The sequence below is a fragment of the Streptomyces sp. NPDC102274 genome, from assembly GCF_044766385.1.
Classification (GTDB): domain Bacteria; phylum Actinomycetota; class Actinomycetes; order Streptomycetales; family Streptomycetaceae; genus Streptomyces.
Window position 1 is genome coordinate 57,672 of the sequence record NZ_JBIWLW010000026.1, and the last position, 57,671, is coordinate 115,342.

At 70.7% G+C, this 57,671-nt stretch carries 41 protein-coding genes and 1 pseudogene (2 of these 42 cut by a window edge); 19 read left to right on the plus strand and 23 right to left on the minus strand.

From position 1 onward, the window contains the following. Positions 1 to 2,784, plus strand: the 3' portion of a protein-coding gene (locus ACIRQP_RS29240) for a discoidin domain-containing protein (protein ID WP_403894845.1). The gene continues 1,296 nt to the left of window position 1, outside the view; only the last 2,784 of its 4,080 coding nucleotides appear in the window; the start codon falls outside the window, past its left edge; it ends in the stop codon at positions 2,782 to 2,784. Between the two features lie 87 nt (positions 2,785 to 2,871). On the opposite strand, the gene frc is transcribed toward ACIRQP_RS29240, so the two are convergent. Both frc and oxc read right to left on the minus strand, forming a co-directional pair. After that, complete coding sequence (frc, locus tag ACIRQP_RS29245) at positions 2,872 to 4,146, minus strand: formyl-CoA transferase (RefSeq protein ID WP_403894848.1); 1,275 nt, start codon at positions 4,144 to 4,146, stop codon at positions 2,872 to 2,874. A 54-nt stretch (positions 4,147 to 4,200) separates the two neighbouring features. Then, positions 4,201 to 5,952, minus strand: a complete 1,752-nt coding sequence (gene oxc, locus ACIRQP_RS29250; RefSeq protein ID WP_403894850.1) for an oxalyl-CoA decarboxylase — start codon at positions 5,950 to 5,952, stop codon at positions 4,201 to 4,203. 123 nt (positions 5,953 to 6,075) lie between these two features. Here oxc and ACIRQP_RS29255 point away from each other — a divergent pair, with 123 nt between their 5' ends. The 3 genes from ACIRQP_RS29255 (at position 6,076) to ACIRQP_RS29265 (ending at position 9,918) form a co-directional block, all read left to right on the plus strand. Continuing rightward, entirely contained in the window at positions 6,076 to 7,683 is a 1,608-nt protein-coding gene (locus ACIRQP_RS29255; RefSeq protein WP_403894998.1) for a FadD7 family fatty acid--CoA ligase, read from the plus strand. A 283-nt stretch (positions 7,684 to 7,966) separates the two neighbouring features. Next, positions 7,967 to 8,209, plus strand: coding sequence for a hypothetical protein (locus tag ACIRQP_RS29260; protein ID WP_403894853.1), 243 nt, complete (start codon positions 7,967 to 7,969; stop codon positions 8,207 to 8,209). A 149-nt stretch (positions 8,210 to 8,358) separates the two neighbouring features. Continuing rightward, positions 8,359 to 9,918 carry a multicopper oxidase family protein gene (locus ACIRQP_RS29265; protein ID WP_403894856.1) on the plus strand — a complete coding sequence of 520 codons (1,560 nt, stop codon included), beginning with the start codon at positions 8,359 to 8,361 and terminating at the stop codon, positions 9,916 to 9,918. A gap of 81 nt (positions 9,919 to 9,999) precedes the next feature. Here ACIRQP_RS29265 and ACIRQP_RS29270 read toward each other — a convergent pair whose 3' ends face one another. After that, the gene (locus ACIRQP_RS29270) at positions 10,000 to 11,073 is read right to left on the minus strand and encodes an alkene reductase (protein ID WP_403894859.1); all 1,074 of its coding nucleotides are present in this window, start codon (positions 11,071 to 11,073) and stop codon (positions 10,000 to 10,002) included. Between the two features lie 115 nt (positions 11,074 to 11,188). Between ACIRQP_RS29270 and ACIRQP_RS29275 the strand changes: the two genes are divergently transcribed. Then, positions 11,189 to 11,578: a MerR family transcriptional regulator gene (locus ACIRQP_RS29275; RefSeq protein WP_403894861.1), complete on the plus strand. Its 390-nt coding sequence runs from the start codon at positions 11,189 to 11,191 to the stop codon at positions 11,576 to 11,578. Here ACIRQP_RS29275 and ACIRQP_RS29280 read toward each other — a convergent pair. The 10 genes from ACIRQP_RS29280 to ACIRQP_RS29325 all read right to left on the minus strand — a co-directional run bounded on the left by ACIRQP_RS29280 (position 11,568) and on the right by ACIRQP_RS29325 (position 20,978). After that, positions 11,568 to 12,059, minus strand: a complete 492-nt coding sequence (locus ACIRQP_RS29280; protein ID WP_403894864.1) for a GNAT family N-acetyltransferase — start codon at positions 12,057 to 12,059, stop codon at positions 11,568 to 11,570. The two genes, ACIRQP_RS29275 and ACIRQP_RS29280, sit on opposite strands and share 11 nt — an antisense overlap. Positions 12,060 to 12,219: 160 nt before the next feature. After that, positions 12,220 to 13,161: a CopD family protein gene (locus tag ACIRQP_RS29285; protein WP_403894867.1), complete on the minus strand. Its 942-nt coding sequence runs from the start codon at positions 13,159 to 13,161 to the stop codon at positions 12,220 to 12,222. 107 nt (positions 13,162 to 13,268) lie between these two features. Further along, on the minus strand, positions 13,269 to 13,481 hold the full coding sequence (locus ACIRQP_RS29290; RefSeq protein WP_129772289.1) for an EF-hand domain-containing protein: 213 nt from the start codon (positions 13,479 to 13,481) through the stop codon (positions 13,269 to 13,271). A gap of 170 nt (positions 13,482 to 13,651) precedes the next feature. After that, on the minus strand, positions 13,652 to 14,317 hold the full coding sequence (locus ACIRQP_RS29295; protein WP_403894869.1) for an ADP-ribosyltransferase: 666 nt from the start codon (positions 14,315 to 14,317) through the stop codon (positions 13,652 to 13,654). Between the two features lie 121 nt (positions 14,318 to 14,438). Further along, positions 14,439 to 15,644, minus strand: coding sequence for a YncE family protein (locus tag ACIRQP_RS29300; RefSeq protein ID WP_403894872.1), 1,206 nt, complete (start codon positions 15,642 to 15,644; stop codon positions 14,439 to 14,441). Then, positions 15,644 to 16,474 (minus strand): polysaccharide deacetylase family protein, encoded by an 831-nt coding sequence (locus tag ACIRQP_RS29305; RefSeq protein ID WP_403894875.1) that lies wholly within the window; start codon positions 16,472 to 16,474, stop codon positions 15,644 to 15,646. Before ACIRQP_RS29305 ends, ACIRQP_RS29300 begins: the two co-directional genes overlap by 1 nt. 108 nt (positions 16,475 to 16,582) lie before the next feature. Next, positions 16,583 to 17,107: an ATP-binding protein gene (locus tag ACIRQP_RS29310; RefSeq protein WP_403894877.1), complete on the minus strand. Its 525-nt coding sequence runs from the start codon at positions 17,105 to 17,107 to the stop codon at positions 16,583 to 16,585. 253 nt (positions 17,108 to 17,360) lie between these two features. After that, the gene (locus ACIRQP_RS29315; protein ID WP_403894880.1) at positions 17,361 to 18,131 is read right to left on the minus strand and encodes an enoyl-CoA hydratase/isomerase family protein; all 771 of its coding nucleotides are present in this window, start codon (positions 18,129 to 18,131) and stop codon (positions 17,361 to 17,363) included. 143 nt (positions 18,132 to 18,274) lie between these two features. Next, positions 18,275 to 19,567 (minus strand): Ig-like domain-containing protein, encoded by a 1,293-nt coding sequence (locus tag ACIRQP_RS29320; protein WP_403894883.1) that lies wholly within the window; start codon positions 19,565 to 19,567, stop codon positions 18,275 to 18,277. 226 nt (positions 19,568 to 19,793) lie between these two features. Next, on the minus strand, positions 19,794 to 20,978 hold the full coding sequence (locus ACIRQP_RS29325; protein WP_403895001.1) for an Ig-like domain-containing protein: 1,185 nt from the start codon (positions 20,976 to 20,978) through the stop codon (positions 19,794 to 19,796). A 227-nt stretch (positions 20,979 to 21,205) separates the two neighbouring features. On the opposite strand from ACIRQP_RS29325, the gene glgX reads away from it, so the two are divergent. The 4 genes and pseudogenes from glgX (at position 21,206) to ACIRQP_RS29345 (ending at position 28,781) form a co-directional block, all read left to right on the plus strand. Further along, complete coding sequence (glgX, locus tag ACIRQP_RS29330; RefSeq protein WP_403894886.1) at positions 21,206 to 23,512, plus strand: glycogen debranching protein GlgX; 2,307 nt, start codon at positions 21,206 to 21,208, stop codon at positions 23,510 to 23,512. A gap of 188 nt (positions 23,513 to 23,700) precedes the next feature. Next, complete coding sequence (locus ACIRQP_RS29335; RefSeq protein WP_403894889.1) at positions 23,701 to 25,581, plus strand: ABC transporter ATP-binding protein; 1,881 nt, start codon at positions 23,701 to 23,703, stop codon at positions 25,579 to 25,581. After that, on the plus strand, positions 25,578 to 27,530 hold the full coding sequence (locus ACIRQP_RS29340; RefSeq protein WP_403894892.1) for an ABC transporter ATP-binding protein: 1,953 nt from the start codon (positions 25,578 to 25,580) through the stop codon (positions 27,528 to 27,530). Before ACIRQP_RS29335 ends, ACIRQP_RS29340 begins: the two co-directional genes overlap by 4 nt. 175 nt (positions 27,531 to 27,705) lie before the next feature. Beyond that, positions 27,706 to 28,781: pseudogene (locus ACIRQP_RS29345) on the plus strand (alcohol dehydrogenase catalytic domain-containing protein). A gap of 29 nt (positions 28,782 to 28,810) precedes the next feature. Here ACIRQP_RS29345 and ACIRQP_RS29350 read toward each other — a convergent pair. Further along, positions 28,811 to 30,007 (minus strand): alpha/beta hydrolase family protein, encoded by a 1,197-nt coding sequence (locus ACIRQP_RS29350; protein ID WP_403894895.1) that lies wholly within the window; start codon positions 30,005 to 30,007, stop codon positions 28,811 to 28,813. 192 nt (positions 30,008 to 30,199) lie between these two features. Next, a complete protein-coding gene (locus ACIRQP_RS29355; protein WP_403894898.1) occupies positions 30,200 to 31,147 on the minus strand; it encodes an NAD(P)-dependent oxidoreductase in 948 nt (315 codons plus the stop codon). A 149-nt stretch (positions 31,148 to 31,296) separates the two neighbouring features. On the opposite strand from ACIRQP_RS29355, the gene ACIRQP_RS29360 reads away from it, so the two are divergent. Continuing rightward, positions 31,297 to 31,914: a TetR/AcrR family transcriptional regulator gene (locus ACIRQP_RS29360; protein WP_403894901.1), complete on the plus strand. Its 618-nt coding sequence runs from the start codon at positions 31,297 to 31,299 to the stop codon at positions 31,912 to 31,914. Between the two features lie 415 nt (positions 31,915 to 32,329). Next, the gene (locus ACIRQP_RS29365; RefSeq protein WP_403894904.1) at positions 32,330 to 34,363 is read left to right on the plus strand and encodes a M4 family metallopeptidase; all 2,034 of its coding nucleotides are present in this window, start codon (positions 32,330 to 32,332) and stop codon (positions 34,361 to 34,363) included. Between the two features lie 170 nt (positions 34,364 to 34,533). On the opposite strand, the gene ACIRQP_RS29370 is transcribed toward ACIRQP_RS29365, so the two are convergent. Further along, a complete protein-coding gene (locus ACIRQP_RS29370) occupies positions 34,534 to 35,235 on the minus strand; it encodes a TetR/AcrR family transcriptional regulator (RefSeq protein ID WP_403894906.1) in 702 nt (233 codons plus the stop codon). Positions 35,236 to 35,279: 44 nt separating this feature from the next. Here ACIRQP_RS29370 and ACIRQP_RS29375 point away from each other — a divergent pair, with 44 nt between their 5' ends. From ACIRQP_RS29375 to ACIRQP_RS29385, 3 genes are all read left to right on the plus strand, one after another. Further along, on the plus strand, positions 35,280 to 36,245 hold the full coding sequence (locus tag ACIRQP_RS29375; protein ID WP_403894909.1) for a threonine/serine dehydratase: 966 nt from the start codon (positions 35,280 to 35,282) through the stop codon (positions 36,243 to 36,245). Positions 36,246 to 36,278: 33 nt separating this feature from the next. Further along, complete coding sequence (locus ACIRQP_RS29380; protein WP_403894912.1) at positions 36,279 to 36,671, plus strand: helix-turn-helix domain-containing protein; 393 nt, start codon at positions 36,279 to 36,281, stop codon at positions 36,669 to 36,671. 140 nt (positions 36,672 to 36,811) lie between these two features. Next, entirely contained in the window at positions 36,812 to 37,222 is a 411-nt protein-coding gene (locus ACIRQP_RS29385; protein WP_403894915.1) for a VOC family protein, read from the plus strand. Positions 37,223 to 37,325: 103 nt separating this feature from the next. Here ACIRQP_RS29385 and ACIRQP_RS29390 read toward each other — a convergent pair whose 3' ends face one another. The 3 genes from ACIRQP_RS29390 to glgP all read right to left on the minus strand — a co-directional run bounded on the left by ACIRQP_RS29390 (position 37,326) and on the right by glgP (position 43,215). Continuing rightward, positions 37,326 to 38,744, minus strand: coding sequence for a DUF2252 domain-containing protein (locus ACIRQP_RS29390; protein ID WP_403894917.1), 1,419 nt, complete (start codon positions 38,742 to 38,744; stop codon positions 37,326 to 37,328). A 425-nt stretch (positions 38,745 to 39,169) separates the two neighbouring features. Next, positions 39,170 to 40,405 carry an alginate lyase family protein gene (locus ACIRQP_RS29395; RefSeq protein ID WP_403894919.1) on the minus strand — a complete coding sequence of 412 codons (1,236 nt, stop codon included), beginning with the start codon at positions 40,403 to 40,405 and terminating at the stop codon, positions 39,170 to 39,172. Between the two features lie 227 nt (positions 40,406 to 40,632). Beyond that, positions 40,633 to 43,215, minus strand: a complete 2,583-nt coding sequence (gene glgP / locus ACIRQP_RS29400; protein WP_403894922.1) for an alpha-glucan family phosphorylase — start codon at positions 43,213 to 43,215, stop codon at positions 40,633 to 40,635. A 629-nt stretch (positions 43,216 to 43,844) separates the two neighbouring features. Here glgP and ACIRQP_RS29405 point away from each other — a divergent pair. The 4 genes from ACIRQP_RS29405 (at position 43,845) to glgB (ending at position 52,034) form a co-directional block, all read left to right on the plus strand. Continuing rightward, a complete protein-coding gene (locus tag ACIRQP_RS29405; RefSeq protein ID WP_403895004.1) occupies positions 43,845 to 45,842 on the plus strand; it encodes an alpha-1,4-glucan--maltose-1-phosphate maltosyltransferase in 1,998 nt (665 codons plus the stop codon). Then, a complete protein-coding gene (gene treS, locus ACIRQP_RS29410) occupies positions 45,839 to 47,563 on the plus strand; it encodes a maltose alpha-D-glucosyltransferase (RefSeq protein WP_403894924.1) in 1,725 nt (574 codons plus the stop codon). Before ACIRQP_RS29405 ends, treS begins: the two co-directional genes overlap by 4 nt. Before the next feature lie 280 nt (positions 47,564 to 47,843). Next, positions 47,844 to 49,346, plus strand: a complete 1,503-nt coding sequence (locus tag ACIRQP_RS29415; protein WP_403894927.1) for a maltokinase — start codon at positions 47,844 to 47,846, stop codon at positions 49,344 to 49,346. Between the two features lie 141 nt (positions 49,347 to 49,487). Beyond that, entirely contained in the window at positions 49,488 to 52,034 is a 2,547-nt protein-coding gene (gene glgB / locus ACIRQP_RS29420) for a 1,4-alpha-glucan branching enzyme (RefSeq protein WP_403894930.1), read from the plus strand. A 130-nt stretch (positions 52,035 to 52,164) separates the two neighbouring features. Here glgB and ACIRQP_RS29425 read toward each other — a convergent pair whose 3' ends face one another. Both ACIRQP_RS29425 and ACIRQP_RS29430 read right to left on the minus strand, forming a co-directional pair. After that, positions 52,165 to 53,304, minus strand: a complete 1,140-nt coding sequence (locus ACIRQP_RS29425; RefSeq protein WP_403894933.1) for a glycosyltransferase — start codon at positions 53,302 to 53,304, stop codon at positions 52,165 to 52,167. A 112-nt stretch (positions 53,305 to 53,416) separates the two neighbouring features. Continuing rightward, positions 53,417 to 55,699, minus strand: a complete 2,283-nt coding sequence (locus ACIRQP_RS29430) for a HelD family protein (protein WP_403894935.1) — start codon at positions 55,697 to 55,699, stop codon at positions 53,417 to 53,419. A 240-nt stretch (positions 55,700 to 55,939) separates the two neighbouring features. Here ACIRQP_RS29430 and ACIRQP_RS29435 point away from each other — a divergent pair, with 240 nt between their 5' ends. Further along, the gene (locus tag ACIRQP_RS29435; protein ID WP_403894938.1) at positions 55,940 to 56,569 is read left to right on the plus strand and encodes a GntR family transcriptional regulator; all 630 of its coding nucleotides are present in this window, start codon (positions 55,940 to 55,942) and stop codon (positions 56,567 to 56,569) included. Between the two features lie 64 nt (positions 56,570 to 56,633). Here ACIRQP_RS29435 and ACIRQP_RS29440 read toward each other — a convergent pair whose 3' ends face one another. Beyond that, on the minus strand, positions 56,634 to 57,401 hold the full coding sequence (locus ACIRQP_RS29440) for an NPP1 family protein (protein WP_403894940.1): 768 nt from the start codon (positions 57,399 to 57,401) through the stop codon (positions 56,634 to 56,636). Positions 57,402 to 57,654: 253 nt separating this feature from the next. After that, positions 57,655 to 57,671, minus strand: the 3' end of a protein-coding gene (locus tag ACIRQP_RS29445; RefSeq protein ID WP_403894943.1) for a carbon-nitrogen hydrolase family protein. Its footprint extends 844 nt past the window's final position; only the last 17 of its 861 coding nucleotides appear in the window; its start codon lies beyond the right edge, outside the window; the stop codon is at positions 57,655 to 57,657.

The window sequence follows — 57,671 nt, forward strand, 5'->3', positions numbered from 1 at the left end:
GTCTCGGGGATCTGGAACCATGTGCGGCTGCGCTCGACGGGGCACGCTGTCATCGGTGACCCGCGCGTGGACACCACACTGCCCGGACTGCCCGACACCGGCACCGCCGAGGTGACGATCGTGGTGCCGGTACGCAACGCGGACTCCGCCGAACGCCGTGTGACCGTGACCGCGTCGTTCGACGACATACGGGTCTCCAGGACCGTCACCGTGCCGGGCGGCGCGAGCACAGACGTGATCTTCACGCCCGCCGAGCACGCGCCGCTGCGCGTGCGCGACCCGAAGCTGTGGTGGCCCAACGGCTACGGCGAGCCCGCCCTGCACGATCTGACGCTCGTCGCCACGGTCGACGGCGCGGAGAGCGACCGGCGCACCACACGCTTCGGCATCCGCCAGTTCGGCTATGAGTACGCGGTGCCCCTCCCGTTCGGTGGCGGCACCGACACGTATACGCAGTCGGTGGACGTGGGCGCCAGGACGGCCCGGTACGTGCGCGTCAGGTGCCTGACGCGCGCCACCGACTGGGGCTCGTCACTGTGGGGCCTCTCGGTGGTCGACAGCGCCGCGCCCGGCACCGACCTGGCCCTGCACAAGACCGCCACCGCCTCGTCCGTCGACGAGGCGGGCCATGAGGCCGAGCACGTCACGGACGGGGATGAGAAAACACGCTGGGCGTCGGCGTTCGAGGACGACCAGTGGATCCAGGTGGACCTCGGCGGGACCGTCTCCTTCGACCGGGTGGAGCTGCGGTGGGAGCGGGCGTACGCCAAGACGTACGTGGTGCAGGTCTCGGACAACGGCGACACCTGGACCGACGCGGAATCGGTCGACAACTCGGCGGTTCCGCTGCCGTTCGGGAACGCCAACGCGAGTCTCCAGAGTGTCGACATCGGCGCCCGCGAGGCCCGGTACGTGCGACTGAACGGCGGTGAGCGGGCGACCAGCTGGGGCTCCTCGCTGTGGAGCCTGTCGGTGGTCGACAGCGCCGCGCCCGGCACCGACCTGGCCCTGCACAAGACCGCCACCGCCTCCACGGAGGACGGCGACAACAAGGCGGCCAACGCCACCGACGGCAAGGCCGACACCCGCTGGTCCTCCGCGTACGAGGACAACCAGTGGATCCAGGTGGACCTCGGCGAGAGCGTGTCCTTCGACCGCGTCGTCGTCGTGTGGGAGCCAGCCTACCCCAAGACGTATGTCATCCAGGTGTCCGCCGATGGTGCCACCTGGACGGACGTGAAGGCCGTCGACAACACCCCCGAGCCGCTGAAGATCAGCGTCAACGGCGTCCGGGTCTTCTGCCGGGGCGGCAACTGGGGGTGGGACGAGCTGCTGCGCCGGATGCCCGCGGAGCGGATGGACACGGCGGTACGGATGCACCGGGACATGAATTTCACCATGATCCGCAACTGGCTCGGCAGCAGCAACCGGGAGGAGTTCTTCGCCAGTTGCGACGAGTACGGCCTGCTCGTGTGGAACGACTTCCCGAACGCCTGGGCCATGGACCCGCCGGATCACGACGCGTTCAACAGCCTGGCGCGGGACACCGTACTCCGCTACCGCGTCCACCCCAGTGTCGTCGTCTGGTGCGGTGCCAACGAGGGCAACCCGCCCGCGGCGATCGACAACGGCATGCGCGAGGCCGTCCAGTCACAGGCACCGGGCATCCTGTACCAGAACAACTCGGCGGGCGGCATCATCTCCGGCGGCGGCCCGTACGGCTGGGTCGAGCCGGACCGTTACTTTTCGCGATCCACCTACGGCGGCGGCCACTTCGGCTTCCACACCGAGATCGGCATGCCCGTGGTGTCGACGGCCGAGAGCATGCGCAACCTCGTCGGCGACGAGCCGGAATGGCCGATCGGCGACGCCTGGTACTACCACGACTGGAGCACCCGGGGAAACCAGGCTCCGCAGAACTACCGCGCCGCCATCGAGGCCCGCCTCGACACGGCGAAGGACCTGGACGACTTCGCCCGCAAGGCACAGTTCGTCAACTACGAGAACGCCAGGGCCATGTTCGAGGCATGGAACGCCAACCTGTGGCAGGACGCCAGCGGCCTGATGCTCTGGATGTCCCACCCGGCCTGGCACAGCACCGTATGGCAGACATACGACTACGACTTCGATGTCAACGGCACGTACTACGGGGCGCGTAAGGCCTGCGAACCCGTCCATGTGCAGGCCGACCCGCAGAAGTGGGAGGTCACCGCCGTCAACCACACCGCCCGCGACCTGACAGGTGTGACCGTCACAGCCCGGCTCCACGACCTGTCCGGGCGCCCGCTCGGGTCCGCCCTCCGTACGAAGCTCGATGTCGCTCCGTCGACCACAGCGACCGCGTTCGCCGCCGCTTTCGGATCGGACCTTCCTGACCTGCATCTGCTGCGGGTGAGCCTGGAGGACAGCAGGGGCAGGCCGCTGTCCCGGAACACGTACTGGCGCTACCGCGAGCCGGCCGACATGCGGGCGCTGAACAGGACCAGGACGGTCAGGATCACGGCCGACCTCGGTCATGTCTCCCGGTCCGGGGCGCGACGCGGCATGACCGCGACCGTGCGCAATCGGGGCGCCGTCGTCGCGTCGATGGTGCGGCTGTCGCTGCTCGACGCCGGCGACGAACGACGGGTGCTGCCGACGCTGTACAGCGACAACTACCTGTGGCTCCTGCCCGGTGAGTCCCAGACGGTGACGCTGTCCTGGCCCGCCGACGCCCTTCGCTCCGGGCGGCCCGCCCTTCGGACCGAGGGATACAACAGCGCACGGACGCTGACGCGCGCGTAGCCTCCGGTTCGGACCGGGTGCCGGACCGCCACCTGCCGAACCAGCGGCCGGTGGCGGTCCGGCAGCCGAGGGCCGGTGTCGGGCCGGTCAGACGACGACTTGGTTGGCGTGCATCTTGGCGATGGCGTCGGCGTCGTAGCCGAGTTCCGTGAGGACTTCGTCGGTGTGTTCGCCGAGCAGCGGGGCACTGGTGATCGTGGGGCTGAAGTCGGAGAACTTGATCGGGCTGCCGACCGTCAGATACGTGCCGCGCTGCGGCTGGTCGACCTCGACGATGGTGCCGCTGCGGCGCAGCGCGGGGTCGTAGGCGATCTCCTTCATGCTGAGCACCGGTGCGCACGGCACGCCGAACCGGCGGAGGATGTCGACCGCCTCGTACTTGGTCTTGTCGGCCAGCCACTTCTCGATATCGGCGAAGATGTCGAAGATGTGCGGCTGGCGGGCCTCGGCGGTCCTGTAGGCCGGGTCGTTGATCCAGTCGGGCCGGTCGAGCGCCCGGCAGGTCTGCTCCCAGTCCTGTTCCTGGAGGGTGAAGTAGATGTAGGCGTTGGGGTCGGTCTGCCAGCCCTTGCACTTGAGTACCCAGCCGGGCTGGCCGCCGCCGCCCGCGTTGCCGCCGCGCGGCACCACGTCGGTGAACGTGCCATTCGGGTACTGCGGGTACTCCTCGAGGTAGCCGACCTTCTCCAGGCGCTGCTGGTCGCGCAGCTTGACCCGGCACAGGTTGAGCACCGCGTCCTGCATCGACACCGACACCTTCTGGCCCACGCCGGTCCTCTCCCGGGCGAGCAGTGCGGTGAGGATGCCGATCAGCAGATGCATCCCGGTGTTGCTGTCGCCGACGGCCGCGGCGCTGACCGTCGGCGGGCCGTCCCAGAAGCCGGTGGTGGAGGCGGTGCCGCCGGCGGCCTGCGCCACGTTCTCGTAGACCTTGATGTCGGACCACGGCGAGTCGTCGTTGAAGCCCTTGACGGAGCCGTAGACCAGGCGTGGGTTGAGCTCGTGGATGTGCTCCCAGGGCAGACCCATGCGGTCCATGGCGCCGGGTGCGAAGTTCTCGACCAGCACGTCGGCCTCGCGGATCAGTTTCTCCATGACCTCCTTGCCCTCCGGGGTCTTGGTGTTGATCGCGAGGGAGCGTTTGTTGCTGTTGAGCATGGTGAAGTACAACGCGTCGGCGTCGGGTATGTCGCGCAGCTGGTGACGGGTGACGTCACCGCCGTTGACACGCTCGACCTTCAGCAGGTCGGCCCCGTACCAGGCGAGCATCTGGGAGCACGCCGGGCCGGCCTGGACACCGGAGAAGTCGATCACCTTGATCCCGGTGAGCGGCAGGTCAGTGGCGGGCGGCAGGTCAGTCATGACGAATTCCCTTCCGGGTGGTGGGCGGTACGGACGGACGGGCGCCGGGCGTGCTCAATGCTTCTCCGGGGCGTCGGGGGCCGGGGTCGTGACGCCCTGCGGGTTGAGGTTGGTGAGGTGACCGCTCTCGGTGCCGGCCGTGGGGTCGATCAGGCAGTCGATGAGGGCCGGACCGCCGGAGGCCAGCGCCTCGGTGAGGGCGGTGGCGAGCTGGTCGGGCGTGGTCGCGTGGTAGCCCTTGCCGCCGAATGCCTCGATCAGGCGTTCGTGGTGTGCGTGGAGCATCAAGGTGGTCGGTGACGGGTCGGCGGAGGCGGTGTTGGACCCGTCGCCGCGGTAGACGCCGCCGTTGTTGAGGATGACGACGACGACGGGCAGCTGGTAGCGGCATATCGTCTCCAGCTCCATGCCGTCGAAGCCGAAGGCGCTGTCGCCTTCGACAGCCACGACGGGGTCGCCGCTTTCGACGGCGGCGGCGATCGCGTATCCCATGCCGATCCCCATGACGCCCCAGGTGCCACTGTCCAGCCGGTGGCGTGGCTGCTGCATGTCGATCACGTTGCGGGCGAAGTCGAGCGCGTTCGCCCCTTCGTTGACGACGTAGGCACGGGGGTGCTCGTGCAGGACGTCACGTATCGCCCGCAGTGCTCCGTAGAACTGCATCGGGTGCGGGTCGGCCTTGAGGTGGTCCGCCATCTTGGCGGCGTTGTGCGCCGAGCGCTCGTCGAGTTCTTGGCGCCACTCCGCGGCGACCTGTATCCGGCCGGGCTTGGCCCGCTCGACGAGTGCCTCCATCACCGATCCGATGTCTCCGACCAGCGGGGCGGCGATGGGCTGGTTGCTGTCCAGCTCGGTGGGCTCGATGTCGACCTGGACGAACCGCGCGTCGGGGTTCCAGTGCGGTGGTTCGCCGTGGCCCAGAAGCCAGTTCAGCCGCGCGCCGACGAGCATCACGACATCGGCCCGGCGCAGCGCCAGCGAGCGAGCGGCGGCGGCCGACTGCGGGTGGTCGTCGGGCAGCAGGCCCTTGGCCATCGACATGGGCAGGAACGGCAGGCCGGTGGTCTCGATGAACTCCCGGATCCGCTGGTCCGCCTGAGCGTACGCGGCGCCCTTGCCGAGCACGACCAGCGGCCGTTCGGCGGCGGCCAGCAGGTCGATCGCGCTGTCCACCGCCTCGGGCGCGGGCAGCTGGCGCGGCGCCGGGTCGACAACACGCCACAGCGAGGCCGCGCCCGTCGCGGCGTCGACGACTTCGCCGAGAACCGCGGCGGGAATGTCGAGGTACACGCCGCCGGGGCGGCCGGAGACCGCGGTGCGGATGGCGCGGGCGACGCCGCGGCCGATGTCCTCGACCCGGTCGACCCGGTAGGCGGCCTTGGCGAACGGCTTGGCCGCGGCCAGCTGGTCGAGTTCCTCGTAGTCGCCCTGCTTGAGGTCGACGATGTGCCGCTCGCTGGACCCGGAGATCTGGACCATCGGGAAGCAGTTCGTGGTGGCGTCCGCGAGCGCGACCAGCCCGTTGAGGAAGCCGGGGGCGGAGACCGTCAGGCAGATGCCCGGTCGCTTGGTCAGGAAGCCGGCCGCCGCGGCGGCGTGGCCCGCGTCGCTCTCGTGCCGGAAGCCGATGTAGCGGATGCCCGACGCTTGCGCGACCCGGGCCAGGTCGGTGACCGGGATGCCGACCACCCCGTAGATGACCTGTACCTCGTTGAGCTTGAGCGCGTCGACGACCAGGTGGAACCCGTCGGTGAGGGGCAGGGCGTCGGCGGTCGCCGTGCCGCCCGGTGCGGAAACGGTTGCCATGATCCGATGTCCTCCATGTCGAGATTGCTCCTTTTGGCCCTATCCTTCCACTATCGATGGTAAGTCGCCTGGTTTCTGTGGGCTCGGAAGTCAACGGAGGCACCAGTGGCCCGGCACGAGGAGATGGTGACCGTGTCCGTGCCGACCACGGCGTCCGTATCCGGCGCCGAACCGTACCGGCCCCCGGAGCTCACCGGTCTGGCCGACCTGCTGGACGAGCGGCTGCGGGAGCGGCCCGAGGCCCAGGCCCTGGTCATCGGCGCGGACCGGGTGCCGCTCACGTACCGCTCCCTGGCCGGCCTGGTCGAGCGGGTGGCCACCCGGCTGGACGCCGAAGGACTGCGTCGTGGTGACGCGATCGCCCTGACCGGCGCCGACACCGTGGAGTTCGTCGTCGCGCTGCTGGCCACGGCGCGGGCCGGGCTGGTCGTCGCACCGCTGGACCCGGCGCTGCCCGAGGCCGAGATGTCCGCCAGGCTGCGGGCGCTGGGGGCGCGGGTCGTCGTGGTCTGCGCTCCGGCGCCGGACGCCGAGCCGGTCGCGCGGGGGGCGGTGCCGGGCTGGACTCTACGGATCGACGCCCCCCGCGCCGGGCGGATGAACGCCACCCTGGACGCCACCCTGGACACCGGGGGCCGCGCGGCGCCGGGCGTGCCGGGCGCGGCGCCGGTACTGGCGGCGGACGACACCTTGGTGCTCTTCACCGCCGGCACCACCGACCGGGCCAAGATGGTGCCACTGACCCACGCCAATATCGCGGCGTCGGTGCGGGGCATCTGCACCGGCTACGAGCTGGGGCCCGCGGACGCGACGGTCACCGTGATGCCCCTCTTCCACGGTCACGGCCTGCTCGCGGGGCTGCTGGCACCGCTGGCGGCCGGCGGGCGCGTGCTCCTGCCGGCGCGCGGGCGGTTCTCGGCGCACACCTTCTGGGACGACGTGCGGGCGGCGGGCGCCACCTGGTTCACCGCCGTCCCGACCATCCACGAGATCCTCCTGGAGCGGGCGGCGCGCGAGTACCCCGGGCCGCAGGTGGCGCCACTGCGCTTCGTCCGCAGTTGCAGTGCGCCGCTCGGCGTCACGACCGGCCGGGCACTGGAGCGCCTGCTCGGGGTGCCGGTCCTGTCCGCGTACGGGATGACCGAGTCCACGCACCAGGCGACCAGCCAGCGGCTGCCGGGGCGCGGGGCGCCGAAGCGCGGGTCGGTCGGCCGGACCACCGGAGTGGACCTGAGGATCGTCGGCCCGGACGGGAAGAACTGCCCGCCCGGCACGGTGGGGGAGGTATGGGTGCGCGGCCCCACGGTCACCCGCGGCTACCTCGGCGATCCGGCGGAGACGGCACGCGGCTTCACCGACGGGTGGTTCCACACCGGCGACCTCGGTTCCCTGGACGGGGACGGTGACCTCTTCCTCACAGGCCGGATAAAGGACCTCATCAATCGCGGCGGTGAGAAGATCTCCCCCGAACACGTCGAGGACGTGCTGAGCGGCTGCCCCGGTGTGACCGAGGCGGCGGTCTACCCGGTTCCGGACGCCACGTACGGACAGCGGGTCGGCGCGGCCGTGGTCACCCACGACGGCGCCGACACCGATCGGATCCTGGCGTACTGCCGGGTCCGGCTGGCGCCGTACGAGGTGCCCGACCGCCTGGAGGTCGCCCACGCGCTGCCGCACACCGCCAAGGGCGCGCTGGACCGGCAGGCGGTGGCGAAGCAGTACGCGCACTGAGCGCCGTCGACGGTCAACCCCTGCCGCACAGGCCCGGGAACCGACGGCCTCGTCGCGCTTTCGCCATCCCGCCAATCCCCGACACTCCCCCACAGATCATGCCAACTCATGGCGAACCGGTAGAGGATACGGGGATGGTGACAGAAACCACAGGTGTATCCGCCGAGCCGAGCAGGCGGCACCTGGGCCCTCCGCGCGACGCCATCGGCAATCCCGTCCGGTCAACGCGGCCAGGAGTCGTGAGCAAGCGGCCCCCGATGTCCGAGGGTTGAGACGACCCGCGGTGGTCCGTACGCGCCGCTGGGGGCATCAAGATCTCCGAGACCTTCGCCTCCACGTTCGTCCCCATGATGCGGTCTTCCTCAATGCGGTCTTCCTCATCGGTGCGTTCCGCAAGCCGCACGAGGTCAACCGGCTCTTCGGGGGGCTGCCGCGGTTCCTTGGGGGAATCGACGGCTTCCTCGATCATTCGCTCGCGTACACGCTCGCGGCACAACTCGCGGCACAGAGCGTGAGCATGGCCTGATACCGCACTCTTCTCGCTGGTCGGCGGGCCGAAACCACCTGCTACGGCTCGCCCCAACCCCACATGAACACACATCAGTTCGTCATGTCCGGCTCGGCTGGCCGCAGGCCTCGCGAGCACGGCACGCCACACCCCGAAGAGAGACCGTCATGCGCTCATTTTCCAAGGTGGCCGGGTTCATCGTCGGCCTGGCACTCGCGGTGACCTGGCTGTCCGGCTGCAACGCGCCACCGTCCGAGGAGGCGGCGCCCGGCGCGTTGTCGGCCGGCATGCAGGCCAAGGGGGCGGATCTCCAGGACCCACCGGAAGTGGTGAGCCACCACGGGGTGCTGCGAACCACCGTCGTGGTGGAGCGGCGCAAGGTGTGGGTGGGCGACCGCCGGCTGTGGGCGTTGACCTACAACGGCCGCTACATGCCACCCACACTCCGCGCCCGGCCGGGCGACCGCATCGAGCTCGCCATGGTGAACCGCGTCCAGTCGAAGTGGCAGGGCGTCGGGGCGGACACCAACCTGCACGTGCACGGGTTCCACGTCTCGCCGCGTCAACCCGCCGACGACATCTTCATCTCCATCAAGCCCGGTACGACCTACAACTACTCGTACCGGCTACCGCGGGACCTCACGCCGGGCACGTACTGGTACCACTCGCACATCGACATGTTCTCGGCCGCACAGGTCGCCGGTGGCGAATCGGGCCTCATCGTCATCGACGGTCTGCGGAAGTACCTGCCACCGTCCCTGCGAAATATCACCGAGCACGTGATCGCCCTGAAGGACAACCAGATCCAGGGCGACGAGATCAAGATCAGTCCGCTGTCCATCCAGGCGAATACCAACCGTACGGTCAACGGCCAGCAGAATCCGGTGATCCGCATCCGCCCCGGGGAGACGCAGCTGTGGCGGCTCGCCAACATCGGCGCCAACATCTACTACAAGCTGCACCTCAAGGGCTTCACCTTCCACGTGATCGCCCAGGACGGCTATCCCGTCCACCGGATCTACTCCGCGAAGACGCTGATCGTCCCGGCCGCCGCCCGGTACGACGTGCTGGTGCAGGCCGACCGGGCGGGCACCGCCCAGTTGGAGACGCAGCCGTTCGACACCGGGCCGGCCGGCAACACCTTCCCGCAGGTGAACCTGGCGACGGTCGTCACCGGCGGCCGGCCCGTGGCCCGGACCGGCGTCCCGTCCGTCTTCGGGCCCCTCGTCGACCTCGGCGACGCCACCATCGCGGACCGCAAGACGATGGTGTACACGGAGCAGGCCAGCCCCGAGAAGTACTTCATCAACGGCAAGTACTTCGACCCGAACCGCGTCGACTTCGTCTCCCGGCTCAACACCGTCGAGGAGTGGACGGTTGTCAACGACTCGGAGGAGGACCACTCCTTCCACGTCCACACCAACCATTTCCAGGTGATGTCCCTGAACGGGAAGGCCGTGGATCCCGCCCACTCCTGGCAGGAGACGGTCAACATCCTTCGCGGGCAGAAGCTCGTCCTGCGGATCCGCTTCTCGGACTTCACCGGGCGGACCGTGCTGCACTGCCACATCCTCAACCACGAGGACATGGGCATGATGTCCGTTCTGAACATCGTCGACGGACACACGGGCCAGGGGAAGGGCGACGCACCGGGCCAGGGGACGGGCCACGGGATGGGTCACGGACCGGGCCATGGGATGGGCCATGGGATGGGCGGCGAACACTGACCGCGCCCGGAGAGACGCGGCGCGGCGGGCTCGCGGTGGACATCGTCGAGCGCTGACCGCCCCGCCCGCCGCGGATCGCGGTCAGGCCGAGTACTGGTGGGCCGGGTAGGTCAGATAGCCCTCCACACCGCCCTGGTAGTACGTGGCCTCGTCGACGGGGGCGATCGGAAGTCTGCCGCGCAGTCGCTCGACCAGGTCGGGGTTGGCGATGAAGGCGCGGCCGAAGCTGATGAGGTCGGCACCCAGTCCGAGCCAGTGGTCGGCGTCGTCCTGGCCGGTCTGCTTCGGTCCCATCGGAAACACCGGGTTCATGACGAGGGTGCCCGGCCACGCCCGGCGCAGAGCGACCAGTGTCTCCTCGTCGGCCGTGGCTTCCAGGTGCACGTAGGCCACTTCGAGGCGGGCCAGATCGGTCAGCAGCGCGGTGTAGAGCTCGCGGACGTCGGTCTCCTCGACTCCCCAGAACCCCCCGCCCGGTGAGAGCCGGATGCCGGTCCTGGCCCCTCCGACGGCCTCGACGGTGGCGGCGACGGCCTCGACGGCGAACCGGATCCGGTTGGCGACCGGGCCACCGTAGCGGTCCGTGCGCAGGTTGGCGTTGGACGAGAGGAACTGCGAGATCAGGTAGCCGTTGGCGCCGTGCAACTCCACCCCGTCGAAACCCGCGTCGACGGCGCGGCGGGCGGCCAGGGCGTACGACCGCGCGTGCTCGGGCACTTCGGTGGCGTCCAGGGCGCGCGGCATCGGGGCGGGCTGGGGCCCGGTCGGGGTGAACACGTCGCCGACGGCGGCGACGGCCGAGGGCCCGACCGGCCGCACGCCGATGGTGTCCGGATGCGATACCCGGCCGCCGTGCATGAGCTGGGCGAAGATCCGTCCGCCGTTGGCGTGGACGGCAGCGGTCACGGGACGCCATGCGGCGACCTGCTCGTCGGTGTGCAGTCCCGGCGTACCCGGGTTGGACTGCCCGATCGCGCTCGGCTGCACCCCCTCGCTCACGATCAGCCCGGCCGTGGCCCGCTGGGCGTAGTAGGCCGCCATCGACGGTGTCGCCAGACCGCCGTCGGCGGCCCGGACGCGGGTCATCGGGGCCATGACCACCCGGTTGGGCAGCGTGAGGCCACCGAGCCGGTAGCCGGTGAAAAGGGTCGTCACGTAAGGACTCCTTCGCGCTCGCAGCGCCCGTACCTCGGGCACAACGGTTACGCTAAAACCTCACACTGACGTCAGAGGCAAGCTCTATGGCGCAGGACACAGCCGGGAGGCTTTTGTGCGGATCGGGGAACTCGCGTCTCGGGCCGGAGTCAGCGTCCGGTCCGTGCGCTACTACGAGGAGCAGGGGCTGCTCACCAGCACCCGCAGCTCCAGCGGGCAGCGGCACTACACGGACAGCGAGGTCGAGCGGGTCGCGTTCATCCAGCGGCTGTACGCCGCGGGCCTGTCCAGCCGCACCATCGCCGAGCTGCTGCCCTGCGTCGACACGCCCAGCGAGGAGAACTCCGACTCCGCGCTGGAGCGGCTGGCGCAGGAGCGTGACCGGCTCTCCGCGCATATCGCCGACCTCACGCGGACCAGGGACGCACTCGACGGAGTGATGGCCGCGGCCCGCGCGCACCGGGAGCAGTTGAGGACGGCCGTGGCTCAGGTGATCAACGCGTAGCGGCGAGTCGGCGCCGGTACCGGGCACCGGGGCGGCCGCCGATGCCGACGTTTTCCACGAAGTCGAACCCGTTACGCGCGAGCACAGCCATGGACGCCGGATTGTCGAGCGTGGTGACGGCGGTGAGCGCGGAGAGCCGGTACGCGGTGGCGGCCAGGCGGCACACCTCCTCGACCGCGGCCGTGGCCACGCCCCGGCCGGCGGCGCTCTCGCCGATCCGGTAGCCGAGTTCGGCGGCCCCTTCCTCTACGTCCACGAGATTGACGCGGCCGGCCAGGTTCCCGCGATCGTCCATCAGGACATGGAAGTGGCACAGACCGGCGTCCTGCTCCGCGAGGAGGGCGCTGTGACGGGAGGCGAACTCAACGAAGTACGTGTCGCCGCGATCCGGCACGGACCGTGCGAAGTACCCCCGGTTCTCCCGCTCGAACACCAGCAGAGCGTCCGCGTGGTCGGCCCGAAGCCGCTCCAGCCTCATCATGCGCAGCAGCATACGTTTCCGACGACGCCCGCTGCCGGGCCAATATCGGACCGCTGGGCGCTCACCCGCGATGACCGCTTCATGCCGCCCGCCCCGCGCATCCGACCGGGCGACAAGGGCGCGGGCGTGATGGCGGTCCTGGAGATCGTCGAGCGACCCGTCACCGGGTGCTGAGCCAGTGCGGGTCGGGGACCACCGTCAGGATCGCCGACAGCAGGACGATCACCGCCAGTACGGCCAGCTCCGCCCGCGCCGGGGGTCCGGCGTCCGCGCCGTGGCGCAGCCGGTGTCTGGCGGTCAGGGCGAGGCCGCTCACCACCGCGACCAGCAGCAGTTTGGCGATAAGGACCCGTCCGTACGCCGTGCTGAACACGACGTCGACCGGGAGTCTGCGGAGGGTGGAGAGCGTTCCGGTGGCGACGAGCGCGGCGAAGAGCCAGCCGGCGAGCCGGGCGTAGCGGGCGAGCACCTGGCGGGCCGCCGCCGGGTCTCCCCGGCGCAGCCACATCGTGCGCAGTACGTAGAGCAGTCCGCCGGTCCACAGCGAGGCCGCGGTCAGATGGACGGCGGTGAGGGCGCTGCCCAGCATCGGGGTGTACGCCTCCGGGTGGGCCCGCAGGGCTTCCGCGCCGACGACCACGGCCAGCGGCGCGAGGGCCGCCAGGGGGCGGTTCAGGGCGACACAGCCGGCCGCCAGCAGAAAGCCGTTGGCCATGAAGAGCAGCAGGCGGCCCTCGACGGTGCCGTACACCGTGGTGATGTCGAGGCCGCTCACGGACGCGAGCAGGATGATCTGCCCTGCCGAGGCGCCCGCGCCGGTCAGCGCCGCGGCGAGCGCCCAACCGCGGGGCGCGGGGCCGGTACGGGCGAGCCCGGCACCGGCCAGCTCGCCGAGGTGGAGCGCGAGCCCGGCGAAGACGGCGACCCGCAGCGCGGTGGTGCCTCCCGCGCCGGGTATGCGCAGCTCACCGGTCCCGCGCGAGGCCATGGCCGCGCCGAGCAGCACGACCAGCGCGGCGAACAGGACACCGCCGGCTATCAGGGCGGCCCTGCGGCCGGCCGAGCCGGTGGCTTCGTCAGCGGACGGACCCGGATATATCACCGCTTGATCTTCTCCGCCCGGCGCGTCCCCCGGCAACGCGAGCGGGGCGAGCGGCTGATGGTCCGGGCCGTCCCGGGTGCCCCGACCCGCGCCACCGCGCTCCCGGATCAGCCCTTGCGCGAGGCCAGGAACTCGTCGAACGTCAGCAGCCCGTCACCGTTCCCGTCGTGCGCGTTGATCACGGCCTGCGCGACCGTCTCGGTCACATGGAAGTCGCCGAGCTGCGCCATCACGCTCTTGTACTCCGCCGCCGTGATGAGCCCGTCGCCGTTCGCGTCGAACCGCTCGAACGCCTTGCGCGCCTCGTCGATGTCCGCCACTGTTCCGCCCCTTCGTGGTGCCGTACTGACGGGGTCAGATTATCCGTTCACATTCACCCGGACGGCGGCAGCCCAGGGCCGTACGGATCACGGCTCCAGCGGGTCGCCCGCCGCTGGGGAACGCCCGCGGGCCGCGGGCGTTCCCGTGATGGCGGATCAGCGGGCGTCGGTCAGCCGCGCCACGGCTGGTAGTGCGGGTTGTCCAGGCACTCCGACATGATCTCGGTCTTCTTCACCTTGTCGACCGGGCAGACACCGACGATCCGCTCCCGGGAGATCCCGCCGGGGAAGGCGACCTCCAGTTGGTCGGCCCATTTGTGCGTGTCACCGATCGTCCTGTTGACGTCGATGCCGCCGGGGGCGTCGATGTAGTAGTTGAAGCCGCTCTTGTACCACTGCTTGTACAGGTCGTGGTCATAGCTGGTGGAGACATAGGGCGAGGGCTGGTTGACCAGGACGTACTTCTTCACGTCGTACTGCCCGTCGAGCGGCGCCTTGGGATGGAAGCCCTGCTCGAAGATGACCTCCGGCTTCCGGCTGTCGGCGCGGTAGAGCTGCTGGCAGTCGGTGCGCCAGGCGGGCGCCGGCGTGATCCGTTTCACCTCGATCGTATGGTCCGCCGCCGCGAACATCGGGTCCTTGACGCGGGGGCAGCTCTCGGCGGGCTTGAGGGAGGCGGCCCGCACAGGGGCGGACGCGACCGGGGCGGACCCGGCCACGGCCTGCGTGGACGCGGCCTGCGTGGACGCGGCCTCGGTGGCGGAGGCCGGAATCAGGACGGCGGTGACGGAGAGGGCGACGGCGGCGGCCTGCCGCCGCAAGCGAGAGGTGATCATGGGATGCACCCTCCACGCTGTACGGCGGCGGGCCGTGGACCGTCACCCTTTCAGGGGCGTGTCGGTCCACAACCTAGCCCGAGCGAGCACGAGTTGACGTCAGCGTGACGTCAACTCCGCGTCAGCGGAAGACTCCCGTGTGCCCGAGCGAGTAACGGCCGGGCTGCGGATAGACCGCGAGTCCGTGCGGACCGCCGCCGACCGGGATCCGGGCGATCTGCCTACCGCTGCGCGTGTCGATCGCGTACACCTCGGAGTCGTAACGCCCCGCCAGCCACAGGACCTTGCCGTCCGTCGAGACACCGCCCATGTCGGGGCTCCCGCCGTCCGGCAGATGCCACTTCTTCGTCAGCTTGTTCTTCGTGAAGTCGAAGATGGAGATGGTGCCCTCGCCGCGGTTGGAGATGTACATCTCCTTCGAATCCCGGCTGACATACAGGCCGTGGCATCCCTCGCCCGTCGGCAGCAGCTTCGGGGTGGTGAACTTCTCACCGTTCAGCACCCACACGCCGTGGGCCATCATGTCGGCGATGTAGAACGTCTTGCCGTCCGGTGAGATCTTCACGTCCTGCGGCATGGCGCCCTGGAAGGGCAGCTTCTGCTGGGAGACGACCTTCATGCGCTCGGTGTCGACCTTGAGGAGTTCACCGGAGAACTCGCACGACACGATGAAGTACCGGCCGTCCGCCGAGAAGTCGGCGTGGTTGACGCCCGCGCAGGTGACCGGCTCGGTCTTCCTCACCTTCATGGTGTGCGGATCGCGGAAGACCAGCTGGCGGTCGAGCGAGGCCATGACGACCGCGTACTTGCCGTTGGGCGTGAAGTAGAGGTTGTAGGGGTCGTGCACGTCGACCGGCTCGCCCGCCTTGCCGGTGGCGGGGTCGATGGGGGTGAGCGTATGGCCGCGGTTGTTGTTGACCCAGAGGGTCTTGAGATCCCAGGAGGGCACGACATGCTGTGGCTGTCTGCCGACGTCGATGGTCTCGATGACCTTGTACGTCGCGGGGTCGATCACCGAGACGGTGTCGGAGTGGGTGTTGGGCACATATACCCGGGACGGGAAGCCCTTCACGATGGGCGAGAGCATGCCGGGCCGGTCGGCGGCGTAGACGTCCTTGGGGTTCAGTAGCGGTGGCATGCCCGGCAGTCCGGCCGGCACGCTCCGCTCGGGTACGACGGGCCGGGCGGCGGCCTTGGTCGCCTTCGGCGCCGCCCGCTCGGTGTCCGGGCTCGCGCAGCTCGCGAGCAGGGTGAGGGCGGCGGCCCCCAGCAGGGCGCCGGTCCGCCCGGTGATCCGCTCGGTGGTCCGTGGAGTGGGGGGAAGCATCAGGTCAGCAGCTCCGTGGTCGTCACCGCGCGCAGGCCGCGGCGTTCCAGTGCGTCGAGAAGGGCGGGCAGCGCGGCGACCGTGTCCGCGTAGCCGAAGTGCAGGCTCACCACCGAGCCGTTGCGGATCTGTCCGGTGACGGTGCGGGTGACGGCCGCGGCGCCGGGCGAGGTGAAGTCGAGGGAGTCGACGTCGTACGAGAGGACGTGCGGGTAGCCCGCCTTCCGCGCGAGCCGCTGGACGAGCGGGGTGGCGTGCTGGGTGCGGGAGGGGCGGAACCAGCTGCCGATCGAGCCGGTGAGCCTGCGCAGCCGCTGGGCGCAGCCGGTGATCTCCGCGTACGCCGCGGCCTCGTCCAGTTCGGAGATGTCGAGGTGGCGCAGCGTGTGGTTGCCGAGATCGTGGCCGCCGTCCAGGATCCGGCGCGCGAGGGCCGGGTGTTCGTCGAGCCAGCCGCCGACGGCGAGGACGGTGATCCGGGCCCCGGCGCGTTCCGCCTCCGCCAGCACCGCGGTGGCGGTGGCGGGGTCGCCCTGGCCGTGGAAGGTGAGGGCGACCCGCGCCCGGTCGCGTGGGCCGTGCGCGATCTCGGCGGGCTGTCCGGGAAACCGGCGCGGCGCGGGTGCGCTACGGACGGCGGGCCGCCCGTTCCCCGGGCTGGGCCCCGTGGACGTTCCGGCCGGCGATCCGGGGGCGGATCCGCGCGGCGTACGGGACGCGGAACCGGTGGGCGTGGCGGGGGTGCTGTCCGTACAGCCGGTGGCGAGGGCGCCCGCCACGGCCGCGCCGGCTCCTGCGCGCAGTGCACTGCGCCGGTCGATCGGGATCACGTCCCCATTTAAGGGGGAAGGAGGGCGAAAGGTGACGATTGACTGGTTAAGGTGCCTTACGGGTCGTCACCTTCGGGGCAGTCGTCACCCTCGGAGCAGTCGTCACCTTCAGGGCAGCTGGCGGTCGGAGACCCGCATCTCGAACCAGGTGGTCTTGCCGCGCGGCAGCAGATCCACCCCCCAGCGGTCGGAGAGCCGGTCCACCAGGAAGAGGCCGCGCCCGCTCGTGTCCATCTCATGCACCGGCATCAGACAGGGCAGCCCGCGCGAGGGGTCCCGTACCTCGATCCTGATCCAGCCGCGGCGGCGCAGCATCCGTAACCCGAAGATCCGGGCGCCGGTGTGCCGTACGGCGTTGCCGACGAGTTCCGAGACGAGCAGTACGGCGTATTCGGCGGTCTGCGGCGAGAGCGCCCACTGGTCCAGCACCACACAGTGGGTGATCCTGCGGGCGGCGAGGGCGGATTCCGGGCGGGAGGGCAGACGGACTTCCGCCTCCGTCGGATTACCGAACAATTCCAGCGCCTTGTGCGCCTGTTCGTCGTCGGCGGACGGTATCCACCGCGCTGCGGCCGCGTCGCCGCGCTGCCGCGGTTGCTCCACACCTTCCAGGCCCGCCATGTCCCCCATCATGGCCGCCCAGAACCCTCCCGGGGGCCGTTCCGGGTGAATCGACCCCCCGGAATGAGTCATTCCAGGGGGCGCGAATTGCATATGCCAAGGGCAGAACTTTGGCTTGCACAACCACTCTGACCTGCTACGACGACGCGCAATTGAATGATCACCAAGAGCGATCGGGAAAATTACCTTAAGGTTCTCTTAAGGTTGCGCCAAGCCGGGCGCCGGGTTGACGCCGCACCTCTCCCTGCCGCCAACAGGGCTGCTTTCAGAGGAACTTGGCCTTCCCGGGCCCGTCCTCCACGAACGACCGCATGCCGCGCTCGCGGTCCTCCGTGGCGAACAGGCCCGCGAACCAATTGCGTTCGATCGTGAGTCCGGTCTCCAGATCCGTCTCCAGACCCGCGTCGACCGACTCCTTGGCGGCCCGCAGCGCGAGCGCGGGTCCCTGGGCGAGCTTCGCGGCCCAGGCGTGCGCCTGCTCGTACACCTCTTCCGGCGGGACCACCCGGTCGACCAGACCGATCGCCAGCGCCTCGTCGGCCTTCACCTGACGGCCCGTGAAGATGAGGTCCTTGGCCCGGGAAGGGCCGATCAGCCGCGCGAGCCGCTGGGTACCGCCGGCGCCCGGGATCAGACCGAGCAGAATCTCGGGCTGGCCGAACTTCGCGTTGTCCCCGGCGATCCGGAAGTCGGCGCAGAGGGCCAGCTCGCAGCCGCCGCCCAGCGCGTAGCCGGTGACCGCCGCGACGACGGGCTTGGGGATACGGGCGACGGCGGTGAACGACTCCTGGAGCGCCCGGGAGCGTACGACCATCGCCGCGTGGTCCCACCCCCGCATCTCCTTGATGTCGGCGCCTGCCGCGAAGACCTTCTCGCCGCCGTAGAGGATGACGGACCGTACGTCGTCGCGCCCGCCGGCCTCTTCGGCCAGCTCGCGCAGCCGGTCCTGGATGGAGGAGTCGAGTGCGTTCATCGGGGGGCGGTCGAGCCGGATCGTACCGACGCCGCCGGAGACCTCAAGGTTCACGGATGCCATACGTGCAGGTTAACCGGCGCTAACCGGCACCGGCGCGGATACGGGCACGGATACGGAGCACCGCGGGGACACGCGGACGGGCCCGGTGCGCTCAGTCGCGGCGCACCGGGCCCGTATCTCCGGGGAGGGACTTCGACGGAGTCCTACTCGATCCACTCCGACCAGGACATGTTCCAGCCGTTCAGGCCGTTGTCCGGGGCGATCTGCTTGTCCTTCGAGTTCTTCACGATCACCACGTCACCGATGAGCGAGGAGTTGTAGAACCACGCCGACGGAGTGCCGTTGTTCCCGCCGCCCCGGACGTCCCGCAGCCCCACACAGCCATGGCTGACGTTGGTGGAGCCGAACGTGCCCGAGGACGCCCAGTAGTTGCCGTGGACGAAGGTGCCCGAGGTGGACAGCCGCATCGCGTGCGGCACGTCCTTGATGTCGTACTCGCCGCCGAAGCCCACCGTCGCGCCGTTCATCCTGGTCACCTCGTACTTCTCGCTGATGACCATCTGACCGTTGTACGTGGTGGTCGACGGGGCGCCCGCGGTGATCGGGATGTTCCTGATCTGCTTGCCGTCCCGTACGACCTTCATCGTCTTGGCGCTCGCGTCCACGGTGGAGACCTGGCTGCGGCCGATCGTGAACTTCACGGACTTCGCCTGCTTGCCGTACACACCGGGGCGGCCCTCGACGCCGTCCAGGTTGAGCTTCACGGTCACCTTCGTACCCGCCGCCCAGTACTTCTCGGGGCGGAAGTCCAGGCGGTCGTTGCCGAACCAGTGGCCCTCGATCGGTACGGACGGCTCCGCCGTCACCGTGATGGCCCTCTCCACCGCCTCGGGCTCGGTGATGCCCCGGGTGAAGTTGATCGAGACCGGCATTCCGACACCGACCGTGGAGCCGTCCTCGGGCGTGTAGTGGCCGATGAAGGTGTTCTTCGGTACGAGCGTGCTGAAGGTGGTGTCCTTGGCGGACTCCCGGCCCTCGGCGTCCTTGGCGATCGCGTGCACCTTGTACTTGGTGGCGCCGGCGAGATGCTGGAGCGGCTCCCAGCTCGCACCGTCCGCGGTCAGCTTGCCCTCGACCGGGTTGCCCTTCTCGTCCTGGACGGTGACCGTCGTCAGCTTGCCCTTGCCGGCCGAGACCTTGAGGGCGCCCGTGGTGGCGACCGCCTCCGCCCCGTCCTTCGGGGCGATCGTCACGACGGCCACCGACGCGGCGTTCTCGACCTCCGCGGCGCCCTTGCCGTCGTTCTTGTCACCGCCGCCCGCGCCGGAACCCCCGCCTCCGCCGCACGCCGTGACCACCAGGAGCAGCGCCCCCAGCATCAGGGCCAGCAGCCCCGTTCCTCCGTGTCCCCGTCGCCCCGTTCGCCGTTCCGGTCTCTCGCCCCGCGGCTCCCGGCCCGACCCGGCCGATGTCCCCGATATCGGCAGCTCATTCACTTTGGTCGTCTCCCCTCGCACGGCCTGGCCCCGCCACGGCCCGCACTCCCGCGCGTCGAGTGCACGCGCTCGCGACAGATAATCACACCGCGAGTCCTACGGTGCTCTCCCGTCTGTCACCATTCGGTCCCAACAGGCCGGGACGGTGCAGGTCATACGGGCCGTACGAGGGGACGGCCGCGTGCCGAGGGGCTCCGCGGGTGCCCCGGCCGGCGCCGATGGGGCGTCAGCCGGCGTTCGAGCCCGAGACCGGGGCGAGGGCCGAACCCGCCTTCCACCGCTTCCAGTCCAGGTTCCAGCCGCCCAGACCGTTGTCGGGGGCGACCGTACGGTCATGGGAGTTGACCACCTCGACGACATCGCCGATCAAGGTCCGGTCGAAGAACCAGCCGGCCGGGGTGTCGGGGCCGCCGCCCTTCACGTCCCGCAGTCCGACACAGCCATGGCTGACGTTCCTGGAGCCGAACGTTTCGACGGGCGCCCAGTAGTTGCCGTGCAGAAACGTCCCGGACGTGGTGAGCCGTACCGCGTGCGGCACATCCTTGATGTCGTACTCACCGCCGAAGCCGACCGTCCTGCCGTTCATACGGGTGACGTCGTACAACTCGGTGACCACCATCTTCCCGTTGTAGGTGGTGGTCTTGGCCGCGCCCGCGGTGATCGGTACGGTCGAGACCAGCTCCCCGTCGCGCCGTACCTCCATGCTGTGCTCCTCGGCGTCGACCAGCGAGACCTGGGAGCGGCCGACGGTGAAGCCGACGCTCTTCTCCTGGATGCCGAACACCCCCGGCGCCGCCTGGACGTCGCGCAGGGCCAGGTCGATCGTGACGTCCGTGCCCGGCTCCCAGTACTCGCGCGGCCGGAAATCGAGACGGTCGTGGCCGAACCAGTGTCCGGCGATCTCCACCGGCGGATCCGCCTTCACGGTGATGGCGCGCTCGACGGCCGCGCGGTTCTGGATCCTCCGGTTGAACTCGAAGGAGATGATCATGCCGGTGCCGACAGTGGCGCGGTTCTCCGGGGAGAAGTAGCCGATGAACCGGTCGGTGGGGACCGCCGTCATGAAGGTGGTGTGGCGCGCCGAGCGGCGGCCCGCGCCGTCCACGGCCACCGCGTCGACGCTGTACTTGGCGGCCAGCGCGACCCGCGCGCCGCTCTCCGGGGTCCAGGACCGGCCGTCCGCGGAGATCCGTCCGCGGAGCTCGGTGGGTTGCGCGTCCTCCACCTGGACGACCCTGACGCGCTCCAGCCGGCCGTCCGGCACCCGCACCGAGATCGGGTGGGACCGGCCGATGCCCTTCGTACCGTCCTGGGGGGTGATCCGGATCGTGTCCCCGGGGGCGCGCGACTTGCCCTCCGTGAACGATTCGGCGCCTGTGCATCCCACGAGGCCGGCCAGCAGGCCGGCCATCAGTCCTGCCCATGTCAGGACGGCGGCCGCGCCGGTCCCTGCCCGCTTGGGCTCTGTCCGCTTCAGTACGTGTCTCACGTCCCGCCCAACGACCACGCCCCTCCGGGGGAAACGTGAGGGCGGGCCCTCTTGCGGGCAGAACAGGTGGGAGGACCACGCGAGGGGAGCCACGGCCGGGACGTCGTGCGCCCGATCCGCGAGGCCGACGAGCCGCGGGAGGCCGGTCAGTGGCGAGCGCAGCCGAGCAGAAGGCAGTGCAGGAGAAGCGGAAGGAGGAGAGCAAGGAGAAGGGCACGGAGGAGGCCACGGAGAAGGGGAGGGAAAAGGGGAGGGAGATCCGGGACCGCAACGGTCACCGCCGCGAGCCCGACGCCCTGAGGCCCGTGGTCTGGCCGGGCGCGCCGACCCCGCTGGGGGCGCGCTACCGCGTGGGCCCCGACGGCGTGGTGGGCACCAACTTCGCCCTCTGGGCGGGCGGCGCCGAGGCGGTCGAGGTCTGTCTGTTCGACGACAGCGGCGCCGAGACCCGGCTGTCGCTGACCGAGCTGACCCATGAGATCTGGCACGGCTTCGTGCCCGACATCCGGCCGGGACAGCGCTACGGATACCGGGTCCACGGCCGCTGGGACCCCTGGACGGGCGCCCGCTGGAATCCGGCGAAGCTGCTGCTCGACCCGTACGCCCGTGCGGTGGACGGAGACTTCGGACTGCCTCCGGAGGTCTACGGCCATGTGCGGGACTGGCCGCAGCGGGAGGTGGCCGACACCGTACGGGACGGCCGCGACTCCGCTCCGCACGTCCCCAAGGGGGTCGTCGTCCACGACAGCGCCCCCGACGACGAGTGGGCCGACGACCGCCGGCCCAAGACGCCCTGGGCCGATTCGATCATCTACGAGCTGCATGTGCGGGGCTTCACCAAGCTCCACCCGGGGATCCCGAAGGAGCTGCGCGGTACGTACGCGGGCCTCGCCCACCCGGCGGCCATCGGCCATCTGCGGCGGCTCGGGGTGACGGCGGTGGAGCTGCTGCCCGTACACCAGTTCGCACACGAGGACCATCTGCTGCGGCGCGAGCTGCGCAACTACTGGGGCTACAACTCCATCGGCTACTTCGCGCCGCACGCGGGCTACGCGGCGAGCGGCACCCGGGGGCAGCAGGTCGCGGAGTTCAAGGGGATGGTGCGGGCGCTGCACGCAGCGGGGATAGAGGTCATCCTCGACGTGGTCTACAACCACACGGCGGAGGGCGGTGAGCTGGGGCCGACGCTGTCCCTGCGCGGTATCGACAACCGCGGCTACTACCGGCTGCCGTCCGACGCGCGCAGGTACACGGACTACACCGGCTGCGGCAACACCCTCCATGTGGTCCAGCCCCAGGTCCTACGGCTGATCACCGACTCGCTGCGCTACTGGGTCACGGAAATGGGTGTCGACGGCTTCCGCTTCGATCTGGCGGCGGCGCTCGCCCGCTCGATGCATGACGTCGACATGCTCTCGCCGTTCCTCGCGGTGATCGCCCAGGACCCGGTGCTGCGCCGGGTGAAGCTGATCGCCGAGCCGTGGGACGTGGGCAACGGCGGCTATCAGGTCGGGTCGTTCCCCCCGCTGTGGACGGAGTGGAACGACCGCTACCGCGACGCCGTACGGGACTTCTGGCGCGGCGCCCTGCCCGATGTACGGGATCTCGGTTACCGGCTGTCGGGGTCGAGCGATCTGTACGCGTGGGGCGGCCGGCGGCCGTACGCCTCCGTCAACTTCGTCACCGCGCACGACGGCTTCACGCTGCGCGATCTGGTGTCGTACGAACGGAAGCACAACGAGGCCAACGGCGAGGGCAACAGGGACGGGACGAACGGCAACCGCGCCTGGAACTGCGGAGTGGAGGGCGAGACGGACGACGCCTCGGTCAACGCCCTGCGACGGCGGCAGTCGCGCAATCTGCTCACCACCCTGCTGGTGTCGACGGGCGTGCCGATGCTGGTCGCGGGCGACGAGATGGGCCGTACGCAGGGCGGCAACAACAACGCGTACTGCCAGGACAGTGCGGTCAGCTGGCTGGACTGGTCGCTGCTGGAGCGCCCCGGCGGGCAGGGCCTGTACGCGCTGACCGCCCGGCTGCTCGCCCTGCGCCATGCCCATCCCGTACTGCGCCGGCGGGCGTTCTTCTCCGGCCGGCCGCAGGCCCCGGACGGGCTGCGCGACCTGGCGTGGTTCACCCCCCAGGGCTCGGAGATGACGGAGGAGGACTGGTACGCGCCCGCCCGCACGCTCGGGCTCTTCCTGTCAGGGCGGGACATCCCCGGCCGGGACGCGCGCGGCGAGAAGATCACGGACGACAGCTTCCTGACGGTCCTGCACGCGGACGGACGGCCGGTGGAGTTCGTGCTGCCGGGGCCGCCGTGGGCGCGGACGTACGAGCTGCTGGTCGACACCGCGCGGGAGGACCAGACAAAGGCGCCGGGCACGGTGTACGAGGGAGGGGCGACGGTCACGGTCCCGGCGCGGGCGGTGCTGCTGTTCGGAGTGCGGGGGTGAGGTCCGACGCCGGGGGCGCGGGGCCTCGGCCCTCGCGCCCGGAGGCGCGTCGGCCGATCGGTGGACGCGCGTGTACCACCCCTGGTGGCGCCCCCTGGTGACGGCTCCGCCCGTAGGTGGCAGTGATAGCGGGTGTGACGGAAAAATCACATGAGCGATGTCAGTGGCGAACCGTAGGCTCGCTCCTGATGTCCGACACACATGCAGCCACCAAGGACCGGTCCTCCGTTCGCTCTCTGCTACGGCTGTGGCCGTACGTACGACCGGTGCGCGTACGCCTGTTCAGCGCGGCATTTGTCGCGATCGTCGCTTCCTGTCTCGGGCTGGTGTTCCCCCTCGTACTGAAGTGGATGGTGGACGGTCCCGTCGCGGACCGGGACACCCGGGGCATCTGGCTCGGGGCGCTGATCCTGCTGGTGCTGGGGATCGTCGAGGCGGTGCTGTTCGGTTTCCGCCGCTGGCTGGTGGCGCGGCCACTGGCCGGTGTGGAGGCGGCGATGCGGGCGGATCTCTACCGGCATCTGCAACGGCTGCCGGTGGCCTTCCACGATCGGTGGCCGTCGGGTCAGCTGCTCTCGCGCGGGACGACGGACCTGATGCTGTTGCGGATGTTCCTGGCGTTCCCGCTGACGTTCCTGCTGGTCAACGCCACGACGATCCTGGCGGGTTTCCTGATTCTGCTGATGCAGGACTGGTCGCTGGGGCTGGTGCTGATGATCCCGGTGGTGCCGCTGGTGATCGTCTGTTCGTTCTTCGAGTCGCGGTTCGCGCTGGTAGCGCGCCGCGCGCAGGACCAGGTGGGTGATCTGACGACGGTGGTCGAGGAGGGTGTGCTCGGCATCCGGATCATCAAGGGGTTCGGCCGCCACCGCAGCCAGTCCCTCGCGTTCCTCGCGCACACGCGGCGGCTGCGCGAGACGGAGCTGGAGAAGGCGCGGCTGCTGGCGGGCATCTGGGCCGTGATCATGACCATTCCCGAACTGGCCGTCGCCGCCGCGCTGGTGCTGGGCACGATCCAGGTCGCGGACGGCGGACTCTCGACGGGCACGTTGGTCGCGTTCCTGTCGACGGCGCTGGCGCTGCGGTGGCCGGTGGAGTCGATCGGGTTCCTGCTGGCGATGAGCCAGGAGTCGGCGACGGCGACCGAGCGGTTCTTCGAGGTGATGGACGTACCGGAGGAAGCGCGGGACGCGTCGCGGAACGCGTCCGGAGAGACCTCGGGTCATGAAGCCGGGGGCGGGCTGCGCTTCGAGGGGGTCTCGTTCCGGTACCCGGACGCCGAGGCGGGCTCCACGCCCGTCCTGGAGCGTATCGATCTGCACATCAGACCCGGCGAGACCATGGCCGTCGTCGGGGCCACCGGTTCGGGCAAGACCACGCTGACCGCCCTCGTACCGCGACTGCACGAAGTGACCGACGGGCGGATCACGCTGGACGGCGAGGACATCGCGCTGATGCCGCGCGAGCGGCTGCGGGAACTGGTGTCGGTGGCGTTCGAGGAGCCGACGCTGTTCTCGGCGACCGTCGGGGAGAACGTACTGATGGGCGCGGCGGACGCCGACGAGGACGCGCTGCGACGGGCGCTCGACGTGGCCCAGGCGGGGTTCGTCAAGGATCTGCCGCAGGGCACCGGAACGGAGGTCGGCGAGCAGGGCCACAGCCTCTCCGGCGGCCAGCGCCAACGGCTCGCGCTGGCACGGGCGGTGGTCGGCCGGCCGCGCTTCCTGGTGCTCGACGATCCGCTGTCCGCGCTGGACGTGCATACGGAAGCGCTGGTGGAGGCCGCGCTGCGGCAGGTGCTCAAGGAGACCACGGCGCTGGTGGTGGCGCACCGGCCGTCGACGGTGCTGCTCGCCGACCGGGTGGCGCTGATCTCGGGGGGCCGGATCGCCGCCGTCGGCACCCATCAGGAGCTGCTGCGGAGCAGCGAGGAGTACGCGTGGCTGATGTCCGGCGCGGAGCGGGATCCCGGGGCGGGGTCCGTGGTGGATTCCGCGGCCGGAGCGGATTCCGAGGCGGGAGCCGGGTCCGGGTCCGGGTCCGCGGCTGTTGAGGAGAGCATCCGATGACGACGTCGACCACCGCGGGCCAGGACGCGCCGGGCCCGGACGCGAACGGCCCGTCAGGGCCGGGCGGCAAGGACTCCCCCGCGTCACCCGGCGCGCCCGGCGCCGTCGAGACCCACGCCGTCGAGACCCACGCGGCGGCGGCCGACGCCACGGCGGCCGACGACCCGTTCGGCCAGGACGCCCTGCCCGCGCCCCCGGGCGCGACCGGCGCCCTGCTGCGGTCCCTGCTGAAGGTCCGGCGCGGGAGGGTCGCGCTGGCCGCGCTGCTCCTGCTGCTCCAGCAGGCCGCCTCCCAAGCGGGCCCGCTGATCGTCGCGTACGCCATCGACCGCGGTGTGCCCGCCTTCCGCGACGGCGACAACGGTCCGCTGTACGCCGTCGGGGCGGGGTATCTGATCTGCACGGTGGGCTCGGGGGTGTTCCAGTACGCCTTCATCCGGGTCGCGGCCCGGGTCAACCAGGACGTACTGCTCGATCTGCGCGGCCGGATCTTCCGCCATGCCCAGGCGCTGAGCCTGGACTTCCACGAGCGCTACACCTCCGGGCGGCTGATCTCCCGGTCGACCACCGATGTGGAGTCGCTGCGCGAGCTGCTCGGCGAGGGCCTCCAGGAACTCATCGGTGTGGTGCTGGCCTTCGTCTACATCTCGGCGATGCTGCTCTACCTGGACGTGGGGATCGGGTCACCGGCCGTGTTCTCCTTCGTACCGCTGTATCTGCTGGTACGGGTCTACCAGCGGCGGGCGGGAGTGGTCTTCGGCCGGCGCTCCACCGCGATCGCGGCCGTGATCGTGAAGTTCGCGGAGACGATGAACGGCATCAGGCCGGTGCAGGCGTTCCGGCGCGAGCGCGCCAATGACGCGGACTTCCACACGCTCAACCACCGCCACGAACGCAGCAACGGCGACGCGCTGCTGGAGATGGCCCGGTATGTGATCGGATCCCGGTTCGTCGCCAATACCGCCGTCGCCGCGATCGTCCTGTGGGGCGCCTACCGGGTGGCGGACGGCACGCTCGCGCTCGGTGTGCTGGCCGCGGCCGTGCTGTATCTGCGCAGGCTGTACGACCCCATCGACCGGCTGGGGATGTTCCTCAACTCGTACCAGTCGGCGGCGGCCTCGATGGAGAAGATCGCGGGTCTGCTGGCCCAGACGCCCACGGTGCCCGAGGCGTCGAACCCCCGGACACTGCCCCCGCTCAGCGGCGAGCTCCCGGGCCGTGAGGCCGTCTTCGACGGGGTGAGTTTCGCGTACCGTACGGGCGGCGAGGTCCTCCCCCGCTTCGGCCTGACGATCCCGGCGGGCCAGACGGTCGCGGTCGTGGGCTCGACGGGCGCCGGCAAGTCCACGCTGGCGAAGCTGCTGGCGCGGTTCTACGACCCGACGGAGGGCCGGATCCTCCTCGACGGAGTCGATCTGCGGGAGCTGGACACCCCGGAGCTCCGGCGCGGGGTGGTGATGGTGACCCAGGAGGCGTTCCTGTTCTCCGGCACCGTCGCCGAGAACATCGCCCTGGGCCGCCCGGACGCCTCCCGCGAGGACATCGAACGCGCGGCGAAGGCCATCGGCGCCCACAAGTTCATCAGCGGCCTGCCCGACGGCTACGACACGGACGTACGCAAGCGCGGCGGCCGGATCTCCGCGGGCCAGCGCCAACTGGTCGCCTTCGCCCGCGCGCTGCTGGCGAATCCGGCGGTCCTGATCCTGGACGAGGCGACCAGTTCCCTCGACATCCCGGGCGAACGCGCGGTCCAGCGCGCGATGGACACGGTCCTGCACGGCCGTACGGCGGTGGTCATCGCGCACCGCCTGTCGACGGTCGAGATCGCGGACCGGGTGCTGGTGATGGAACACGGCCGCATCGTCGAGGACGGCACCCCGAAGGACCTGATCGCCGGCACGGGCCGCTTCGCGGGCCTCCACCGGGCCTGGCGCGACAGCCTGGTCTGACCGGGGCCCGCGCCCGGCGCCGGCCCGCCCGCCTGCCCGCGCCGGGTGCACTCGCCTGCTTCACTCGGCGCGCGTGACCGGCGCGGAGCTGGTCTGCTGGTTCGGGGGCGTCGCGTCCGTACCCGTCCGCACCCTCCGCACCCTCCGTTCCCGTCCGTACCCCGGAGAGATCCAGATGAGCATCTATCGGGTCGCGCAGGTCGCCACCGCCGGCGGGCCGTTCGAACTGGTGGAGCGTGAGGTGGAGCGGCCGGGGCCGGGGCAGGTGCGGGTGGCCGTGGATGCCTGCGGCATCTGTCACAGCGACAGCACTTTCGTGAACGCGCTGCGGCCCGGCCTACGGTTTCCGGTGGTCCCCGGACATGAGATCGCCGGGCATGTCGAGGAGCTGGGCGAGGGGACGCGGACCGGTTGGCAGGTGGGCGACCGGGTCGCGGTGGGATGGTTCGGCGGCAGCTGCCACCACTGCGTGCCGTGCCGCCAGGGCGACTTCATGGTGTGCGAGAACCTGAAGGTCCCCGGATGGACGTACGACGGCGGTTTCGCCGAGTCGGTCATCGTCCCGGCCGACGCCCTGGCCCGGATCCCCGACGCGCTGGCGGCGACGGACGCGGGACCGATGGCCTGCGCGGGAGTGACCACGTTCAACGGACTGCGGCGCAGCTCCGCGCGGGCGGGTGATCTGGTCGCCGTACTGGGCATCGGCGGCCTGGGCCATCTGGGGGTGCGGTACGCGGTCGCGATGGGCTTCGAGACCGTGGCCATCGCCCGCGGAGCCGCCAAGGCGGACTTCGCCGGGCGGCTCGGCGCGCACCACTACATCGACAGCACCGCGGACGTCCCCGTCGCGGACGCGCTGCGGGCGCTCGGCGGCGCCAAGGTCGTCCTGGCCACGGCGGCCAACGCCGACGCCATCACGGCGAGCGTGGACGGGCTGTCCCACCGGGGCGAGCTGGTCCTCATCGGCGCGGCCCCCGAGCCGATGGGCATCACCTCGGCCCAGCTCTTGATGCCCGGCCGGATCATCCGCGGCCATGCGGCGGGCACCGCGCAGGACGTGCAGGACACCATGGAGTTCAGCGCGGCCATGCGGCGGGCACCGCGCAGGACGTGCAGGACACCATGGAGTTCAGCGTCCTGCACGGGATCAGCCCGATGACCGAGGTCGTGCCGCTGGAGCGGACGGCCGAAGCGTACGAGAGGATGCTCTCCGGCGCCGCCCGCTTCCGGATGGTGCTCACCCCCCGCTGACGCGCCCCGGCCCCGCTCCCACCCGCCGGTCAGGGGTTGTTGAACCGCACCTCCGGGTTGGCCGCCGTCGGGCCGTCCAGCAGAGACCGCGGGATGCCCCGCAGGTGCTGGTCGAAGAAGGCACCGGCATAGGCGCGGGTGAGGTCGATCGAGCGCTTCGCGGACAGCTCCGGCGCGGGCAGGCCGAACTCCTCGGAGAGGAACGGGGTGTCAGTGAAGGTGAAGTGGTCCGCGCCCGCGACGGTCAGCCAGCGCTTCCAGCCGTCCAGGCGTTCCCAGGCCGTGTCCCAGCTCTCGTCCTCGCCGCCGGGGCGGTGGGTCTCGTCGTCGGTGCCCAGCATCATGAAGGGGCGGCCGTCGAGCCCTTGGTCGGGTACGGAGCCGTGGAAGGACCCGTCCATGTTGATGCCCGCCCGGAGGCGGCTGTCGCCCGCCATGGCGGAGCCCGCGCTCGCGCCCCCGAGCGAGTGTCCGGCCATGCCGATCCGTTTCTTGTCGATCAACTGGGCGTGTCGCCAGGCCGGTTGGCCGCCGGTCAGCCGGTCCAGGAGGAAGGACACGTCCTGGGCGCGGACCGTGGTGGCGATGCTGTAGTCCTTGGTCTCCTTGAGCTTGTCGCAGGCGACGCAGGTCAGCATCCGGCCACCCGGGAAGGCCGCGCCGACGGACTCGTAGGCGTGGTCCACGGCGGCGACCACGTACCCGCGGCTGGCCAGGTCCTCCGCGAGGCTGGTGAGGGTGTAGCGGGAGATGGTGAAGCCCGGGGAGAGCACCACTAGGGGATGTAAACCGCCGCCTGAGGGGCGGGCGTTGGCGCGGCTGTGGACGCCGGTCGCGCTCAGTGCCTCCGGCGGGGCGGCGTCCTCCAGGTTCTGGGACTCAAGGAGCAGCCGGATCTCCTCGGTGGTGGCGTACCGGGCCGGCGTGCCTGTACCGGCGCGGGCCGGGTAGTACATGGTGACCATCAGTTCGCGGGCGCCCGCTTCCGGCACCCAGGGGTCGGGGCGGGCGTGATCCGTGAAGTGCAGCGTGTCGCGCCCGACCGCGTACGGGCCGGTGGGCCGGGGCAGTTGGGGCGCCTCGGCCCTGGCCGCGGAACCGGGCGTGGCGGGCGCGGTGACGGATACGGACGCCTGACCGGGAGCCGGTAACGCCGAGGCGGTACCGGCCGCGACGACCGGGAGCGCGAGTGCCGCGGCGGTCGCCGTACGGTGAAGTCGCTTCATGCCTGCGACGCTAGACGGGGCGGCCGGACCGGCGCGTCAGACCACGGGCCGACCCGACCCCGACTCCCCCCCACCCCCCGCTGTACGGCGGAGTCGGGGTCGACGCACCCACGGTCACATCCCCGTGGTCGGACCCCCGGTCACACCCCCGCGGTCGGACGCCCGGTCACACCCCCGCGGTCGGACGCCCGGTCACACCCCCGTAGTGGCCGGTCCGTGCCCGAAGACCTCGATCAGGCTGGTGAAGCTGTCGGCGGCGTGACCCGCCGTCACCCCGCGCCGGAACACGTCGAGGACCGCCGCCGGAAGCGTCGTGTCGACCCCCGCGTCCCTGGTGGTGTGCAGGACGTGGTCGACACTCGCCACCCCCATGGCGAGCCGGTCCACATCGCCCGGGTACTCGCCGCGGTCGATCCTCGGCGCGTAGAACGCGAGGAAGTCCGGCAGCGACGCGAGCGTGGGCACGGCGTACGGCAGGAAGTCCCCGGCGGAGATGCCGTGCGCGCGGGCCACGGCGAGGGCGTGCAGGGTGCTCGTCATGGCGGTCCAGAAGATATCCATCTGGAGCTGGTAGTACAGCGGTGCCAGGGCCGGGTCCTCGCCGAGGTAGTCCGTGCCGGTGAGTACGCCGAGGGTGGCCGCGTGCTCGTCGAAGACGTCCTTGGGGCCGCTGTAGAAGGTGGCCGACTCCGGCTTCCCGATGCCCGAGGGCGGCGTCTGCACCCCGCCGCTGAGATGACGGGCGCCGTGCTCGGCCGCCCAGGCGGTGGCCTCATGGGCCCTCTTGGGGGTGTCGGAGCTGAGGTTGACGAGGACCCGGCCGGCGAGCGCGCCGGTGGCGGGCCCGAGGAGGGCGTACATCGCGTCGTAATCCGTCAGGCTGAGGATCACCAACTCATTGGCGGCCAGCGCCTCGTCGACCGTGGCCGCGCGGGCCGCGCCCCGTGCCACCAGTTCATCGGCCCTGCTCGCGGTCCGGTTCCACACGGTGACCTGATGGCCGCCGTCCAGGAACGCGCCGACCATGGCCCGACCCATCGGCCCCAGCCCGATGACGGTGACCGGCGCGGCCGGCGCGGCCCGCGTGACTGGATTGGCCTGCGTGACTGGGGTGGCCTGCGTGACTGCCTGCTTACTCATGGGACTTCCCCTCCAGAACGACTTCTCCAGAACGCGTCGCCGGAACGCGTGGCTGAAACGCGCCACCACTAGAACGAACGCTCTATCCAGCGACGGTCCAGAACCTAGCACGCCTCTAGAACGAACGCTCTATCCGATACGCTGACCCGGTGAAGACCACCGCGCGGCACCACTCGGACAGGGACCCGCAGCCCACGCTCGGCACCCGCGAACGGGTCGTCAGGGCGGCCTCGCGGCTGATGCAGCGGCAGGGGTACGACGGGGCGGGGATCAAGCAGATCGCCCAGGAGGCCAACGCCACACTGGGCTCCGTCTACCACTTCTTCCCCGGCGGGAAGCAGGAGTTGGCCGTCGCCGCGATCGATCACGGCGACCGGGAGTTCGCCACGATCCTGCGCGAGGTGCTGGACGGCGAACAGGACCCGGCCAGGGCGGTCATCGCCTGCGCCGACCATCTCGCGACGGGCCTGCGCGCCTCCGACTGGATCGACGGCTGCCCGGTCACGGCCACCGCCCTGGGGACGGCCGGCCGCGCACCCGACATCCAGCGGGCCGCCGCACTGGCCTTCGAGCACTGGCGCGGGATCGTGACCGACGCGCTCCGCCGCGCCGGGATCCCCGACGAGGACGCGCGGAGCCTGGGGCATACGGTGATCAGCGCGCTGGAGGGCGCCGAGCTGGCGGCCCAGGTGTCCAGGAGCGAAGAGCCGCTGCGCACGGCGGGGACACATCTCGCCCGGCTGATCAGCTCGTACCGGCCCGACTGAGTCGGAGCGGTCCGGGCGGCGCGAGCGGCGCACCACGGCCCGCTCCTGTCACGGACAGCCGACGGTACGGAACGAGCCACACTCCATGGCGGTCGAGTCGGGGCACACCTGTCCCTCGCACCACACCCCGTTCACAATCCCCGGCATCGCGCGCCACCCGCCACATCTCCGCACCCTGTCCGGATCCGACCATCGCGAACCTCCGGCAACACCGCCGTGATGATCGACGAAACGTCCGCTTAACGAACAGGGCCTTTCGGGCAGCGGACGAATTCCGGCCAACTTCTTGACGCGCTCCTGACAGCGAGCCGTCACGCCTGCCACTCTTCCCCCGTTCTCCGCACCACCTGCTCCGCGTGCACTGTCCGGGCGGCCCACCGAGCTGCCCGGAACCCCCCTCGCAGAAGGAGTTCGCGTGAGACCCACGCTCAGCCGACGCGCCACCGCGACCGGCGCTCTGATCGCCGCAGCAGCTCTCCTCACCGTCGGCGTCCAGACCGGCACCGCCATCGCCCAGCCGGACAGCGCGCCCGCTGCGCCCGTCGCAGGCAAGGCGGACCCCGGCGCGCTGCCGCGCACCCTCTCCCCCGCCCAGCGCACCGCGCTGATACGCGAGGCCGACGCGACCAAGGCGGCCACCGCCAAGGAGCTCGGCCTCGGGGCACAGGAGAAGCTCGTCGTCCGCGATGTCGTCCAGGACGTCGACGGCACCACGCACACCCGGTACGAGCGCACCTACCAGGGCCTTCCGGTCCTCGGCGGTGACCTCGTCGTCGAGGCGTCGAAGGCGGGCGCGACCCAGTCCGTCAGCAAGGCGTCCACGTCCGCGCTGAAGAACGTCGCCACCACGGCCGACGTCGCGCCGGCCGTCGCCGAGAAGCAGGCGCTGGGCGCCGCCGCCGCGGACGGTTCGAAGAAGACCGAGGCCGAGCGCGCGCCGCGCAAGGTGGTCTGGATGGCGCAGGGTTCACCGACCCTCGCCTATGAGACCGTCGTCGGCGGACTCCAGCACGACGGCACCCCGAACGAGCTGCATGTCGTCACCGACGCCGCCACCGGCGAGAAGCTGTACGAGTGGCAGGCCGTCAACAATGGCGTGGGCAACACCCAGTACAGCGGCCAGGTCACCGTCGGCTCCGTCCAGTCGGGATCGACGTACAACCTGACCGACACCGGCCGGGGCAGCCACAAGACGTACAACCTGAACCGCGGCACCTCGGGCACCGGCACACTCTTCTCCGGTCCCGACGACGTCTGGGGCAACGGCGTCGCGTCCAACGCGGAGACCGCGGGCGCCGACGCCGCCTACGGCGCCGGGGAGACCTGGGACTACTTCAAGAACGTGCACGGCCGCACCGGCATCCGCGGTGACGGCGTCGGCGCGTACTCCCGGGTCCACTACGGCAACAACTACGTCAACGCGTTCTGGCAGGACAGCTGCTTCTGCATGACGTACGGCGACGGTTCGGGCAACGCCAAGCCGCTGACCTCCATCGACGTGGCCGCGCACGAGATGTCCCACGGCGTCACCGCCGCCACCGCAGGGCTGATCTACAGCGGCGAGTCCGGCGGTCTGAACGAGGCCACCTCCGACATCTTCGCCGCGGCGGTCGAGTTCTACGCCAACAGCCCGCAGGACCCGGGTGACTACCTGGTCGGCGAGAAGATCGACATCAACGGCAACGGCACCCCGCTGCGCTACATGGACAAGCCGAGCAAGGACGGCGCGTCCAAGGACTTCTGGTACTCCGGTATCGGCAATGTCGACGTCCACTACTCCTCGGGCCCGGCGAACCACTGGTTCTACCTGCTCTCCGAGGGCAGCGGCGCCAAGGTCGTCAACGGTGTCTCGTACGACTCCCCGACCTCGGACGGTCTGCCGGTGACCGGCATCGGCCGGGCGAAGGCCGAGCAGATCTGGTTCAAGGCGCTCACCACGAAGTTCACCACCACGACCAACTACGCGGCGGCCCGCAACGGCACGCTCGCGGTCGCCGGTGAGCTGTACGGCACCACCAGCGCCGAGTACACGGCCGTCGCGAACGCCTGGGCCGGTATCTCGGTCGGCACCCGCCCCGGTGGCGGCGGGGGCGGCACGGTCTTCGAGAACGCCGGATCGGTCGCCATCCCGGACAACGGCGCCGCGGTGACCTCGTCGGTCAACGTCACCGGAGTCACGGGCAACGCCCCGACGAACCTCCTGGTCGGCGTGGACATCGCGCACACCTGGCGCGGTGACCTGGTCATCGACCTGGTCGCCCCGGACGGCACCGCGTACCGGCTGAAGAACTCCAGCGGCAGCGACTCCGCGGACAATGTCGTGGAGACCTTCTCCGTGAACGCCTCGTCCGAGGTGGCCAACGGCACCTGGCAGCTGAAGGTCCAGGATGTCGCGGCGCAGGACACGGGCCGTATCAACAGCTTCAAGCTCACCTTCCCGACGAGCTGAGCGGTACGACCGAACGACCGGCTGATCGGCTGATCGGTAGGACCGCCCGGGGCGTGACGACACCCCGGGCGGTTCCGCGTCCGCACCGCCGCGCGCGAGGGTCCGGCCCCCGCGGGGCAGGTATCGCGGAGGCGACTGTCGCGGTTTCGGCGGCGGGGAGGGGGAGTCGGTCACACGTCCGCGCGCGGCTCGATCCGCTGCCGGTCGGGACCGGCCGGGTCGGCGGCGTCGGGACCGGCCGGGTCGGCGGCGCGGACGAGTTGGCGCAGCGCGCCGTAGAAGACCTCGTGGTCCACGACGGCGGGCAGGATCGCGACGAGATGCCCGGTCAGTACGGGGAACTCCTCCGGGTCCAGCGCCGCCAGCGCGCTACGGGTCGCCGCCAGCGAGGACTTCGGATCGCGGTGATCGACGAAGGTCGCGCTGCCGAGGGTGAGCAGATACATGCGGCGGTACGCGGCGATCGCCTCCCCGGGCGTCATCCCCGCCCGGATGCTGTCGGCCATCTGCGGCTCCACCAGCCGCCCCAGCAACTGCGGCCCGAGCCACGGCCGGCCGCCGCGCAGGGCGAGGAGACCCGGATGAGTGGTCAGCGACTCGTAGAGCCGGCGAAAGCGCGCCTCGGTGGCACGGGCCCAGTCGGTACCGGGCGGGATGTCCGGCAGATCGGCCGCGAGATGGTCGGCACAGAGGTCGAGCAGCCCGGCGAAATCCGTGCAGCGGCGCTGAACGGTGGCGTGGGCGATACCGAGGCGGGCGGCCAGCGTACGGAAACTCAGGGCTCCCGGCCCCTCCTCGTCGACCAGCGCGAGCGCTGTCGCGGCGATGCGGCCGGGGGTTGCGGAGTCGAGGGAAGCGGATTGCCGGGGCATGCGAGCCAGCGTACGGTACACCGTATCGAAACGAGGAGCAGCCGGTGCGAGAACTCAGCCACGACGACATCAAGCAGGCCACCGACCGCATCGCGGGACACGTACGCCCCGTGGCGGTGGCGCCCGCCGACCCCGGCGCCGCCCAGGTGTGGCTGGCCCTGGAGCACCTCCAGCACACCGGCAGCTTCAAGGCGCGCGGCGCCCAGAACTTCCTGCGCGCCCACCGCGAGGAGGACACCCTCCCCGACGCGGGCGTGACCATCGCCTCGGGCGGCAACGCCGGACTCGCCTGCGCGTGGGCCGCCCAGCAGCAGAGCGTGACCGCCACGGTGTTCCTCCCGGAGACCGCGCCGCCGGTGAAGGTCGCACGGCTCCGCTCGTACGGCGCCGACGTGCGGCTGACCGGCGCGTCGTACGCCGAGGCGCTGGACGCGTGCCAGGACTTCGCCGCGACGACCGGCGCGCTCGCCTCGCACGCGTACGACCACCCGCTGATCGCGGCGGGCGCGGGCACCCTGCTGGAGGAGATCCACCAGCGGATCCCGGATCTGGACACCGTGGTGGTCGCGGTGGGCGGCGGCGGGCTCTTCGCCGGGGTGGCCACCGCCGCGCGGCACCACGGCAGCCGCACGGTGGCGGTCGAGCCGGAGAACTGCCGCGCCCTGAACGCCGCGCTCGAAGCAGGCCGGGTGGTCGATGGCCCGGTCGACTCCGTGGCAGCCGACTCCCTGGGCGCCGCCCGCGCCTCGACGCTCGCGCTGCGCGCCGCGCGCCACGACGACGTGCGCTCCGTCCTGGTCCCGGACGCGGAGATCATCCGCGCCCGCAGTGTGTTGTGGACGGACCACCGCCTCGCGGTCGAACACGCCGCGGCGACGGCTCTCGCCGCGCTGACCGTGCGGGAAGAGGGGTATGGCTACCGCCCCGGGGAGGGCGAACGTATCTGCGTGGTGCTGTGCGGGGCGAACACGGATGTGGGGTCGCTGGCGGGCACGGACGGGAGTGCGTGACCGGCCGGTGGAGGGCCATGGTGTGATGGCGCTGTGAGCCGCGCCGCAGAAGAGACCAACCGCCGCATGCTTCGGGCACGGGACGCGATGGACCGGGCCTACGCGCAGCCGCTGGATGTCCCGGCCCTGGCCCGGATCGCCCATGTCTCGGAGGCGCACTTCACACGCACCTTCCGGGCCACGTTCGGCGAGACACCACACCGCTACCTACAGCGCCGCCGTGTCGAGCGCGCCATGTCCCTGCTGCGGGAGACCGACCACAGTGTGACCGACATCTGCTTCCAGGTCGGCTTCGGCAGCCCGGGAACCTTCAGCCGTACGTTCCGCGACATCGTCGGCCGGTCGCCGAGGGCGTACCGCAAGGAAGCGACGGCCGCGAACGTACCGACGTGCTTCACGAAGGCGTGGACCCGGCCGCACGCCTGACCGCCTGTGCTGCCCCGTGCCCCGCGTACTGCCCGCACTGCCCGCACCGCCCGTGCCGCCCCCCCGGCGCCGACTGAGCAGTTGTCGACTGAGCAGTTTTGGATAAGTTTTCGCCGGGCTCGCTCGGTAGCGTGGCACACATGTTCAACGCGATCACACACTCACAGCTTTACGTACTCGACCAGGACGAGGCCCTCGACTTCTACGTCGGCAAGCTCGGCCTGGAGGTCAACGCCGACGTCGACCTGGGCTTCATGCGCTGGCTGACCGTCAACGTCCCCGGCCACCCGGAACGCCAGATCCTGCTGGAGAAGCCGGGCCCCCCGGCGATGTCCGAGGAGACGGCGCAGCAGGTCCGCGAGCTGGTGACCAAGGGCGCGATGGGCGGCTCGCTCATCCTCACCACGGACGACTGCCGCAAGACGTACGAGACGCTGCTGGCCCTGGGCGTCGAGTTCACCGAGGAACCCACCGACCGTCCGTACGGCATCGACTGCGGCCTCCGCGACCCCTTCGGCAACAACATCCGCTTCACCCAGCCGAAGGCCTGACCGGTCCCCCCACGCCACCGGCCGGCCACTGCCGGTGGCGGGTGGGGCCCCGCCCCATCCGGCTCCCCGTCGGCGCGAACCCGCGCCCGAGCCGCCGGTGGCCTCACCCCGCCTCCGCCCTCACCCTCCCCTTCCCCACCGCGTCCACCAGTGCCCGGTGGTCGCGCTCGTTCTGGTCGGCGTAGCTCTCCGCGAACTCCGCCAGGGCGGCATCGAACGCCTCCCCCGCGCCCAGATAGGCGGCGATGGCGATCCGGTCGCCCGACCGGGCGTGGGCGCGGGACAGGGTTTCCCCGCAGAGTTCGCCGAATACCCGCATCCCTCTCGGCACCATGATCTGCGGCACGAAAATGCCCTTCCAGTCACGCAACTGGCGTACGTAGAAGTCCCGTCGGCGGCCGTCGATCCCCTTCACCCGGTCCCAGCCCAGGAAGACATCGCCGACGGCCTGCATGAGCCGCTGTCCCGCGACCACGCGCTGTCCCTGGTTGTCGTACTCGCTCTCCCCGACATGCGCGGCGAGCACCGAGTGGTCGGCCTCCTTGGCCTGGAGGATCAGGGGGTCCTCGTCGTCCTTGCCCAGCAGCAGCAGAATCCAGCAGCGGGTTCCGACGCTGCCCACCCCCACGACCTTGCGTGCGATGTCGGCCACCCGGTACTGCCTGAGCAGATGCGCCCGCTCCGTGGACAGGCTCCGTGCGTACCGTTCCACGAGTGCGTGGAGCTCACCGGAGATCCGGTCCCGCTCGGCGCCCGCCCGCATGTCGTCGATCGGCACGACCAACGGCGGATCGGCCACGAACCGGCGTTCGCCGTCCCGGAGCCGGGTGAGTTTCCCGAATGCCTGGAGACTGTCCCTGGTACGCGCCTTCGCCACGGCTTTCGACACCCGTCCCCGGCCCTTCGCGCTCAGCCTGCCGGACACCAGCCGCTGGAGCTGTTCCGTGTCGGCGCTGTCGTACCACACCTCAAGATGGCCCATCCCGGCATAGAGCCGCATCCGCTCGCGGTACGACCGTACGGCGGCCCGGACGATCTCCGCCCGTTGCCCGGCCGAGTAGCCGTTCTCGCGTCCCGCGATCACCAGGCTCGCGGCCAGCCGTTTGACGTCCCATTCCCAGGGGCCCGGCAGGGTCTCGTCGAAGTCGTTGATGTCGAACACCAGGCGGCGCTCGGGCGAGCCGAGCAGCCGGAAGTTCATCAGATGCGCGTCCCCGCACAGCTGCGCCCCGATGCCGGAGGTGGGGGTGGAGGCCAGATCGCCGGCCATGATCGCGGCAGCGCCCCGGTAGAAACGGAACGGCGACTCCGTCATACGTCCGTAGCGGAGGGGGACGAGTTCCGGTACGCGCGCGGCCGACTGTTCCTCGACCACGTCCACCGGATCCGGCCGCCCCCCGGCGGGGGTGAACCCGGCGTGGCTGGACCTCGGCGCTCTCTTGCGTGCCGCCCTGCCCCTGTCCGCCCGCTCACGCGGCGACAAAATCCGCCTGTCACCGGAGATTCCGCCGGCCTTGGTCATGGCGTGCACTTCCCGTCCGAGAGTGCGGTGGCGCCGGCGCGCGAAGGCGCGCCCGCGGTCCCGCCCGGCTGCTCCCGGCCGCGCCCTGCCCTCGCCCCTTCACGTCCATTATCCGTGGCCCCCCGCCGCCCGCATCCCGGCGTATCCCCCACCATCGCCCGCCGGAACCATGGACCGGACAGGGCCGGATCCGGACGCGGACGCTGCTGCCCGGCTGCCCGGCTGCCCGGCTGCCCGGTGGACGGTCCGCCCGCGGGTGTCGGCCCCGAGCGCGCCGGGGCCGACACCCGCGAGTACTACCGGACCGAGAAGTACGACCCGACTCCGCTGTACCGGCCGTGCTTCCAGGACGGCCGGCTGACGGGCAAGGCGGTCGTCGTCGATGTCGACACCGAGGAGAACCGCCCGACGAGCACGTCAGGGAGTCAGTTCGGGTTGCTCGCGTTCGTCAGCGTCTCCCAGGCCACGAACAGATTGTTCGTCCCCGACGGCCGCTGCTGCTCCGTGAGCCGCTGGGTGTTGGTCATCGCGTACCCCAGCCGGGTGTTCAGCGCGTTGTAGCCCACCTCGGTGATCGGCCCGAGGCCGCGCTTCACGCTGCCGCCGCAGAGCGAGGACGGTACGGGCTCGGCCTGGATCTCGTACTTGGCCTGGAAGCCCAGCGCCTGCCGCAGCCGCTCGCCGACCTGCGGGAACAGGTCCTGGCCCTGGAGGCGCGCGGTCTCGTAGACATGGCTGACGGACGAGATGCCGTAGCCGGTGTGCACGAAGTCGCGGCAGGTCTCCTGGGTCAGCCCGGTCATGAAGGTCCCCTGGCCCTGCCAGTAACTGACGATCTTGTCGCGGGTGTTGAGGTTCTGGCTCGGGACCGTCCTGGGCAGCGCGCCGTCGGAGGCGAGATAGATGTAGGCGGGCACGCGGACGAGGTATTTGCTGATCGCCCTGTCGTAGCTCGCCCCGTCATCGAGGAAGACGGAGATGCTGACCGCCGCCTCCATCATCGTCAGCTCCCAGTTGCCGTTGGAGTTGGAGCCGTTGATGATCTCGGGCAGATAGACATTGCGCAGCATCGTGCTGAACCGGCCCGCGTTCGGCCAGTTCCCGTACACATGCTTGATGATCTCGGCGGCCTTGGGCCACGAGGATCCGGCCCATCCGGTCTGGAGCGGGGCGTTGCTGTTGGTGTGGTCCTGGATGGAGTTGGACCAGGCGTCCATGAGCTGGATCGCCTTCTGCGCGTAGCGGTCGTCGCGCGTGATGTACCAGGCGAGGGCGTCGGTGTACGCGGCGATCGCGTCCTCGCGCTCGTCGGTGCAGCCGTTGTTGGGGTTGGAGTACGAGCCGCACTCGACGACCGCGCGCGGCTTGGCCGTGCGCGAGAGGCTGGCGTACTTGCTGGCCATCATCTGGTCGTAGGCGCTCTTCCAGGGCTGCGCCCCGGCCTGCACCTTGCTTCGGATGAAGTCGAGTTGGGCGGTGTTGAGGTTCACCCCGGGGTGGGTGAAGTTGGCGGGCGCGGCGGCGACCGCGGCGGTGGCGGGTTTGGCCGGTGCGGCGTCCGGCGCCTTCTCGGCGGAGGCGGGTGTCATGAAGGCGGCGGCGAGTACGCCGGCGAGAGCTGTGGCGAGTCCGAGGACTCTGAGGGTGGATCCGGGGCGCATGTGGGGGTGCCTTCCGGTCGCTGGACGTTCCTCAACTCGATTCACCCACATGAACGTGGGGTTGAGTTGTGAACCAGTTGTTGAGTGAGGAACGTAGAACCATCCCATGGACACGTCAAGGTCTGGACCATTGGACAACCAGGCGACAGCGCGAGCCGGTTGGACACCCGCGCACGAGGGGCCGGACGCCTCGAAGACGTCCGGCCCCTGGCACGCGTACGTACGCCTCACCGCATCAGCACGCCCGCGCCCTCCCCCGTCGTCTCCGTCGGCAGCGCGACCAGCCCCAGATCCGCGCTGGTGGCGAGCAGCGGATGGGCCGGCAGCACCCGGACCGTGTATCCGTACGGGCCCGTACGGTCCAGGGCGAGCGGGCCCTCGTACACCCAGCGGCCGTCCAGATCGGGCCCGCCGGCCGGCTTGAGCGGGAAGGTCTGGGCGTCCACGATCGTGTCGTCCGAGCTCACCCTTCCCGCGACCGCCTGCACTTCCACATCCTCCGGGCGCAGTTCGCCGAGGCCGACGCTCACCCGCAGCGAGAGCGTGGAGCCCAGCTCGGCGCCGCCGCCGGCCCCGCCGCCGACGCCGGTCGCCGCGACCGCCTCGACATGGTCGACCGACACATACGGCCAGAGCGTGCGCGTGCGGTACTTCCAGGACGCCAGCTCCGAGGCGGTGTCGGCGTCCAGCGCGCGATGGGCGGCGGCGGCCGGGGCGTACAGCCGCTCCACATACTCACGCACCATCCGTCCCGCGAGCACCTTGGGCCCGAGGGACACCAGCGTGCGCCGGACCATCTCGATCCAGCGGTCCGGCAGTCCGCTTCCGCCGCGGTCGTAGAAGCGGGGCGCGACGCGGTCCTCGATCAGTTCGTAGAGGGCGTTCGCCTCCAGTTCGTCCCGGCGGTTCTCGTCGGCGGCCGAGCCGTCGGCGGTGGGGATGGCCCAGCCGAAGTCCGGTTCGAACCACTCGTCCCACCAGCCGTCCAGGACCGACAGGTTGAGACAGCCGTTGAGCGCCGCCTTCATTCCGCTGGTGCCGCACGCCTCCAGAGGCCGCAGCGGATTGTTCAGCCAGACGTCGCAGCCGGGGTAGAGCTTCTGCGCCATGCCCATCCCGTAGTCGGGCAGGAAGACGATGCGGTGCCGCACCCGAGGATCGTCGGCGAACCGCACCAGCTCACGCACCAGCCGCTTGCCGCCGTCGTCCGCCGGATGGGCCTTGCCCGCGACGACGATCTGGATCGGCCGCTCGGGGTGGAGCAGCAGCTCCGTCAGCCGGTCGCGGTCACGCAGCATGAGCGTGAGGCGCTTGTACGAGGGGACCCGGCGGGCGAAGCCGATGGTGAGGACGTCCGGGTCGAGTACGCCGTCGATCCAGCCCAGCTCGGCGGGCTCGGCGCCGCGCTGACGCCAGGAGGCGTGCAGGCGCGTGCGCACTTCGGTCACCAACTGCTCGCGCAGGGTGCGCCGTACGGCCCAGACATCGGCGTCGGGGACGCGCTCGGCGTCACCGAGACGGGCCATCTCGGGAGCCACCCAGGTCGGTGCGTGCACCCCGTTGGTCACGGAGGTGATGGGCACCTCCGCCGGGTCGAAGCCGGGCCAGAGCCCGGCGAACATCTGGCGGCTGACGGCGCCGTGCAGGGTGGAGACGCCGTTGGCGCGCTGGGCGAGCCGCAGGCCCATCGCGGCCATGTTGAAGAGGTTCGGCTCGCCGCCCGGGTAGGTCTCCACGCCGAGTCCGAGGACGCGCTCGGCGGGCACGCCGGGCAGTTCGCCGTCGTCCCCGAAGTGGCGGGCCACCAGATCGCGGTCGAAGCGGTCGATCCCGGCGGGCACCGGGGTGTGGGTGGTGAAGACCGTGCCGGCCCGGACGGCTTCCAGCGACGCCTCGAATCCGAGACCGGTCGCCACCAGTTCACGGATGCGCTCCAGACCGAGGAATCCGGCGTGGCCCTCGTTGGTGTGGAACACCTCGGGCGCGGGGTGGCCGGTGAGCCGACAGTACGTACGGACCGCCCGGACCCCGCCGATGCCGAGCAGCATCTCCTGGAGGAGGCGGTGTTCGCTGCCGCCGCCGTACAGCCGGTCGGTGACCTCGCGTTCGCCCGGCCCGTTCTCCTCGACGTCGGAGTCGAGCATCAGCAGCGGGACCCGCCCGACCTGCGCCTGCCAGACACGGGCGCGCAGCGAGCGGTGCCCCGGCAGGGTGAGGACGATCCGGGCGGGGGTGCCGTCCGGCTCGCGCAGCAGAGTCACCGGGAGTTCGTTGGGGTCGAGGAGCGGATACTGCTCCTGCTGCCAGCCGTCCCGGGAGAGCGACTGGCGGAAGTAGCCGTGCCGGTAGAGGAGCCCGACGCCGATCAGCGGTACGCCGAGATCGCTGGCGGCCTTGAGATGGTCACCGGCGAGGATGCCGAGGCCGCCGGAGTACTGCGGCAGGGCCGCGGTGACCCCGAACTCCGGCGAGAAATAGCCAATGGCCGCGGGCAGCTCGGCGCCCTGGCCCGCGCGCTCCTGGTACCAGCGATCGCCGCGCAGATAGGTGTCGAGACCGGCCGCGGCGGTGGTCAGCCGGTCCAGGAAGGGGCGGTCCCCGGCCAGCTCGGCGAGGCGTGCGGCGGACACCGCCCCGAGCAGCCGTACGGGGTCGCGGCCGGTGGCCCGCCAGCAGGCGGGGTCGGCGGATTCGAAGAGTTCACGGGTCTCGGTATGCCAGGACCAGCGCAGATTGCGGGCGAGGTCGCTGAGCGGTTGGAGTGGTTCGGGCAGGACGGGGCGGACGGTGAACCGACGGATTGCCTTCACGTGTTCCACCTTCGCAGGGACATACGAGCCACAGGGGACGCACCACGTTGTGCGACCCGCCGTCCCTTTGACGGTAGCCCCACCTCACCCTCCGCAACCACGGCGCACGCGCGCACTCACCCGGGGGTGTCCGCGCCCTGCCCCCAATTCATGGCCTGAACCTTGCTGTTAGTGATCGTGCGCCCCGGCGGTTCTTGTACGCCTCAGCACTTAACAATCCGCCGGATTGCCCACCCGAAAAGAGTGGGAAGGCTCCCCCGGTACACCCGGCACATACGCATGCTCATCGCACCGCACACGAGCGCGTCCCCACACAATTGAGGACGATTCCAGCGCTATTCGAGTGAACGCGGACAGGAGCGGCCATGCCCGCAGCCTCCCAGTCGTCTACCGAGCAGCTACAAAGAACATCAAAACCTCGCAAAGACAGCAGATCTTTCGAGGGAAGCAGATCCTCCGAACCCTCACCACCCGATCCATCCGCACCAGTCGCTTCACCCGCACCACCCGATCCACCGGCCCCGCCCGATCCACCGGCCCCACCCGGCCGATCCGGTCATTCCGATCGGTCAGCTCCACCCGCCCTGCCTGTCACGCCCGCACAGCCCTCAGGTGATCCAGTGAAACCGCTGATTGGTCGCATTCCCGTCCTGGACGTACGCCCGCTCGTCGACTGCGGCAGACGCCCCGCGAAGGCGGTGAGCGGTGAGTCCTTCCAGGTCACCGCGACCGTCTTCCGCGAGGGTCATGACGCCGTCGCGGCCAACGTCGTCCTCACGGACCCCAGTGGCCGCCCCGGCCCCTGGACCCCGATGCGTGAACTCGCCCCCGGCACCGACCGCTGGGGCGCGGAGGTCACGCCTACCGAGGAAGGCCGCTGGACCTACACCGTCGAGGCGTGGAGCGACCCGGTCGCGACCTGGCGCCACGCCGCGCACATCAAGATCCCGGCAGCCGCCGACGAACACGACATCGCTCTCGTCCTCGCGGAGGGCGCCGCGCTGTACGAGCGGGCCGCCGACGGCGTACCGAAACGCGACGGCCGGGAGACCGTGCTCGCCGCGGCGGACACCCTGCGCGACGGGACGCTGCCCGCGCGGGCCCGGCTCGACGCCACGCTCGCCCCCGAGGTCGACGCGATCCTCTCCCGCCATCCGCTGCGCGATCTGGTCAGCTCCTCGCGCCCCGCTCCCTTGCTGGTCGAGCGCAGGCGGGCACTCTTCGGCTCGTGGTACGAGCTGTTCCCGCGCTCGGAGGGCGCGGTCGTCAAGAAGGGCGAGCCGCCGGTGAGCGGCACGTTCAGGACGGCCGCCGAACGGCTGCCCGCCGTCGCCGCGATGGGGTTCGACGTCGTGTACCTCCCGCCGGTCCACCCCATCGGCACCACACACCGCAAGGGCCCCAACAACTCCCTGACTCCCGGCGCCGGGGATGTCGGTGTGCCCTGGGCGATCGGCTCGGCCGACGGCGGCCATGACACGATCCACCCCGGCCTGGGCACGATCGAGGACTTCGACCACTTCGTGGAGACGGCCCGCACCCTGCGGATGGAGGTCGCGCTCGACTTCGCGCTCCAGTGCTCCCCCGACCACCCCTGGGTCACGAAGCACCCCGAGTGGTTCCACCACCGCACGGACGGCTCCATCGCCTACGCGGAGAACCCGCCGAAGAAGTATCAGGACATCTACCCGATCGCCTTCGACAGCGATCTGCGCGGTCTGGTCCGGGAGACCGGCCGGATCCTGCGCTACTGGATGACCCACGGCGTACGGATCTTCCGCGTCGACAATCCGCACACGAAGCCGGTGCTCTTCTGGGAGAAGGTCATCGCGAACATCAACCGCACCGACCCCGATGTCATCTTCCTGGCCGAGGCGTTCACCCGCCCCGCGATGATGCACACGCTCGGCGCGATCGGCTTCCAGCAGTCGTACACGTACTTCACCTGGCGGAACACGAAGCGGGAACTCACCGAGTATCTGACGGAGCTGTCGGGTGAGTCCGCCGCGTACATGCGGCCGAATCTCTTCGTCAACACGCCTGACATCCTGCACGCCTATCTTCAGGAGGGCGGCCGGCCGGCCTTCGAGGTACGGGCCGTGCTGGCCGCGACGATGGCGCCCACCTGGGGTGTCTACGCGGGATACGAGCTCTGCGAGAACACCCCCGCGAAGCCCGGCAGCGAGGAGTACCTTGACTCGGAGAAATACGAGCTGCGGCCGCGGGACTGGGAAGCGGCCGAACGCGAGGGCCGGACCATCGCCCCGCTGATCACCACCCTCAACCGGATCAGACGGCGGCACCCCGCCCTGCAGCAGCTGCGCGACATCCACTTCCACCACGTCGACAACGACGCGGTCATCGCGTACAGCAAACGGTCGGAGACGAACATCGTTCTGGTGGTCGTCAACCTCGACCCTCACCACACCCAGGAGGCGACGGTCTCGTTGGACATGGAGCGGCTCGGCCTCCACCGGCACGAGACCGTCCCGGTGCGCGACGAGCTCACCGGCGAGACCTATCACTGGGGCAGAGCCACCTACGTGCGCCTAGAGCCGGGCGTCACGCCCGCGCACGTCGTGGTTCTGCGACCGTCCCCGCCGATCGGAGGGTCACCCACATCATGATCGTCAATGAGCCCGTCCACGACACGTTCGAGGACACCCCGGCCAAGGACCGCGATCCCGACTGGTTCAAGCGTGCTGTCTTCTACGAGGTCCTGGTGCGTTCGTTCCAGGACAGCAACGGCGACGGCATCGGCGACCTCAAGGGCATCACGGCCAAGCTGGACTATCTCCAGTGGCTCGGAGTGGACTGCCTCTGGCTGCCGCCGTTCTTCAAGTCACCGCTGCGCGACGGCGGCTACGACGTCTCGGACTACACGGCGGTGCTCCCCGAATTCGGGGACCTCGCCGACTTCGTGGAGTTCGTCGACGCCGCGCACCAGCGCGGTATGCGCGTGATCATCGACTTCGTCATGAATCACACGAGTGATCAGCACGACTGGTTCCAGGAGTCCCGCAAGGACCCCAACGGGCCGTACGGCGACTACTACGTCTGGGCCGACGACGACAAGCAGTACCAGGACGCCCGGATCATCTTCGTCGACACGGAGACGTCCAACTGGACCTTCGACCCGGTGCGCAAGCAGTACTACTGGCACCGCTTCTTCTCCCACCAGCCGGATCTCAACTACGAGAACCCGGCGGTGCAGGAGGAGATCGTCTCGGCGCTGCGCTTCTGGCTGGACCTGGGCATCGACGGCTTCCGGCTGGACGCCGTGCCGTATCTGTACCAGCAGGAGAACACCAACTGCGAGAACCTCCCGGCCACCCACGAGTTCCTCAAGCGGGTACGGAAGGAGATCGACGCCAACTACCCGGACACGGTGATCCTGGCCGAGGCGAACCAGTGGCCGGAGGATGTCGTCGACTACTTCGGCGACTACACGGCGGGCGGCGACGAATGCCATATGGCGTTCCACTTCCCGGTGATGCCGCGGATCTTCATGGCCGTCCGGCGCGAGTCCCGCTACCCGGTCTCGGAAATCCTGGCCAAGACCCCGGCGATCCCGACCAGCTGCCAGTGGGGCATCTTCCTGCGCAACCACGACGAGCTGACCCTCGAAATGGTCACGGACGAAGAGCGCGACTACATGTACGCGGAGTACGCCAAGGATCCGCGGATGCGCGCCAACATCGGCATCCGGCGCCGGCTCGCCCCGCTGCTGGACAACGACCGCAACCAGATCGAGCTGTTCACCGCCCTGCTGCTGTCGCTGCCGGGATCCCCGATCCTCTACTACGGGGACGAGATCGGGATGGGCGACAACATCTGGCTGGGCGACCGGGACGCCGTACGGACCCCGATGCAGTGGACGCCCGACCGGAACGCGGGCTTCTCGTCCAGCGATCCCGGCCGGCTCTATCTGCCGACGATCATGGACCCGGTCTACGGCTACCAGGTCACCAACGTGGAGGCGGCGATGGCGTCGCCGTCCTCGCTGCTGCACTGGACGCGGCGGATGATCGAGATCAGGAAGCAGAACCCGGCCTTCGGTCTCGGCTCGTACAACGAGCTGCCGTCATCGAACCCCGCCGTGCTCGCCTTTCTCCGTGAGGCACCCTCCCAGCAGGGCGAGGGCGACGATCTGGTGCTCTGCGTCCACAACTTCTCCCGCTTCGCGCAACCCACCGAGCTGGATCTGAAGGAGTTCAGCGGGCGCCGTCCGGTCGAGCTGATCGGCGGGGTGCGGTTCCCCGCGATCGGGGAGTGGCCCTACCTGCTCACCCTGGCCGGCCACGGCTTCTACTGGTTCCGGCTGCGCAAGGACATCGCGGTCTCCTAGGCCGTGTCCGACAAATAGCGCCGTCCGCCCGAGGGGCGGGCCCGGCGGCGGCCGTGCCGGCCACCGCCGGGCAGACGGGGGGCGGTTTCCACCGCCCCGCACGGGGCACGCTCCTCCACATCCAGTTCGATCGATTCGATCAAATTCGTATCGAGTTCGTACGGAATCGATCCGTACGGATCATCCTCACCCGACACGTCCCGCACAGCCGGACAGCCATTGCCGCAATCCGGGACACTCTGCGCATCCTGTGGTGTGCCCGGGGAAAGGACGCGATGCCATGTCGAAGGCTGCATCCACCCGGATTACGCCGCGCCCCGCAACCGCTTCGCCCGTCGCACCCCCCGTCGCACCGCCCGTGTCGCCGGCCCTGTCGCCCGCCGACGCGAGAACGCTGGTCGGCTCGCTCGCTCCGCTGCTCCATGACTGGCTGCCCCGTCAGCGCTGGTTCGCGGGCAAAGGCCGTCCGGTCACCGGCTTCGTGCCGGTGACGGTCACCGAACTGCTGCCGATGGACGCGGGTGGCCCTGGTCTGCTGCATCTGCTGGTACGGGTCGAGCAGCGCGGCCCCTCCGGGCCGCCGCGGTCGATTCCCTCGTCGCCGTCCTCGACCCCCTCCGGAGTCCCGTCGCCGGCCGGTGACTGCTATCAGCTGCTGCTCGGTGTACGGAAGGCGCTGCCGCCGCGTCTCGCGTCCGCGCTGATCGGCCACGCCACGCAGGGACCGCTGACCGGCCGTACCGTCTACGAGGGCCTGCACGACCCCCACCTGGCCGAACTGCTGCTGGAGCGGCTGCGCTCCCCGGGCGCGCTGGGGCCGCTGCGGTTCGACCGGGCGAGCACCGTCCCGGCCGGGCTCAGCGGCCGGCTGCTCGGTGCCGAGCAGTCCAACTCCTCCCTGGTCTACGGGGACGCCTACATCCTCAAGATCCTGCGCCGGGTCTTCCCCGGCCCGCACCCCGATCTGGAACTGCCGCTCGCCCTGGCCGCGGAGGGGTGCGAGCGGGTGCCCGCGCCGGTCGGCTGGTTCGAGGCCGCCGACCCCTCGGGCAGCGGTGACTCGCTCACACTCGGCGTCCTCCAGCCCTATCTGCGCGGCTCACAGGACGGCTGGCAGCTCGCCCTCTCCTCGCTCGCCCACGGCAGGGAGTTCATCACGGAGGCCCATGCGCTGGGGCGTGCCACCGCCGAGGTGCACACCGCGCTCGCCGCCGCGCTGCCGACCGTGACACTGGGCCGCAGGCAGACCGCGCAACTGGCCGACGGGATGGCCGAGCGCCTGGAGTCGGCGGCGCGCGCGGTGCCCACGCTCATGCCGTACGCCGCCGGGCTGCGGACCGCCTTCGACGCGCTCTCCGGGCTCGACGAGGCAGGGCGCGGCCGGCCCGCGCAGCGCGTCCACGGCGATCTGCATCTGGGCCAGGCCCTGCGGACGCCGGACGGCCGCTGGTCGGTCATCGACTTCGAGGGCGAGCCCGCCAGACCACTCGCCGAACGCCGCCGCCCGCAGCCGCCGGTCCGTGATGTGGCGGGCATGCTCCGCTCCTTCGACTACGCGGCCCGCTCCCACGAGCCGTGGCGCCCGGACTGGGCGGCGCGCTGCCGGGAGGCGTACTGCGAGGGGTACGCGACGGCCGGCACCGACCCGCGCGCGGAGCCCGAACTGCTGCGCGCGTACGAGACGGACAAGGCGATCTACGAGGTCCTGTACGAGGCCAGGCACCGCCCCGACTGGCTGCCGGTCCCGATGGCGGCGATCCGCCGGCTGGCCGCGGGCGCCTGACGCCTCCCGGCCGGAGCCCGGCGGCCTCCCCCGACTCTCCGCTCCCCGTCCCCCTCCGTGTCCCTCTGTCCTTCATGGTCCCGCTCTCTTTCCCCACCCGTATCGACCGTCCAGCGAAGCCCAGCCGAGGAGGCAGCCCCCGTGACCGCCCGCACGCCGTCCGACCGTTCGTCCGACAGCTCGCCCCAGCCCGAGCTGCCCACCGCCTCGCTCCCGGCCCCGGCGCCCGCCGCCGAGGCCGCGCGCGCGGGTGCGGGCAAGTCCCCCGGGAAGAAGGGGAAGAGGCCCGCGCGCCGCAAGGCACCGCAGACCGCGACCGCCCCGGCCGCCCCGCCTGCCCCGGCCGCCGCACCCGCTCCGGCCGCCTCCCCTGCCCGCGCCGCCTCCGCCGCCTCCGCCGCTTCTGAGGAGCCCGGGACCCGGGCGGCTCCCTCCGCGCCCCGGCCGCGTGTGGAACCGGCCGGCGGCCGTCGGGTACGGGCCGCGCGACCGCTGGACGACGGCGACCGGGAACGGCTGCTCTCCGGTTCGCACCACGATCCGCACGGGCTGCTGGGGGCGCACCCCGTGCCGGACGGTGTCGTCTTCCGGACGCTGCGGCCGTACGCGCGCACCGTCACCGTCGTCGCGGAGGGGCTGGAGGCCGGAGCCGAGCTGAACGACGACGGCGACGGCTTCTTCTCCGGGGTGCTGCCGCTGCGCGCGGTGCCCTCGTACACGCTCCTCGTCCGCTACAGCGACGCCACCCAGGAGCTGGACGAGCTGGAGGTGCGCGATCCGTACGGCTTCCTGCCCGCCCTCGGGAACATGGATCTGCATCTGATCGGCGAGGGCAGGCACGAGGAGCTGTGGAAAGCCCTCGGTGCCCGGATCATGACGCACCAGGGCGTCGCCGGCACCCGCTTCACCGTCTGGGCGCCCAACGCCCTGGGCGTCCGGGTCGCCGGTGACTTCAACTACTGGGACGGTACGAGCCTCCCGATGCGCTCACTCGGCTCCACCGGGGTGTGGGAGCTGTTCGTGCCGGGCATCGGCGACGGCGCGCTCTACAAGTTCGACATCACGCGGCCCGACGGTTCGCACACCCTGCGCGCCGACCCGATGGCGCGGCGCGCGGAAGTACCGCCCGCGACAGCGTCCGTCGTCACCGAGTCCCACCATGTCTGGCGCGACGAGGAGTGGCTCGCACACCGCGCCGACCGTCCCGTGCACGAGGCGCCGTTCTCGGTGTACGAGGTCCATCTGGCCTCCTGGCGGCCTGGCCTGACGTATCGTCAGCTCGCCTCGCAGCTGCCCGCGTACGTCAAGGACCTCGGCTTCACCCATGTGGAGCTGATGCCGGTCGCCGAGCATCCCTTCGGCGGCTCCTGGGGCTATCAGGTCACCGGCTACTACGCGCCGACGTCCCGGATGGGCACCCCGGACGACTTCCGGTATCTCGTGGACGCCCTGCACCGCGCGGGCATCGGGGTGCTCGTCGACTGGGTGCCCGCCCACTTCCCGAAGGACGAGTGGGCACTGGCCCGGTTCGACGGCCGTCCGCTGTACGAGCACTCCGACCCGCAGCGGGCCGAGCACCCCGACTGGGGCACGCTGGAGTTCGACTACGGCCGCACGGAGGTCCGTAACTTCCTGGTCTCCAACGCCGTCTACTGGTGCGAGGAGTTCCATGTCGACGGGCTGCGGGTCGACGCCGTCGCCTCCATGCTCTACCTCGACTACTCGCGCGAGGAAGGCCAGTGGTCCCCCAACGAGCACGGCGGCCGGGAGAATCCGGACGCCGTCGCCTTCCTCCAGGAGATGAACGCCACGGTCTACCGGCGCTGTCCCGGTGTGGTGACCGTCGCCGAGGAGTCCACCGCCTGGAACGGGGTCACGCGCGCCACTCACCATGTCGGCCCCGACGGCTTCGGCGGGCTCGGTTTCGGCCTGAAGTGGAACATGGGCTGGATGCACGACTCCCTGGACTACGTCTCCAAGGAGCCCGTCCACCGCAAGTACCACCACAGCGAGATGACCTTCTCCATGGTGTACGCGTACAGCGAGAACTACGTCCTGCCGATCTCGCACGACGAGGTGGTGCACGGCAAGCGCGCGCTGGTCTCCAAGATGCCCGGTGACTGGTGGCAGCAGCGCGCCGACGAGCGCGCCTATCTCGGCTTCATGTGGGCCCACCCCGGCAAGCAACTCCTCTTCATGGGCCAGGAGTTCGCCCAGGGAGCGGAGTGGTCGGAGGGGCACGGCCCGGACTGGTGGCTGCTCGATCCGTCGTACGAGGCGGAGCCCGATCACCGGGGCGTGCGCGATCTGGTCCGCGATCTCAACGCGGTGTACGGGGCGACGCCCGCGCTCTGGCAGCGGGACACCGTCCCCGAGGGCTTCGCGTGGGTGGACGGCGAGGCCGGCGAGGACAACGTCTTCGCGTTCCTGCGGTTCGACGCGGACGGCTCGCCGCTGCTGGCGGTCTCGCACTTCTCGCCGGTGGTGCGCCATCAGTACCGGCTCGGTGTGCCCGAGGAGTTCTCCGCCTGGACGGAGGTCCTCAACACGGACGCGGCGCGCTACGGCGGCGGCGATGTGCTGAACGCGGATCCGCTGAAGCCCGAGTCGGTGGCGGCGCACGGCCGGCCGGTGTCCCTCCAGCTGACCCTGCCGCCGCTGGCGACGGTCTGGCTGCGGCCGGTCTGACGCCCGGCTCTCCTGACCTGCTCCGGCGGGCGAGGGTTCGGCGCCGCCCTAAGAGCCCGCGCGCATGGGTGGGGCGGCCTCTAAAACCTGGGCGGCGCCAAAGCGTCACGTTCCGGCCGGAAGCCCCGGCTCAGGCCACCGGCACCGGCTCCGCCGCCAGCGTCGCGGCCACCTCGGCGGGGGACGGCATCGCGGCGATCTGGTCGGCGACGGTACGCGCGGCGGCCCGGAAGCCCTGGTCCGCCAGGACGGCGGACGCGGCCTCGGCGACCGCCTCGGGCGTGGCCGTACCCCCCGGAAGACCGAGTCCGGCGCCCGCCGCGGCCACCCGGTCGGCCTGGACGAACTGGTCGGCGCCCTGGGGAGCGATCACCATCGGGATGCCGGCGGCGAGCGTGCCGAGCGTGGTGCCCGCGCCTCCGTGGGTGACCACCAGGTCCGTGTCGCGCAGCAGCTCGCTCAGCGGGGTGAAGCCGACGAAGGTCACCCGGTCATGGTCGACGTCGAAGTCCTCGGCGGTCGCGGTGAGCCCAAGGGTGACCCTCAACTCCATGTCCGCCTTCGACAGTTCACGCAGGATCGGGCTGAGCACCTCGGGCGCGGAGAAAACGGTGCCGAAGGTCACCAGCACGCGCGGACGCCGCTGCTCCGGATCGGCCGGCTCCGTCGGCCCCTGTCCGGTCTGCCCGTGGGGCTCCGGACGCAGCGGCAGCCGTCCCGCCGGAGGCTGCCAGCCGTCCTGCTGCATCGCGGGCGGGCAGGTGTCCAGGTAGTGGGCGGCGGGGCGGGGTGTCAGACCGCGGTCGGCGTAACGGCCCGCCGCCACCGCGTCCATGGCCGCGGCGAACTCGGCCGGCATGGCGGGACCGAACGCGAGGGTCGCCACCGGCACATCGAGGGCGGCGGCGGCCAACGGTCCCACGAAGTCGCACAGTTCGGTGACGATCAGCTCGGGCCGCCGCTCCCGGGCGGCGGCCAGCGCCTCGTCCGCGGTGAGGTCGACCCGCGCTCCGGCGAAGAACTCCGCGACCACGTCCGGGGTCGGTTCGCTCGACGGGTCCTTGCCGGTCCTGCGCGCGGCTTCCGCCACCAGGACGTCGGCGGTCGGTCCCGCCGGCAGTACGTCGAAGCCTTCCCGGGCCAGTACGGGAGCGAGCGCGCCCGCGGTCAGGAACACCACGTCGTCACCTCGCTCACGGAAGGCGCGGGCGAGGGGGAGTTGCGGGAGCAGATGGCCATGGGCGGGGGTGCTGGAGAAGAGAATCCGCATATCGGCAAGGGTATTGCCCCACCGTCGAGGCGCCCCACTCCGGTCGACAGGGACCGCGCACGGGCGGACCGCGCGCACGGGTACGCGCGATCCGCCCGTGTCCCGGGCGGGCCTACGGCGTGGCCGTCTTCAGCCGGGACGGGACCTCCGCGTCGCGCACGATCCCGAGCCGCTGGGTCGCCCGGGTCAGCGCCACGTACAGATCGTTGGTGCCGCGCGGCGAGCCGTCCATGATCCCCTCCGGGTCGACGACGATCACCGTGTCGAACTCCAGACCCTTCGCCTGCCTGGCGTTGAGCAGGACGACGGGCCTGGTCAGATCCGGTGCGATGCCCCAGGAGGCGTCGGGCAGTTCGGCCGCGAGATCAGGCAGCAGCGCGGCCGGGGCGATCACCGCGAGCCGCCCCTCGCTCGGGTGCTCGACCGCCAGTCCGGCCGCCGTACGGGCCAGATCACCCGGCTTGGCGGAGCGTACGAGCGGTCCCTCGCCCGTCGCGCGCACGGACCTCGGCGGCTCGAAGAACGGATCCGTCAGACGCCGTACCTCGGCCGCGACCTCCATGATCTCGGCGGGTGTGCGGTAGTTGACGCCCAGCTTGGCCAGTTCCCAGCGCTGCCGCACGTACGGCTCCAGGATCTGCTGCCAGGAGTCGCAGCCCGCCGCGTCCCCGGTCTGGGCGGGGTCGCCGACCAGGGTCATGGACCTGCTCGGGCAGCGGCGCATCAGCAACCGCCAGGCCATCGCGGACAGTTCCTGCGCCTCGTCCACGACGATATGGCCGAAGGCCCAGGTGCGGTCGGCGGCGGCCCGCTCGGCGGCGCTGCGGGTGTCGGCCTCCTCGTGCCGCTCCGCGAACCGCTCGGCGTCGATGATGTCGTGCGCGGCGAGGACCTCCGACTCGTCGTCGTCCCTGTCCTCGAACTCCTGGGTGCGGGAGCCGTACGACAGCTCGAGCACGCCCTGCGCGTAGGCGATCCGCTCCTGGCGCTCCAGCGCGGCGGCCGCGCGGGCCGCGCTGTCGTCCTCGCCGAGCAGTTCGGCCGCCTCGTCCAGCAGCGGTACGTCGGCGGGGGTCCAGTCGATCCTGGCGTCGGCGCCGGTCCGGGGCCCGGACCGGCGCATGGCGGCGGCGTCGCGCGAGCCCAGCAGGGCGCCCGGATCCGCCAGGAAGTCGGAGACGAGCTGCTGCGGGGTGAGCTTCGGCCACAGCGTGTCGATCGCCGCCTGCACCTCGGGACTGGTGGCGACCTCCTTGCCGAGCTGGGCGATGTCCGTCGGGTCGAGGAGGTTGGGACCGCCGAGCGGGTCGGCGCCGAGCCGGTCCGCGAGCTGTTCGGTGAGCGCGTCGATGATCCGGAAGGCGAAGGTCGGCCGGGCGGGGTTGTGCGGCAGTCCGGTGTCCCGGGCGCGCTGCCGTGCCTCGTGCACCGTGTCGCGGTCGAGCACGAGCGTGCCGTACTCGGAGTGCGCGATCTCCATGACGGGGCGGGGCAGCGACTGCCGACCGCGCACCTCCTCGGCCAGTACGCGGGCCATGTCGGCCCGGCCCTTGACCTCGGCCGCCTCGGGGGTGTCCGTACCGGTGGCCCGTACGCCCGGGAACAGCCCCCCCACGGTCGACAGCAGCACGCCGGTCTCACCGAGCGAGGGCAGCACCTCGCCGATATAGCCGAGGAAGGCGGGGTTCGGGCCGACGATCAGCACGGCGCGGCGGGCCAGTTGCTCGCGGTACGCGTAGAGCAGATACGCCGCCCGGTGCAGCGCCACGGCGGTCTTGCCGGTGCCGGGACCGCCCTCGACCACCAGCACACCGCGGTGCGGTGCGCGGATGATGCGGTCCTGCTCGGCCTGGATGGTCTGCACGATGTCGCTCATCCGCCCGGTACGCGCGGAGTTCAGCGCGGAGAGCAGTACGGCGTCACCGTCCGGGTCCTCGTAGCCGGTGCGGGTGGTGTCGGTGAGGTCCATGATCTCGTCATGGAGCGTGGTGACGCGGCGCCCGTGGGTGGTGAGATGGCGTCGTCTGCGCAGCCCCATCGGGGAATGGCCGGTGGCGAGATAAAAGGGGCGCGCCACGGGGGCCCGCCAGTCGATCAGCAGCGGGGTACGTTCCGGGTCGTCCCGTCGCATTCCGATGCGTCCGATGTGATGGGTCGTCCCGTCGCCGAGATCGATCCGGCCGAAACACAGACCCGACTCCACCGCATTCAGCGCGGACACCCGGCCGGAGTGTTCCGCGACGCTGATATCGCGCTCGACGCGGGCCTGCCGCACGGTGTTGACCTGGCCGATCGACGCCTCCACGGCGGTCGCGGCCTGCTCCCTCAAGGCATCGAGACGCTCATAGAGGAGGGAGACGAATTGCTGCTCATTCTGCAATTCCTCGGTTGACAATTCAGCCCCTGTCCGATACGCTGCTTTCCAGTGACCTGGTCCATGCCATTAAGCGATTCAGTCGCAGGTGATTCAACGCAACTGATTCAAGACGTGGAAATAATCAATATACGCAGAGGAAGACCCCGGCCGTCAATTCGGTTCCGGGGGTTTTTTGCGTCGCGCACCCTTTTCGCGTGTGCCGCATCGTCAGGGGGAGTCGTATACTACTTGTATGCAACCTTCGCTGTGGGGGAAGTCATGACGTCGGGCCGGGAGAAGGCGTACGCGTTCCTCAAGGAGAACGTGCTCACCGACCCGGACAGGCAGGGCGAGTTCCTCTCCGAGCAGGAGCTGGCGAACCGCATCGGGGTCTCCCGTACCCCCATCCGTGAGGCGCTGCTGCTGCTCGCCGCCGAGGATCTCGTACGGCTGGTCCCCAAGCGGGGGGCGCAGATCGTGCCGCTGTCGGGGCGGGAGATCACCGAGCTGATGGAGCTGCGCGGCATCGTCGAGCGGTACGCCGCGGAGCAGGTCGTCCCGGGCGACCGGGACGCGCTGGTGGCCGAGTTGACCGGGCTCCTGGAGCGGCAGCGGACCCTGAGCGGGCCCGAGTACGCCAGGGAGTTCATCGCGGTGGACCATCTCTTCCACGCGACGATCGTGGCCGCGGCGGGCAACTCGCTGCTCACGCGGCACTACGACGGGCTGCGCAGCCGGCAGATCCGGGCCGGGGTGGTGGCGCTCTACAACCAGCAGGGGCGGCAGGAGTCCGTACTGACCGAGCACCGCGCGATCCTGGCGGCGATCGCCTCCGGTGACCGGCCGGCCGCGCACAGCGCGATCGACAGTCACCTGGAGACGACGCTCAAGGTCCTGCTCGCCGGTTAGGCCCTGTCCGACAAATAGCGCCGAGCCAGGCGGGATTTGTCGGACAGCCCCTGGGGCGTGTTCATCAGGCGTTGGGGTCGAACGGGATGCCGACCGGCTTCGCCTTCTGCAGGTGGCCGTTGAAGTTGCCGTCCTTGAGGCCGAAGACGGCGCTGCCGAAGTCGGCCTGGCTCAGCTTGTCGCGGAGACCGGCGGGGTAGCCGTTCCAGCCGACCAGCGTGGGGAACCGCCAGGAGCCGTAGTGGTTCTCCGGCGGCTCGTCGTTGGAGTTCGCGGCACGGAAGGCGTGCGTCCCGATGCCGTCCTTGTGGTAGACGACCTTGGGGTGGGTCCCGTCCCAGCGGATCTGGTCACGGGTGTGGATGTTGAAGTTGCCGTGGGCGGAGGTCGAGACGTACTGGGCCACGTCGTTCTGCACCCACACCACGACATGCTCCCAGTCGTGACGGTGCCCGCCGAGCCCGCTGCCGGCCACGGCCTGGTCCTTCTCGAAGTAGAGGCCGTACATGATCGCGCACCAGCCGTTGTTGCACTTGGACCGCGCGTATCCGTTGGTGTTGTCGAGGTCCCACGAGTCGCGGCACGAACCGTTGACGGCCCCGGTCGTGTTCAGGCCGGGGGCTATGGTCCCGTCGGGGCCGATGGCGGGGGTGGGGTAGCAGCCGTCCGTGTCGTAGTCGAAGGCCGGCTGGAACGTCTGCTCCAGCCCGTCCGCGTTGGCGGGCAGGGCCGTGGGGGGATCGGCGAGCGCACTGCCCGGCACGGCGACGACCAGCGCGATGGCACTGCCGAAGATGAGCGAGACCTTGCGGATGCGCGAGCTTTTCTTCACTGCGTCCTCCTGATCGGCCGCGACGTGGGGTACGCGGTCCGGTTGACATGCCCGGGTCAGCTTCACCCGCCCTCGTTGACGCGTCGAGCATCGCCGGATGTCAAAGCGATGAAGGGTCAGCCAATACAGAGGGGGGTGAAGGAGACCGGAGTTACACGCTGAGTGAAGTGTGACGGCTGAGGACGCCGAAGTGAAGCACGCCGAAGTGGTGCTGCCGGAAACCGGGTTGGGCGCGGACGCGCATCCGCGTCGGTCAACGCTCCTTGTTCA

Bases quoted from the DNA above. Each gene is read 5' to 3' on its own strand.
- frc (WP_403894848.1), bottom strand. From the start codon at position 4,146: ATGACTGACCTGCCGCCCGCCACTGACCTGCCGCTCACCGGGATCAAG.
- oxc (WP_403894850.1), bottom strand. From the start codon at position 5,952: ATGGCAACCGTTTCCGCACCGGGCGGCACGGCGACCGCCGACGCCCTG.
- ACIRQP_RS29255 (WP_403894998.1), top strand. From the start codon at position 6,076: ATGGTGACCGTGTCCGTGCCGACCACGGCGTCCGTATCCGGCGCCGAA.
- ACIRQP_RS29265 (WP_403894856.1), top strand. From the start codon at position 8,359: ATGCGCTCATTTTCCAAGGTGGCCGGGTTCATCGTCGGCCTGGCACTC.
- ACIRQP_RS29280 (WP_403894864.1), bottom strand. From the start codon at position 12,059: ATGATGAGGCTGGAGCGGCTTCGGGCCGACCACGCGGACGCTCTGCTG.
- ACIRQP_RS29295 (WP_403894869.1), bottom strand. From the start codon at position 14,317: ATGATCACCTCTCGCTTGCGGCGGCAGGCCGCCGCCGTCGCCCTCTCC.
- ACIRQP_RS29300 (WP_403894872.1), bottom strand. From the start codon at position 15,644: ATGCTTCCCCCCACTCCACGGACCACCGAGCGGATCACCGGGCGGACC.
- ACIRQP_RS29310 (WP_403894877.1), bottom strand. From the start codon at position 17,107: ATGATGGGGGACATGGCGGGCCTGGAAGGTGTGGAGCAACCGCGGCAG.
- ACIRQP_RS29315 (WP_403894880.1), bottom strand. From the start codon at position 18,131: ATGGCATCCGTGAACCTTGAGGTCTCCGGCGGCGTCGGTACGATCCGG.
- ACIRQP_RS29325 (WP_403895001.1), bottom strand. From the start codon at position 20,978: ATGGCCGGCCTGCTGGCCGGCCTCGTGGGATGCACAGGCGCCGAATCG.
- ACIRQP_RS29335 (WP_403894889.1), top strand. From the start codon at position 23,701: ATGTCCGACACACATGCAGCCACCAAGGACCGGTCCTCCGTTCGCTCT.
- ACIRQP_RS29340 (WP_403894892.1), top strand. From the start codon at position 25,578: ATGACGACGTCGACCACCGCGGGCCAGGACGCGCCGGGCCCGGACGCG.
- ACIRQP_RS29350 (WP_403894895.1), bottom strand. From the start codon at position 30,007: ATGAAGCGACTTCACCGTACGGCGACCGCCGCGGCACTCGCGCTCCCG.
- ACIRQP_RS29355 (WP_403894898.1), bottom strand. From the start codon at position 31,147: ATGAGTAAGCAGGCAGTCACGCAGGCCACCCCAGTCACGCAGGCCAAT.
- ACIRQP_RS29370 (WP_403894906.1), bottom strand. From the start codon at position 35,235: ATGCCCCGGCAATCCGCTTCCCTCGACTCCGCAACCCCCGGCCGCATC.
- ACIRQP_RS29385 (WP_403894915.1), top strand. From the start codon at position 36,812: ATGTTCAACGCGATCACACACTCACAGCTTTACGTACTCGACCAGGAC.
- ACIRQP_RS29390 (WP_403894917.1), bottom strand. From the start codon at position 38,744: ATGACCAAGGCCGGCGGAATCTCCGGTGACAGGCGGATTTTGTCGCCG.
- ACIRQP_RS29395 (WP_403894919.1), bottom strand. From the start codon at position 40,405: ATGCGCCCCGGATCCACCCTCAGAGTCCTCGGACTCGCCACAGCTCTC.
- treS (WP_403894924.1), top strand. From the start codon at position 45,839: ATGATCGTCAATGAGCCCGTCCACGACACGTTCGAGGACACCCCGGCC.
- ACIRQP_RS29415 (WP_403894927.1), top strand. From the start codon at position 47,844: ATGTCGAAGGCTGCATCCACCCGGATTACGCCGCGCCCCGCAACCGCT.
- ACIRQP_RS29425 (WP_403894933.1), bottom strand. From the start codon at position 53,304: ATGCGGATTCTCTTCTCCAGCACCCCCGCCCATGGCCATCTGCTCCCG.
- ACIRQP_RS29435 (WP_403894938.1), top strand. From the start codon at position 55,940: ATGACGTCGGGCCGGGAGAAGGCGTACGCGTTCCTCAAGGAGAACGTG.